The organism is Weeksella sp. HMSC059D05 (assembly GCF_001809725.1).
Lineage (GTDB): Bacteria > Bacteroidota > Bacteroidia > Flavobacteriales > Weeksellaceae > Weeksella > Weeksella virosa.
Map to the genome: position 1 here is coordinate 1 of NZ_KV798550.1, position 57,671 is coordinate 57,671.

54 protein-coding genes (1 of these 54 running past the window's edge) are annotated in these 57,671 nt (G+C 36.1%); 30 read left to right on the forward strand and 24 right to left on the reverse strand.

The window, feature by feature from the left end; genetic code table 11:
- Positions 1–137: 137 nt before the first annotated feature.
- Positions 138–2,264, reverse strand: coding sequence for a methylmalonyl-CoA mutase (gene scpA, locus HMPREF2660_RS09560; RefSeq protein ID WP_070486951.1), 2,127 nt, complete (start codon positions 2,262–2,264; stop codon positions 138–140).
- A 90-nt stretch (positions 2,265–2,354) separates the two neighbouring features.
- A complete protein-coding gene (locus HMPREF2660_RS09565; RefSeq protein ID WP_013598364.1) occupies positions 2,355–2,621 on the reverse strand; it encodes a hypothetical protein in 267 nt (88 codons plus the stop codon).
- Positions 2,622–2,774: 153 nt separating this feature from the next.
- Here HMPREF2660_RS09565 and era point away from each other — a divergent pair, with 153 nt between their 5' ends.
- From era to HMPREF2660_RS09580, 3 genes are all read left to right on the forward strand, one after another.
- The gene (era, locus tag HMPREF2660_RS09570; RefSeq protein WP_070486952.1) at positions 2,775–3,662 is read left to right on the forward strand and encodes a GTPase Era; all 888 of its coding nucleotides are present in this window, start codon (positions 2,775–2,777) and stop codon (positions 3,660–3,662) included.
- A gap of 151 nt (positions 3,663–3,813) precedes the next feature.
- Entirely contained in the window at positions 3,814–4,617 is an 804-nt protein-coding gene (locus HMPREF2660_RS09575) for a universal stress protein (protein WP_013598366.1), read from the forward strand.
- 55 nt (positions 4,618–4,672) lie between these two features.
- Entirely contained in the window at positions 4,673–5,917 is a 1,245-nt protein-coding gene (locus HMPREF2660_RS09580) for a DUF445 domain-containing protein (RefSeq protein ID WP_070486954.1), read from the forward strand.
- Here HMPREF2660_RS09580 and HMPREF2660_RS09585 read toward each other — a convergent pair.
- Positions 5,914–6,327, reverse strand: a complete 414-nt coding sequence (locus tag HMPREF2660_RS09585; RefSeq protein ID WP_013598368.1) for a DUF4296 domain-containing protein — start codon at positions 6,325–6,327, stop codon at positions 5,914–5,916. The genes HMPREF2660_RS09580 and HMPREF2660_RS09585 overlap by 4 nt on opposite strands.
- Positions 6,324–7,046, reverse strand: coding sequence for a polyprenol monophosphomannose synthase (locus HMPREF2660_RS09590; RefSeq protein ID WP_013598369.1), 723 nt, complete (start codon positions 7,044–7,046; stop codon positions 6,324–6,326). The genes HMPREF2660_RS09585 and HMPREF2660_RS09590 overlap by 4 nt, the downstream gene beginning before the upstream one ends.
- Before the next feature lie 67 nt (positions 7,047–7,113).
- Between HMPREF2660_RS09590 and HMPREF2660_RS09595 the strand changes: the two genes are divergently transcribed.
- The 3 genes from HMPREF2660_RS09595 to recJ all read left to right on the forward strand — a co-directional run bounded on the left by HMPREF2660_RS09595 (position 7,114) and on the right by recJ (position 10,320).
- Positions 7,114–7,779 carry a DUF4271 domain-containing protein gene (locus HMPREF2660_RS09595; protein ID WP_070486956.1) on the forward strand — a complete coding sequence of 222 codons (666 nt, stop codon included), beginning with the start codon at positions 7,114–7,116 and terminating at the stop codon, positions 7,777–7,779.
- 7 nt (positions 7,780–7,786) lie between these two features.
- Positions 7,787–8,530 (forward strand): uroporphyrinogen-III synthase, encoded by a 744-nt coding sequence (locus HMPREF2660_RS09600; RefSeq protein WP_013598371.1) that lies wholly within the window; start codon positions 7,787–7,789, stop codon positions 8,528–8,530.
- An 83-nt stretch (positions 8,531–8,613) separates the two neighbouring features.
- Positions 8,614–10,320: a single-stranded-DNA-specific exonuclease RecJ gene (recJ, locus tag HMPREF2660_RS09605; RefSeq protein WP_013598372.1), complete on the forward strand. Its 1,707-nt coding sequence runs from the start codon at positions 8,614–8,616 to the stop codon at positions 10,318–10,320.
- Positions 10,321–10,327: 7 nt separating this feature from the next.
- On the opposite strand, the gene rsmI is transcribed toward recJ, so the two are convergent.
- The 3 genes from rsmI to HMPREF2660_RS09620 all read right to left on the reverse strand — a co-directional run bounded on the left by rsmI (position 10,328) and on the right by HMPREF2660_RS09620 (position 13,374).
- Positions 10,328–11,002, reverse strand: a complete 675-nt coding sequence (gene rsmI, locus HMPREF2660_RS09610) for a 16S rRNA (cytidine(1402)-2'-O)-methyltransferase (RefSeq protein ID WP_013598373.1) — start codon at positions 11,000–11,002, stop codon at positions 10,328–10,330.
- Positions 11,003–11,052: 50 nt separating this feature from the next.
- Complete coding sequence (locus HMPREF2660_RS09615; RefSeq protein WP_168160808.1) at positions 11,053–11,547, reverse strand: DUF4252 domain-containing protein; 495 nt, start codon at positions 11,545–11,547, stop codon at positions 11,053–11,055.
- An 81-nt stretch (positions 11,548–11,628) separates the two neighbouring features.
- On the reverse strand, positions 11,629–13,374 hold the full coding sequence (locus HMPREF2660_RS09620; RefSeq protein ID WP_070486957.1) for a 1-deoxy-D-xylulose-5-phosphate synthase: 1,746 nt from the start codon (positions 13,372–13,374) through the stop codon (positions 11,629–11,631).
- Positions 13,375–13,445: 71 nt separating this feature from the next.
- Between HMPREF2660_RS09620 and HMPREF2660_RS09625 the strand changes: the two genes are divergently transcribed.
- The 4 genes from HMPREF2660_RS09625 to HMPREF2660_RS09640 are packed head-to-tail and all read left to right on the forward strand — an operon-like array spanning position 13,446 to position 17,107.
- Positions 13,446–14,024, forward strand: a complete 579-nt coding sequence (locus HMPREF2660_RS09625; protein WP_070486958.1) for a DUF3109 family protein — start codon at positions 13,446–13,448, stop codon at positions 14,022–14,024.
- A 9-nt stretch (positions 14,025–14,033) separates the two neighbouring features.
- A complete protein-coding gene (locus tag HMPREF2660_RS09630) occupies positions 14,034–15,698 on the forward strand; it encodes a DUF6909 family protein (RefSeq protein WP_013598377.1) in 1,665 nt (554 codons plus the stop codon).
- 27 nt (positions 15,699–15,725) lie between these two features.
- Positions 15,726–16,712 (forward strand): Gfo/Idh/MocA family protein, encoded by a 987-nt coding sequence (locus tag HMPREF2660_RS09635; RefSeq protein WP_070486960.1) that lies wholly within the window; start codon positions 15,726–15,728, stop codon positions 16,710–16,712.
- Positions 16,712–17,107 (forward strand): acyl-CoA thioesterase, encoded by a 396-nt coding sequence (locus tag HMPREF2660_RS09640; RefSeq protein WP_013598379.1) that lies wholly within the window; start codon positions 16,712–16,714, stop codon positions 17,105–17,107. The genes HMPREF2660_RS09635 and HMPREF2660_RS09640 overlap by 1 nt, the downstream gene beginning before the upstream one ends.
- 30 nt (positions 17,108–17,137) lie before the next feature.
- On the opposite strand, the gene nadE is transcribed toward HMPREF2660_RS09640, so the two are convergent.
- A complete protein-coding gene (gene nadE / locus HMPREF2660_RS09645; RefSeq protein ID WP_070486961.1) occupies positions 17,138–17,929 on the reverse strand; it encodes an NAD(+) synthase in 792 nt (263 codons plus the stop codon).
- Between the two features lie 99 nt (positions 17,930–18,028).
- On the opposite strand from nadE, the gene HMPREF2660_RS09650 reads away from it, so the two are divergent.
- The 5 genes from HMPREF2660_RS09650 (at position 18,029) to HMPREF2660_RS09670 (ending at position 21,041) form a co-directional block, all read left to right on the forward strand.
- Positions 18,029–18,403: a hypothetical protein gene (locus HMPREF2660_RS09650; RefSeq protein ID WP_070486963.1), complete on the forward strand. Its 375-nt coding sequence runs from the start codon at positions 18,029–18,031 to the stop codon at positions 18,401–18,403.
- Between the two features lie 62 nt (positions 18,404–18,465).
- Positions 18,466–19,512 carry a gliding motility lipoprotein GldB gene (locus HMPREF2660_RS09655; RefSeq protein ID WP_070486964.1) on the forward strand — a complete coding sequence of 349 codons (1,047 nt, stop codon included), beginning with the start codon at positions 18,466–18,468 and terminating at the stop codon, positions 19,510–19,512.
- 26 nt (positions 19,513–19,538) lie between these two features.
- Complete coding sequence (gene gldC, locus HMPREF2660_RS09660; protein WP_013598383.1) at positions 19,539–19,865, forward strand: gliding motility protein GldC; 327 nt, start codon at positions 19,539–19,541, stop codon at positions 19,863–19,865.
- 99 nt (positions 19,866–19,964) lie between these two features.
- Positions 19,965–20,633: a tRNA (adenosine(37)-N6)-threonylcarbamoyltransferase complex dimerization subunit type 1 TsaB gene (gene tsaB / locus HMPREF2660_RS09665; protein WP_070486966.1), complete on the forward strand. Its 669-nt coding sequence runs from the start codon at positions 19,965–19,967 to the stop codon at positions 20,631–20,633.
- A gap of 18 nt (positions 20,634–20,651) precedes the next feature.
- Positions 20,652–21,041, forward strand: coding sequence for a DUF423 domain-containing protein (locus tag HMPREF2660_RS09670; RefSeq protein ID WP_013598385.1), 390 nt, complete (start codon positions 20,652–20,654; stop codon positions 21,039–21,041).
- Positions 21,042–21,102: 61 nt separating this feature from the next.
- Here the strand turns inward: HMPREF2660_RS09670 and HMPREF2660_RS09675 are convergent, their stop codons facing one another.
- Complete coding sequence (locus tag HMPREF2660_RS09675; protein ID WP_013598386.1) at positions 21,103–21,603, reverse strand: hypothetical protein; 501 nt, start codon at positions 21,601–21,603, stop codon at positions 21,103–21,105.
- Between the two features lie 144 nt (positions 21,604–21,747).
- Positions 21,748–22,410, reverse strand: coding sequence for a YceI family protein (locus HMPREF2660_RS09680; RefSeq protein ID WP_013598387.1), 663 nt, complete (start codon positions 22,408–22,410; stop codon positions 21,748–21,750).
- Positions 22,411–22,531: 121 nt separating this feature from the next.
- On the opposite strand from HMPREF2660_RS09680, the gene HMPREF2660_RS09685 reads away from it, so the two are divergent.
- The gene (locus HMPREF2660_RS09685) at positions 22,532–23,524 is read left to right on the forward strand and encodes an ABC transporter ATP-binding protein (protein WP_255356448.1); all 993 of its coding nucleotides are present in this window, start codon (positions 22,532–22,534) and stop codon (positions 23,522–23,524) included.
- A 41-nt stretch (positions 23,525–23,565) separates the two neighbouring features.
- Here the strand turns inward: HMPREF2660_RS09685 and HMPREF2660_RS09690 are convergent, their stop codons facing one another.
- The 4 genes from HMPREF2660_RS09690 to HMPREF2660_RS09705 form a co-directional block, all read right to left on the reverse strand.
- Positions 23,566–24,480 (reverse strand): T9SS type A sorting domain-containing protein, encoded by a 915-nt coding sequence (locus HMPREF2660_RS09690; protein ID WP_070486969.1) that lies wholly within the window; start codon positions 24,478–24,480, stop codon positions 23,566–23,568.
- Between the two features lie 85 nt (positions 24,481–24,565).
- Positions 24,566–25,336 carry an alpha/beta fold hydrolase gene (locus HMPREF2660_RS09695; protein ID WP_013598390.1) on the reverse strand — a complete coding sequence of 257 codons (771 nt, stop codon included), beginning with the start codon at positions 25,334–25,336 and terminating at the stop codon, positions 24,566–24,568.
- Positions 25,337–25,340: 4 nt separating this feature from the next.
- Positions 25,341–26,081, reverse strand: a complete 741-nt coding sequence (locus HMPREF2660_RS09700) for a pyridoxine 5'-phosphate synthase (RefSeq protein ID WP_013598391.1) — start codon at positions 26,079–26,081, stop codon at positions 25,341–25,343.
- On the reverse strand, positions 26,078–27,358 hold the full coding sequence (locus HMPREF2660_RS09705; protein ID WP_070486970.1) for a mechanosensitive ion channel family protein: 1,281 nt from the start codon (positions 27,356–27,358) through the stop codon (positions 26,078–26,080). Before HMPREF2660_RS09705 ends, HMPREF2660_RS09700 begins: the two co-directional genes overlap by 4 nt.
- A gap of 68 nt (positions 27,359–27,426) precedes the next feature.
- Here HMPREF2660_RS09705 and HMPREF2660_RS09710 point away from each other — a divergent pair, with 68 nt between their 5' ends.
- The 4 genes from HMPREF2660_RS09710 (at position 27,427) to infB (ending at position 32,718) form a co-directional block, all read left to right on the forward strand.
- A complete protein-coding gene (locus tag HMPREF2660_RS09710; RefSeq protein ID WP_013598393.1) occupies positions 27,427–27,921 on the forward strand; it encodes a DUF456 domain-containing protein in 495 nt (164 codons plus the stop codon).
- Positions 27,922–28,026: 105 nt separating this feature from the next.
- Positions 28,027–28,494 carry a ribosome assembly cofactor RimP gene (gene rimP, locus HMPREF2660_RS09715; RefSeq protein ID WP_013598394.1) on the forward strand — a complete coding sequence of 156 codons (468 nt, stop codon included), beginning with the start codon at positions 28,027–28,029 and terminating at the stop codon, positions 28,492–28,494.
- Between the two features lie 17 nt (positions 28,495–28,511).
- A complete protein-coding gene (nusA, locus tag HMPREF2660_RS09720) occupies positions 28,512–29,747 on the forward strand; it encodes a transcription termination factor NusA (protein ID WP_013598395.1) in 1,236 nt (411 codons plus the stop codon).
- 61 nt (positions 29,748–29,808) lie between these two features.
- Entirely contained in the window at positions 29,809–32,718 is a 2,910-nt protein-coding gene (infB, locus tag HMPREF2660_RS09725; RefSeq protein ID WP_070486971.1) for a translation initiation factor IF-2, read from the forward strand.
- A 151-nt stretch (positions 32,719–32,869) separates the two neighbouring features.
- On the opposite strand, the gene glyA is transcribed toward infB, so the two are convergent.
- The gene (gene glyA / locus HMPREF2660_RS09730; protein ID WP_070486973.1) at positions 32,870–34,141 is read right to left on the reverse strand and encodes a serine hydroxymethyltransferase; all 1,272 of its coding nucleotides are present in this window, start codon (positions 34,139–34,141) and stop codon (positions 32,870–32,872) included.
- A 145-nt stretch (positions 34,142–34,286) separates the two neighbouring features.
- On the opposite strand from glyA, the gene HMPREF2660_RS09735 reads away from it, so the two are divergent.
- Positions 34,287–35,339 carry an anhydro-N-acetylmuramic acid kinase gene (locus HMPREF2660_RS09735; protein WP_070486975.1) on the forward strand — a complete coding sequence of 351 codons (1,053 nt, stop codon included), beginning with the start codon at positions 34,287–34,289 and terminating at the stop codon, positions 35,337–35,339.
- Positions 35,340–35,441: 102 nt separating this feature from the next.
- The gene (locus tag HMPREF2660_RS09740) at positions 35,442–36,668 is read left to right on the forward strand and encodes a bifunctional folylpolyglutamate synthase/dihydrofolate synthase (protein WP_070486976.1); all 1,227 of its coding nucleotides are present in this window, start codon (positions 35,442–35,444) and stop codon (positions 36,666–36,668) included.
- Between the two features lie 261 nt (positions 36,669–36,929).
- Here the strand turns inward: HMPREF2660_RS09740 and clpB are convergent, their stop codons facing one another.
- The 3 genes from clpB to epsC form a co-directional block, all read right to left on the reverse strand.
- Complete coding sequence (gene clpB / locus HMPREF2660_RS09745) at positions 36,930–39,539, reverse strand: ATP-dependent chaperone ClpB (protein ID WP_070486978.1); 2,610 nt, start codon at positions 39,537–39,539, stop codon at positions 36,930–36,932.
- A 250-nt stretch (positions 39,540–39,789) separates the two neighbouring features.
- Positions 39,790–40,698, reverse strand: a complete 909-nt coding sequence (gene cysK / locus HMPREF2660_RS09755; protein WP_013598402.1) for a cysteine synthase A — start codon at positions 40,696–40,698, stop codon at positions 39,790–39,792.
- Complete coding sequence (gene epsC, locus HMPREF2660_RS09760; protein ID WP_070486982.1) at positions 40,695–41,468, reverse strand: serine O-acetyltransferase EpsC; 774 nt, start codon at positions 41,466–41,468, stop codon at positions 40,695–40,697. Before epsC ends, cysK begins: the two co-directional genes overlap by 4 nt.
- A gap of 166 nt (positions 41,469–41,634) precedes the next feature.
- Here epsC and HMPREF2660_RS09765 point away from each other — a divergent pair, with 166 nt between their 5' ends.
- Together HMPREF2660_RS09765 and HMPREF2660_RS09770 are read left to right on the forward strand one after the other, a co-directional pair.
- Entirely contained in the window at positions 41,635–42,060 is a 426-nt protein-coding gene (locus HMPREF2660_RS09765) for a DUF2147 domain-containing protein (protein ID WP_013598404.1), read from the forward strand.
- A gap of 94 nt (positions 42,061–42,154) precedes the next feature.
- Positions 42,155–43,990, forward strand: a complete 1,836-nt coding sequence (locus HMPREF2660_RS09770; protein WP_070486984.1) for an ABC transporter ATP-binding protein — start codon at positions 42,155–42,157, stop codon at positions 43,988–43,990.
- Between the two features lies 1 nt (position 43,991).
- Here HMPREF2660_RS09770 and HMPREF2660_RS09775 read toward each other — a convergent pair whose 3' ends face one another.
- From HMPREF2660_RS09775 to HMPREF2660_RS09800, 6 genes are all read right to left on the reverse strand, one after another.
- Positions 43,992–45,236, reverse strand: coding sequence for a 3-phosphoshikimate 1-carboxyvinyltransferase (locus HMPREF2660_RS09775; protein ID WP_070486986.1), 1,245 nt, complete (start codon positions 45,234–45,236; stop codon positions 43,992–43,994).
- 6 nt (positions 45,237–45,242) lie between these two features.
- Positions 45,243–45,569 (reverse strand): nucleotide pyrophosphohydrolase, encoded by a 327-nt coding sequence (locus HMPREF2660_RS09780; RefSeq protein WP_013598407.1) that lies wholly within the window; start codon positions 45,567–45,569, stop codon positions 45,243–45,245.
- A 65-nt stretch (positions 45,570–45,634) separates the two neighbouring features.
- Complete coding sequence (locus HMPREF2660_RS09785; protein WP_070486987.1) at positions 45,635–47,644, reverse strand: transglutaminase family protein; 2,010 nt, start codon at positions 47,642–47,644, stop codon at positions 45,635–45,637.
- Between the two features lie 69 nt (positions 47,645–47,713).
- A complete protein-coding gene (gene dtd / locus HMPREF2660_RS09790; RefSeq protein WP_070486989.1) occupies positions 47,714–48,166 on the reverse strand; it encodes a D-aminoacyl-tRNA deacylase in 453 nt (150 codons plus the stop codon).
- Positions 48,167–48,169: 3 nt separating this feature from the next.
- Positions 48,170–49,087 carry a ribosome small subunit-dependent GTPase A gene (rsgA, locus tag HMPREF2660_RS09795; RefSeq protein ID WP_070486991.1) on the reverse strand — a complete coding sequence of 306 codons (918 nt, stop codon included), beginning with the start codon at positions 49,085–49,087 and terminating at the stop codon, positions 48,170–48,172.
- A gap of 1 nt (position 49,088) precedes the next feature.
- Positions 49,089–50,165, reverse strand: coding sequence for a bifunctional 3-deoxy-7-phosphoheptulonate synthase/chorismate mutase type II (locus HMPREF2660_RS09800; protein WP_070486993.1), 1,077 nt, complete (start codon positions 50,163–50,165; stop codon positions 49,089–49,091).
- Between the two features lie 251 nt (positions 50,166–50,416).
- Here HMPREF2660_RS09800 and HMPREF2660_RS09805 point away from each other — a divergent pair, with 251 nt between their 5' ends.
- The 6 genes from HMPREF2660_RS09805 to HMPREF2660_RS09830 form a co-directional block, all read left to right on the forward strand.
- Positions 50,417–51,112 carry an ABC transporter ATP-binding protein gene (locus tag HMPREF2660_RS09805; protein WP_013598412.1) on the forward strand — a complete coding sequence of 232 codons (696 nt, stop codon included), beginning with the start codon at positions 50,417–50,419 and terminating at the stop codon, positions 51,110–51,112.
- A 288-nt stretch (positions 51,113–51,400) separates the two neighbouring features.
- Entirely contained in the window at positions 51,401–52,492 is a 1,092-nt protein-coding gene (gene ychF, locus HMPREF2660_RS09810) for a redox-regulated ATPase YchF (protein WP_013598413.1), read from the forward strand.
- Positions 52,493–52,734: 242 nt separating this feature from the next.
- On the forward strand, positions 52,735–53,535 hold the full coding sequence (locus tag HMPREF2660_RS09815; RefSeq protein ID WP_070486995.1) for a T9SS-dependent choice-of-anchor J family protein: 801 nt from the start codon (positions 52,735–52,737) through the stop codon (positions 53,533–53,535).
- A 214-nt stretch (positions 53,536–53,749) separates the two neighbouring features.
- Positions 53,750–55,624 carry a DNA topoisomerase IV subunit B gene (locus HMPREF2660_RS09820; protein WP_070486997.1) on the forward strand — a complete coding sequence of 625 codons (1,875 nt, stop codon included), beginning with the start codon at positions 53,750–53,752 and terminating at the stop codon, positions 55,622–55,624.
- 19 nt (positions 55,625–55,643) lie between these two features.
- A complete protein-coding gene (locus HMPREF2660_RS09825; protein ID WP_013598416.1) occupies positions 55,644–56,171 on the forward strand; it encodes a hypothetical protein in 528 nt (175 codons plus the stop codon).
- 10 nt (positions 56,172–56,181) lie between these two features.
- Positions 56,182–57,671, forward strand: the 5' portion of a protein-coding gene (locus HMPREF2660_RS09830; protein ID WP_013598417.1) for a DNA gyrase/topoisomerase IV subunit A. 1,054 nt of this gene lie beyond the right edge of the window; 1,490 of the gene's 2,544 nt are visible here — the first part of the coding sequence; the start codon lies at positions 56,182–56,184; its stop codon lies off the right edge, out of view.

Genomic DNA, 57,671 nt, shown 5'->3' on the forward strand with positions numbered 1-57,671 from the left:
AATCAATGCATCAGCTTGTAGGTTTTAACTCAAGAACTATCTTTTCTACTTCATCCTACAGAAATCTTAATCTATACGAAACAAAAAAATCATTGCCAGTTGACAATGATTTTCTAGTCGTGGTCTTGTTAATTTTCTTATTTATCGAGTAGTTTTTGTAATACAGTAATAGCAGATTCAGCAAGGTTAGTTCCAGGTCCGAAAATTGCTTGAGCACCTTTTTCATACAAAAATTCATAATCTTGTTTTGGGATAACGCCTCCTACTACAATAAATATATCTGTCCGACCAAGCAAAGATAGTTCGTGAATAACTTCTGGTACTAAAGTTTTGTGACCAGCAGCCAAAGAAGATATGCCTAATATATGAACGTCATTTTCTACGGCTTGCTTAGCTACTTCTTTTGGCGTCTGGAATAGTGGTGCGATATCAACATCGAATCCCATATCTGCATATGAAGTTGCTACAACTTTTGCGCCTCGGTCATGACCATCTTGCCCCATTTTAGCGACCATAATTCTAGGTCTTCTACCTTCTTGATCAGCAAATTTATCTGCTAACTTTCTTGCTTCTTCAAAACTATTCATATTGCTTGCTCCCATTGCGTAAACACCTTGTATACCTCTTGTTTCTGCTCTGTGACGCCCAAACACACTTTCTAATGCATCTGAAATTTCACCTAAAGTAGCACGTCTTCTAGCTGCTTCTATAGACAAGGCTAATAAGTTTGTTTTACCATTCTTTGCTGCTTGGGTAATTTTAGTTAATATTTCATCAACTTTGGTTTGGTTTCTATTTTTTTTAATTTGTTGTAAACGCTCTAGTTGTTTCTGGCGTACGCTGGTATTGTCAACTTCTAAAATTTCGAATTCCTCTTGTTCTAACTGTGAACGGTAGGCATTAACACCAATAATTGCATCTTCACCTGAATCTATTTTTATTTGTTTTTTAGCTGCAGACTCTTCAATTCTCATTTTTGGTATTCCTGCTTCTATCGCTTTAGTCATCCCACCTAACTCGTTAACCTCCTGAATATAATTCCATGCTTGATTAGCCATTTCATTGGTCAGACACTCGATCATGAAGCTTCCTCCTAAAGGATCGGCTGTTCTACATATTTGTGTTTCTTCTTGTAGGATGATTTGCGTATTTCGGGCAATACGTGCAGAAAAATCTGTCGGCAAAGCAATGGCTTCGTCTAGTGCGTTGGTGTGAAGTGATTGTGTGCCACCTAATGCAGCGGCTAAAGCTTCAATTGCAGTGCGACCAATATTGTTATATGGTTCTTGCTCGGTGAGACTCCAGCCCGATGTTTGGCAATGTGTACGAAGCATTAATGATTTTTTGTTGGTTGGCTCGAATTCTTGCATCAATTTTGCCCAAAGCATTCGTGCGGCTCTCATTTTTGCTACTTCTTGCGTGAAATTCATACCAATAGCCCAAAAGAATGATAAGCGTGGAGCAAAATCATCAACTTTGAGACCAGCTGCAATACCTGTTTTTACATATTCGTATCCGTCGGCAAGGGTATAAGCCATTTCAAGTACTGGCGTTGCACCTGCTTCTTGCATATGATAACCAGAAATGGAAATTGAATTGAAACGAGGTATATGTTGAGAGGTATACTCGAATATATCGGCGATAATTTTCATCGAAGCAGCAGGTGGATAAATATAGGTGTTTCTCACCATAAATTCTTTCAGGATATCATTTTGGATAGTCCCCGAAAGTTGAGTCTGATCTACACCTTGTTCTTCTGCAGCAACGATATAAAAAGCAAGAATTGGCAATACAGCTCCGTTCATAGTCATCGAAACCGAAATTTTGTCGAGTGGAATAGAGTCGAAAAGAATTTTCATGTCTTCGACTGAATCTATTGCCACACCAGCCTTCCCGACATCACCCACTACTCGTTCGTGGTCAGAATCATAACCGCGATGTGTAGCTAAATCAAAAGCAACGGATAGACCTTTTTGCCCAGCTGCTAAATTTCTTTTATAAAAAGCATTGGATTCTTCGGCTGTAGAAAATCCTGCATATTGACGTATTGTCCATGGCTGTCGTACGTACATAGTGGTATATGGTCCGCGTAAAAAAGGCGCTACACCCGATAGAAAACCGATTTGTTTTAAGTTTTTCACATCTTCATAGGTGTACAAATCTTTTACTTGTACGCTATCCAACTCTACTGTATTTGATGAGTGTTGGTTGAATATCAACTTTCTATCAAAATATAATTGAGAAAAATCTTTTTTTTGCTTCATGGGTCTAAGATAAAGAAAAGACACCTAATACTAAGTGTCTTCTGCTTCTATTTTTTCTTAGGATATCTTGATACAATAAATTTTCTGATATTAATAGCTAATATCGATTAGTGAGCTTAGCGGAATTAAAACTCCGTTTTTGATTTGTAAATATTTTTCGGTTACAGACCATACGGTGGTTTCTATTTTTTTGGGACCTTGATCGGTCTGAAACGTAATATATGATTTTGCTTTGAACTCATTTCCTAATCTTTGTGCACCGATTAATTTTTCCTGCAACACGTTTCTTTCTTCTTTTGAGGCGGTAAGAAACTTATAGTTTTGTACATCTTCCTTTGCAATTAATTCCACTTTCATAATTTTCCTTTTTCAAAAAATTTATAGATAAATATAAAACTATTGTGTTATTTATCAAGTAATAAAATGCAAAGATTAATCCAAAATCGAAAAATAATCATCAAACTTATCATCCTACTTCTATCAAAATACTAAAAAGTGTACCTTTGTGCAATGGGAAACAATGAAAACTTCAAGTCGGGATTTGTAAATATTATTGGTAATCCGAATGTTGGGAAATCGACCTTAATGAATTTACTAATGAAAGAGCGTTTGGTGATTGCAACACACAAAGCCCAGACGACGCGTCATCGTATAAAAGGAATTCTTACCGGAGAAAATTATCAGATAGTGTTTTCGGATACGCCAGGAGTTATAGATCCTGCGTATGAATTGCAAAATCTTATGATGGATTCTGTGAAAGAGTCTTTAATCGATGCAGATGTTTTGCTCTATGTAGTAGAAGTGGGTGAGAAACGAATGAAGAATGAAGAAATTTTCGAGAAAATTCAGCAAGCCAATGTGCCGACTTTAATTTTGCTCAATAAAATAGATTTGGTTTCCCAGGAAAAACTTGATCAAGCGGTAGATCATTGGCATGCTTTATTACCCAACGCACAGATTTTACCAATTTCTGCCAAAGAAAATTTCAACATCGATTTGTTGATCAATAAAATCATAGAGCTACTACCCAACGGCCCAATGTATTATCCAGAAGATCAGTTGACTGATCGCTCGGAGAGATTTATAGTAAATGAAGTGATTCGAGAGAAAATTCTTTTGCATTATGAGAAAGAAATTCCGTACGCGGTAGAAGTGGTTACCGAGCGATTTAAAGAAGAGATGACCATGATTTATATAGAAGCTGATATTTATGTCGAGCGTGATTCGCAAAAAGGAATTATCATAGGACGCAAAGGAGAAGCTTTATCGAGAGTAGGAAAGGAAGCACGAGAAGAATTGGAAAAGTTTTTCGATAAAAAAGTCTTTCTTAAACTGTATGTAAAAGTGAAAAAAGACTGGCGTAAACGCGATATAGATCTTCGTCGATTTGGGTATTGATTCTATTTTTTGGTAGGATATAAATTGTTGCCAAAAAAATAACATAAATAAAATCTGTAAACTATCTGATATCTGAAGGTAATTGTCTAAATTTAGACTATCAAATCAGCTTATTGATTAACCTATTCTACTAAAAATAAAAAAACAGGATATGAAAAAAATATTGTTTCCTACAGATTTTTCGGCAGCAGCAGATAATGCATTTCTTTATGCGTTGAATTTAGCAAAATTATACGACGTAGATATTGATGTACTGCACGTAACCTCGAATGTATATCTTGATACACAAGAAATCAACAGAGCAAAATTCAGTGATTATTTAGACTATCTTGAAACGATCAAAGATCATCAAAATGAACATTTCGAAATCAATCTTCAAGGCTATTTCGAGTCGGGTGATTTAATTATCAATATGCAAGAAATGCTCAGTAAACATGATTATTTGTATGTGGTAATGGGAACAGATGGTGCAAATACAATGAATGATAAGTGGTTGGGCACCAATACGATAAATGCTTTTAATGTAAGTTCTGTACCGGTTTTGGCTATCCCGAAAAACATTAGTTTCAAACCCGAAAAACGATTAGGTTTTGCAAGCCGTTTATTAGAAAAAGAACGTCGCACATTAGAGAAATTAATTGTTTTAGCAAAACGAAACGGAGGACCACTAGAGCTGGTTCATATTGCCAAAGATAATATTTTGGATAGCGATGCAGCATTAGTGAAAAATTTTTGGGAAAGAGAATTTAAGGATGATGAACTAGAAATTACTGTACTCGTTAATAAAGATATCAACAAAGGTATTGCAGATTTTGTAACCCAAAAAAATATAGATGTATTGTGTCTCATTCATCGAGATATGAACAGTATCGAGCGAATTTTTAAAGGAAATTACAGTAAGAAACTATTGCAATCTCTTCAGATCCCTATTTTGGTTTATCCCGAAATAAATTAATTATTAAACAGAATTTAATTTCTGATTTTCTAGATTCTGGATTGACTATTTTTACATGACAACCGACGAAAAAAAAAAACAATTACGCAAACATAAAGCCATCGCAACTGGACTTTTTGTACTGATGACCTTACTCTATTTATGGATGGTTTTTCTAGAACAAGAAACTCCGAAGCCTTGGATGGGATATGTGAAAGCTTTCTCAGAAGCAGCAATGGTAGGGGCTTTGGCAGATTGGTTTGCGGTAACTGCGCTTTTTCGTTATCCTTTGGGACTAAAAATTCCTCATACCAATCTTATCGAAAGAAGTAAAAATGCTATCGGCGACAATCTTGGTAATTTCGTGCAAACAAACTTCTTGACTCCGACAAATATTCGTCCCTATATAGAAAAGTTAGACGTTGTGAGCTTGGCAAATAATTGGCTGAAAAAACCAGACAATCAACATTTGTTAGAAGAGGAATTGATGAATATCTCATCGAAAATTGTTCGAGACCTTAATGACGAGGATGTTGTAAATTTTCTCAGTGATAAAGGAGCAGAAATGTTAAGACAGTTCGATTTACAAGCGCTTGTTGCTTCGTCGGTAAACTATATGCTCGACCGAAATAAACATACCGAAATCATTAATGCAATTTTACCAAAAGCTATTGATTATATGTACGATAGCAATGGAATAATCAAAGAAAAATTAGAAGAAAAACATCCGATAATTTCTATGTTTGTAGGTAAGCGCATCTCGAAAGGAGTGGTTGAAGGAGTGGTCACTTATTTAGAAGAAATACAACAAGATGAGCAGCACGAATTTCGACTAAACATAGAAAAAAGTTTAAGAGAGGTGGTTGATAAAATTTCTACTTCACCCGACTGGAAATATCGACTTTCGGTAATACGAGATGATTTTATTACAGATGAACGAATGAAGCATTATACAGTCGATTTATGGAAAACTCTGAAGGAGAGTCTCACACAAAGTTTCGAAGAAGAAAATTCTACAATGCGAAATTATCTTCGTAAAAATATCGAAAAACTAGCTTTAACCCTAGAAACCGATAACGAATTACAACGTAAAATCAATGGTTGGATTCGCTTGTTCATTTACCGATTAATTCTTAGAAATGTTGGTGAGGTAGAATTATTGATAAGTAAAACAGTCGATAATTGGTCAGGTAGAGAATTAAGCAATAAATTAGAATTAGAGGTAGGGAAAGACCTTCAATATATTCGTGTCAATGGAACTTTGGTCGGGGGTTTGGTCGGATTGATTATCTACACAATCACCCAACTTATCACTAATTAGAATTGTAACTTTTCTCGCCTTTTCCTTTCTTCCTCTTGTTGTAGGATTTCTTGCTGTGTCTGTAAATATTTTTCCTTCTCTTCTTTTGGTAATTTATTGACAAGCTGGTCTTTAGCGTTTTTTAGGATAGCTTTGTATAGGGTAGGATTAGAATTATAATATTCGTAACTAGCTTCGAAAGCTTCTAAAGTTATATTGTGATTTTTGAGTACCGCCAAAGCGTTTTGTGCATAACTTTTTATGTCCTGATTTTCATAGGCATTTTGCATCATCGTTTGGTGAAGGTACAAATCGCTCATCAGACTTGTCATTTCCTTTTTAGAAACCAAATTATTGGGTTTCGGAATATTCGCCTCCTCACATGCCAAGAAAACGAAGCTTAATAATACGATCGATAAGGTTTTTCTCATAGCTTACCAAAAATTTTACTCAACCGAAGAGCAATTACTCCAAAAACAGCTTCTCCCATAATATTAGAACTTATTTTCGACTCTCCTAAGACACGATTCGTAAAGATAATTGGTACTTCTATCAAACGATAACCTTTTACCCATGTACGGTATTTCATTTCTATCTGAAATCCATATCCTTTGAAACGAATTTTGCTCAAATCTAAATCTTTTAACACTTCTGAACGATATCCAACAAAACCTGCTGTGCTATCATGAATTGGTAAACGCGTAATGAAACGAACATATTTCGAAGCAAAATAAGACAACAAAACCCTGTTCATTGGCCAATTGACCACATTTACACCGGTTAAGTAACGCGACCCAATCACCATATCTGCTTTTGTCTGAAGGGTTTGTAATAATATAGGCAAATCATTCGGATTGTGAGAAAAGTCAGCATCCATCTCGAAAATAAAATCGTAATTGTTTTTTATTGCCCACTGAAAACCATGTACATACGCACGTCCCAAACCGTCTTTTACTTTTCTTACTTCTAAAAACAATCGATCTGGAAATTGTTTTTGCAACGAACGAACAATATCAGCAGTTTTGTCTGGTGAATTATCGTCTACAACCAAAACATCAAACTGAGGTTGCAGCACGAAAACACTTTTCAATATAGATTCGATATTCTCTTTTTCGTTATAAGTTGGGATGATGACCAAATTTTTGGGCATTGATTAGAAATTTGAGTGAACAAATATAAACAATACTTAAGTTCTTTGTTTATTTTTGTAAAAGATTATGCAACTAGTAGACTTAATACCAATTGCACGTTTTGCGCCTACACCAGACTGGGTTTTGTATGTCCTAGTAGGATGTTTGTTGATGATTTGTGCCGTAAAATTTTTATTTGCTAGCAACTTTCATGTGTTGAGTAACCGAAACGAATACATGAATTTTGCCGATGACAATACCTTTGTGTTTAGTATGGTGATTAATGTACTTAATGTTGTGTTGATAACTCTATTGATAATCAATTTTTTTGATATAAACTTTAGTCAAGACATTCAGCATTCATTTACAAAATTTCTCATAGTTTTAGGTGTTGTAACGGGAGTCATGTTCGTAAAGGTGATTCTAGAGTTGTTTTATCACAATGCTTTTTATGAAGAACAAGACTTTCGATTTTTTTTCAACTCATCGAGTTATGTCAATGCAAGAAATGTTTTGGTTTTAATGGTTTTGAGCTTTCTGTTTTTTTATAGTTCAATCCCGAAAGTATATATAATGTTATCGGCAACTATTTTTTTAGTAATTAACCGTTTGTGGGAGTTATTTTACCGGTATGTGTCGCAAAAAAACAACTTTTCTAAGATTTGGTATCATAATATTTTATACCTTTGCACTCTAGAAATTTTACCCATTTTAGTGCTAATAAAATTGCTTTTCACGGGTAAGGTAATCTAATTTTACTATGCGAGTTAAATCAATACTAGTTTCACAACCAAAACCTCAAAACGAATCTTCTCCTTATTATGAATTGGAGAAGAACAACAAAATCAAGATCGATTTTAGACCTTTTATTCAAGTAGAAGGCGTAGACGCAAAAGATGTCCGTCATCAAAAGATTGATTTTAATCGAATTACAGCCGTAATTTTCACAAGCCGTAATGCAATTGATCATTTTTTCCGTTTGGCAGAAGATTTGCGTTATACCGTACCCGATACAATGAAATATTTTTGCGAGTCAGAAGCTATTGCCTTTTATTTACAAAAATATATCGTTTACAGAAAACGAAAAGTTTTCACAGGAGGAAAAACATTTGCCGATTTGGTACCTTTGTTGAAAAAACATAAAGACGAAAAGTTTTTATTGCCATGCTCAGATGTGATGAAAGATGAAATTCCGAACACCTTAAATAATCTGAAAATAGATTGGCAAAAAGGAATTTTATTCCGAACCGTATCCAGCAACTTATCAGATTTAGAAGATGTGAAATACGATATTCTTGTGTTTTTCACCCCTTCTGGAATAAAATCTTTATTCGATAATTTTCCAGATTTTAAACAAGAAAACACACGAATTGCTGCATTTGGTAAATCGACGGTAGATATGGCAAAAGAATTAGGCTTACGAATCGATATCGAAGTCCCAACAAAAGAAACACCCTCCATGACAATGGCTCTAGAAAAATATGTGAAAGAAGTAAATAAGTAAATATGTAGAAAAAGGGAAATAAGAATTTCCCTTTTTTTATAAACTTTTCCTGCCTTATCTTTACCTATCAATAAAAAATCCTAATGAAAAACCGATGGCTTTTAGAACCTCAACCCAAGGAAGAGGATGTCCTACACATGGAGCAACTGATCAATGTGCCAGAAGCATTGGCCGTTATCTTGTTGCAACGTGGAATTAATACTTTCGATTTAGCCAAAGCGTATTTCAGACCATCTTTAGAGAAATTGCACGATCCATTCCTGATGAAAGATATGGATGTAGCTATAGATCGGTTACAGAAAGCAATCAGAAATCAAGAAAATATTTTGATTTATGGTGATTATGATGTTGATGGAACAACAGCTGTAACCTTAGTTTATGAATATTTATCCAACTATTATTCGAATTTAAGTTACTATATACCAGATCGTTATAAGGAAGGATATGGCGTTTCTGTTCAAAGCATCGATTTTGCTCATGATAATGATGTGAGTCTTATCATTGCATTAGATTGTGGTATTAAAGCATTGGATAAAATAGAATATGCCAAAACAAAAGGCATCGATTATATTATTTGTGATCACCATCTACCAGGAAAAGATATTCCGAATGCAGTAGCCGTTCTCGATCCCAAAAGAAAAGATTGTCCCTATCCGTACAAAGAGCTTTCGGGTTGTGGGGTTGGCTTTAAATTGATGCATGCATTTGCGATGCATAATCAATTACCTTTCGATACTTTAGAACCTTTGTTCGATTTGTTGGCTGTGAGTATTGCAGCTGATATTGTACCGATAACAGGCGAAAATAGAATTCTAGCATATTTTGGTCTGAAGAGAATCAATGAAAATCCTCGTCCAGGGTTTGCAAAAATGATTCCTGATAATATCCAGAAAAATCTCAATATTTCGAATTTAGTTTTTACAATTGCACCGAAAATTAATGCTGCAGGTAGGATAGAACATGCTTACGATGCGGTAAGGTTAATGTTGAGTAGTGATGATTACGAAGCTGTAAAGTATCTTAATAAAATAAAAAAACTAAACGAACGTCGACGTGATCTAGATTCGGATATAACCGATGGAGCAATCGAACAATTGAGCGAAATTGATCATAGTCTAAATTATACCACCGTTGTTTATGATCCAGAATGGAACAAGGGTGTGATTGGGATTGTAGCTTCTCGTTTGGTAGATTTATACTACAAACCTACTCTTGTTTTTACCAAAGGAAATGATGGCGAATTGGTGGCTTCTGCACGTTCTGTAAAAGGTTTTGATTTGTATCAAGCATTGAATTTGAACTCTCAGTTCCTCGAAAAATTTGGAGGACATATGGCAGCTGCAGGATTAACATTAAAAGAAGAGAACTTTTTAGCCTTCCGAGAAAGCTTCGAGGAAACAGTGAAAAACTCTATACAAGAATCACAAAGAATTCCTACCATAGAAATTGATAAAGAAATAAAACTAAAAGAAATCAGTTCTTCTTTTAAAAAGATATTACACCAGATGGGGCCTTTCGGACCCGAAAATATGAATCCTACTTTTTTGTCCAAAGATCTAGTAGCTACCGATGTACGTGCAATGGGGAAAGATGGAGAACATTTGCGTTTCCTAGTTCATCAAAGAAGTGAAAGAATGACTTTTACGGCAATTGGCTTCAAATTAGGTAATACAAAAGATAAACTTATTTTGGGCGTTCCTTTTGATGCAGTTTATACTTTAGAGCAAAATTATTGGCAAGGTAAAGCAACTTGGCAAATGAATATAAAAGATATCCGTTTCCATGAGTAATCAGATTTTATTTTTTGCCTTCTACAATCAATACCATTTCACCTTTTAGAGAGCGTTGCTCGGTGATTAGGATCAATTCGGCCAAAGTTCCACGCAAAGTTTCTTCGAACTTTTTAGAAATTTCTCTGGATAAGCTTGCATTTCTTTCTTTCCCGAAATAGTTTGCCAAATCGTGTAATGTTTTACCAATTTTATGAGGAGATTCATAAAAAACCAAGGTATTTTTTTCGTTGGCTAATAATTCTAGTTTTGCTTTTCTGCCTTTTTTAACCGGTAAAAATCCAACAAAAGTAAATTCATTATTGGGTAGACCAGAAACTACCAATGCGGGTACAAAAGCTGTTGCTCCAGGTAAACATTCCATAGAGATTTTGTGTTCTACACAAGCCTTTGCCAATAAAAATCCAGGGTCAGAGATACCTGGCGTTCCGGCGTCTGTAATCAAAGCGATTTGTTGACCTCTCTGTAATTGCTGGACAATATCTTCCGTTGCCCGATGTTCATTGTGCATATGATAGGCACGCATAGGAGTAGAAATGTTATAATGTTTCAATAAAACTCCACTATTTCGGGTATCCTCGGCCAAAATAATATCCACCGATTGCAAAACTTCCACAGCCCGAAAAGTCATGTCTTTTAAATTGCCTACAGGAGTAGGAACAAAATATAATTTTCCACTCATGGCACAAAGATAGTCGAAAAAAGACAGAATTTTTTGTTAGGATTGGATTTTTAGTTAACCAATAAATCCATCAAATCATCGATAAAATCATCATTGATTTCATTTAGTGCATTATGGATTGTTTCTTTCGGGATATCTACTTTTGATTGAATAACCAAAACCGTATTAAAACCACTTATACCCAAAATCATTCCCTTCACGCGGTTTTGATTTTCTTGTAAAGCAACTTCGATAGTTTTGCTGCCTTTTTTCAGGTGAATTGGTTGTTGATATCGCTCCCCTTGCACAGAAGATTTTAGGTCACGCATTACGCGATTCATTTTTCTGTCGGAAACTTCGGTCATTACGAAAATTTTAGAAGATTTCAGGTAATTGGTAAATTCTTGATTGTTACTCAATTTTCCTAGAGCTTTCACAGCAATTGCTGGTACAGAAACCAAAGTTCCTTGCTTGCTATATTTGTCATAAAATGCAGGCATACTCGTTACTGTACAAGAGCTCATCAATACAAAAATGCCAAAAAATAAAATAAGATTTTTCCTCATCATATGAACTTTATATCATGAAAGTCTTTGCAATTCTTATGCCTGAAATCGAGAAATCTTTCGGTTGGATGAGATTTGGAGTTAAAAGTTTAAATTTTCGAAAATTATTTTTTCTACATTAGTATCATCCAAACCGACTAATTCATTAAGTTCATCGATTGTCGCATGCTCAATGAAAGCATCCGGGTAACCGAAGTTTTCTATCTTTCCGTCAAAATCCAAAGCAATTAAATTCTCGAGAATTGTATGACCCATGCCACCGTTGAGGATTCCATCCTCGAATGTGAGAACCGTTCGGAAGTTCATTAAATCACTAAAAATATTGTCATTGATTGGTTTGATAAAAACAAAATCGATGAGTGTAACTTTTGTTTCTAGTTGGTGTCGGTGAATTATCTTTCGGATGCGGTCGGCAATTTTTCCACAGGCACAAATGGCAATTTCTGTCCCTTTAGTTCTTACTTTTGCCTCACCAATAATAAGTTTTTCTGGATGACGTTTTTCTTGGTAATAGCTGATTTCTTCTTTGGCAAAACGAATAGCAAAAGGTTGTTGTGTGAATTGTGCGGTGTACAAAACATCGATAAAATCTTTTACATTGCTCGCCGTTGCTACAATCGTATTCGGAATACTATTTAGAAAACTCAAATCAAAATAACCATGATGGGTGGCTCCATCAGTTCCTACAAAACCTGCTCTGTCAATACACAAAACCACTGGTAGGTTTTGCAAAGCAATATCATGGATCAATTGATCGTAAGCTCTTTGTAAAAAAGTAGAATAAATAGCCATATAGGGCAAACAGTTTTGGGTTGCTAAGCCAGCTGCAAAGGTAAGGGCGTGCTGTTCTGCAATACCGACATCGAAGACGCGTTGTGGGAATTTTTTTTTCAGTTCTATCAAATTACTTCCCGTAAGCATTGCAGGAGTAATAGCAACCAAATCTGTATTGTGTTCCATTAGTGTTTGCATGGTTTCTGCAAAAACTGTTTGATAAGTTGTTTGTGCAGCATGACTATGGATTTCACCAGTTGTTTTGTTGAATTTTCCAGGTGAATGCCATTTTACCTGATCTTCTTCTGCATTTTTATAACCTTTTCCTTTGGTGGTTTTCAGGTGAATTATTTTAGGACCATTGGTATTGTCGGCCAAAGAAAAGGCATAGAAAAGATCATCGAAAGAATGACCATCGAAACTACCTAAATAGTGCAAATTAAGATTTTCGAAAATATTGGGGCGTTGTTGGTCAAGTTGTGCGAAGTGACTTTTCAGTGCTCCTACCGAAGGATCTATCCCGATAGAATTATCGTTGAGAATGATCAAAACATCCAGATCCGTATCTCCTAAATGATTCATGGCTTCTAGGGCCATCCCAGAGGCTATCGAGGCATCGCCAATAACTGCTATGTGTTTTCGGTTGCGATGATGCAAATTGTCGGCTGTTGCCATCCCAATTATAGCAGATAAAGAAGTAGAAGAGTGGCCAACACCAAAAGGGTCGAACATACTTTCGGTACGAACAGGAAAACCAGCGATTCCTTGTTTTTGACGCAAAGTGTAGAAGTTTTCTTTTCTGCCGGTCAATATTTTATGCGGGTAGGATTGGTGGCCTACATCCCAAATAAGCAAATCTTCCGGTGTTTGATAATGATAATGCAAGGCAATGCTAAGTTCTACAACGCCCAAACTTGCCCCCAAGTGTCCAGGTTTCACAGAAAGTGTGTCCAATATAAAATCACGAAGCTCATAGGCCAATTCTGGTAATTGTTGTATCGATAGTTTACGCAAATCGTCTACAGTTCGGATATTTTCTAAAAGTGTTTTCATTCTTCAAACCACAAAAATACATTAAAATCGCATAGAAAGTTGTATCTTTGCATGTTACAAAATAAGCAAAAATGTTTCAAATTGGTAAAACCCTTGTTTCAGAAGAATTGTTAAAAAAAGAGTTCGTTTGTAATTTATCCAAATGCAAAGGTATTTGCTGTGTAGAAGGTGATGCGGGTGCACCTTTGGATTTTGAAGAGTTGGATATTTTAGATGATATCTATGAAGATATCAAGCCTTTTTTACGTAAAGAAGGGATAGATGCCATCGAGCGAGAAGGGAAATATACGATAGACGAAGATGGTGAATGGACCACGCCTTTGGTCAATCATCAAGAATGTGCTTATTTGGTTTTTGAAGAAAATGGTTATTCTAAGTGCGGCATAGAAAAAGCATATGAGGCAGGTGTCATCGATTATAAGAAACCAATTTCTTGTCATTTATATCCGGTTCGTGTTAAGGAATATTCAAATTTTAGTGCGGTTAACTATGATGTTTGGGATATTTGTTCCGATGCTTGTACCTTAGGCAAAGAATTACAAGTAAACGTAGCACAATTTACCAAAGATGCTTTGATTAGAAAGTTTGGTCAGTCATGGTACGATGAACTCATGGAGATAAATGCAGCCTATAATAACCCTAAGAAATAAAATAATAATATGTCGATATCAAGAGCAAGAAGATCAACGAACGCGATCGAGCGAATTTATATATCTATGCGTCACTTATTTCATCGTGGCGTTTATCGAGTTTCTGGGAAACCAGGTAATATATTGCGAGGTTTATTGTACGAAATAAATCCGGAAATATATGGTACAATGACTGATCCAGAGAAAGTAGAACTCAATGGTTTGATATACGTTCTCGATCGATTACCAGAAGGAATCGTAGAAACACCATTTGTTAATTTCACAGCTGATGAAGGGTACGATCGTTCTATTTTTACACCGATAATCCCAAAGAAAAGAAGGCGTTTTTGTTATCGTATCGATGATGATCAGATGAATATCGAGATTACACGTGGCCGATCAGAGGTATACGATATTCTTACACATTTAACGTTTTTGTACAATGAAGCCGATAAAATTGCCAATCGTGCATTTAACAATACTTCGCTCAATAAGCATCGAATTTGGGAGCAAATAGAAAATATTGCTCTTAATAATGTAGAGCTTAATAGAAAAGAAAGAGAAATTTCTCTGATGCACTTAGCAACCATCTTAGGAAGAACATTCGAGGAAACACAAGCTGTACATAAATATTTTAGCGAACCAAACGATAAAGAAAAGTTTTTCAAGATTGTTTATTGGATGGGTAAAACCAGTCAGCAGGATGAGTTGGGAGTAAAAAAACGAGAGATTATTTTTACTTCAACTTTACGCGAATCAATCGGCCATCATATGATCGGAGAATCCTGGGCGAATGAAATCAAAAAAAACTTGCTAAAAAATAACCTTCACGAGAAAAACCTTCATATCATAAGTGCAAATATGCACTCTGTGATGAATACTCTATACGCATTCGATGCATTAGGAACAACTTATTCGCCAAAAACTGATTTGGATCTTTTCAAAGAAATTTCTGCTGAGAAGAACAAAATCATGCGTGAAGAAATAAATCGGTTCTCACAAGAAAATGGTCTTATCGCGATAAAAGATCAATCAGGGACCAATATCGATGTGCAAATTATCGATCTAGAGAAAGTAGATTTTAAGAATTCAGCTTTTTCATATGCTCAAGATACAAGTAAAGATGTGTTGATTGTGATGGATTATGCTTTTGGAGAGCAAGCCTTCGAAGCGATGGATGAATTACTTAAACCATATAAAACCGGAAAAACACATTTCAAGATGAATGTAAAATCGGTTTCGATTATGGGAAAAGCCGGAATTTTAGACGGCACAAAAGGAGATATAATGATTCCTACCGCCCATGTATTCGAAGGTACAACCGATAATTACCCATTTAAAAATGAATTGTCCCTAGAAGATTTTAAAGGAAGCAGATTAGGAGTGTATGAAGGTACGATGATTTCTGTTTTGGGAACCTCTCTACAAAATAAAGATGTTCTAGAATATTTCAAGAATTCATCTTGGGATGCAATCGGGCTAGAAATGGAAGGGGCACATTATCAAAAAGCTATTCAAATAGCTTCGAAAATACGTCACCATATCGATGAAGATGTAAAAGTGCAATATGCCTATTATGCATCCGATAACCCACTAGAGACCGGTAGCACTCTGGCTTCTGGAGGATTAGGCCTTACAGGAGTGAAGCCAACCTATCTCATTACACAAAAAATCTTAGAAAAAATAATTAAATAGAACTACCTTTTGTGGTAAAATAAAAAAATGATAAAATTTTCTATACTAGGATTCGGGCATATCGGTAAAGTTCATTATCAGGCAATTAAAGAAACCGTGGGTGCAAAATTAGTGGCAATTATCGATCTCGTAGAACCGATATTAGAAGAAAGCACAGCCAATATCGATTATTACACTTCTCTAGAACACTTTTTAGAGAACGATACCGAGACCGACGTCGTTGTAATTGCTACTCCCAACGGAATGCATCATATTCATGCAATTAGTTGTTTGCAAGCCGGGAAAAATGTACTAATAGAAAAGCCAATGGCGCTTGATATAGAAAATGCAAAAGCAATTTTAGCCACGGCAGAAGAAAACAATAAACGAGTTTTTTCATCCATGCAATTACGTTTTTCACCCGTTGTACAATATGTGAAAAATGCATTAGATCAGAAAGCTTTGGGTGAAATATATATGGTGAATATCCAATGCTTCTGGAATCGAAATAAAAACTATTATAAACTACGAGATTGGCACGGAAGTGAAGAGATGGACGGAGGCGTATTGTTTACACAATTTTCGCATTTTATAGATATCATGAATTTTTGGTTCGACGATGTAAAATGCCTAAGCTCTGTGCAATATAACTTTAATCATCAGGGAATTACAGAATTTGGTGATAGTGGTAAGCTAGAATTTAAGGCCGATTCTGCCCATGGTCATATGGTGTACACAACCGCAACTTTTAACAAAAACTTCGAAAGTACGATAACAATTATTGCCGAAAAAGGGACTATAAAGATAGGCGACCAATACCTTAATAAATTATTGTATGCAGATCTCAAACATTTGTGTTGTTCGGATAAACTAACTACCGAACAGAAGAATTTTCATCCCAATGCGATGAACGAAATTGTTGAAGCATTGACAGAAAATAAACCTTCTATTTTAGATGGGAAATACGCCCTAAATCTAGTACAGTTTATAACCGATGCAAACGAAATGGCCGCTAACGAAATAATAATAGAATAATGAAATTTCATACAAGAAAATGGGTGAAGCCCGAGGATTTGAATCCGAATAAATCTCTTTTCGGAGGTCGATTATTGGCTTGGATAGATGAAGAGGCTGCTTTGTATTCGATTATACAATTAGAGAATTCACATGTCGTAACCAAATACATGTCAGAAATCAACTTTCAGGCATCGGCTAAACAAGGTGATATTATCGAGATCGGATTAGAAGTGGTTAAGTTCGGGCGAACATCTCTGGTGCTGAAATGTGAGGTGAGAAATAAAATGACACATCAAACCATAATTACAGTAGAGAATATCACGATGGTAAATCTCGATGCTAACGGAAAACCGATTCCGCATGGTAAAACAAAAGTGGAATATGTTGTCGATCGTTTAGGGAAATCTAGATAATAAAAAAGGTAAAAAAAAGGATTGTTGAGACTAGCTCAACAATTCTTTTGGTATTTTTGCAATTGGGATTGGTTGAATTTTGTGCTGATTGATTCGGTTGAGTCGACTATAAATTTCGAAAACCTCTTTTTCTCTGCCAGTAAAATCATCTGCTTTTTTCGCTAAATCATGCATTTTCATTGCCCATTCTAATTCATCATAATTAGCCCCCAGTTGATCTTCATCAGAACGATCATCGCCAAAAAGCCCATCGGTAGGTTTTGCAATCCTAATGCTCTCATCAATACCTAGGAAAGCAGCAATTTCATACACTTGTGACTTTAGTAAATCGGCAATCGGACTCACATCTACACCGCCATCACCATATTTTGTGAAAAATCCAACTCCGAAATCTTCTATTTTGTTACCCGTTCCTGCTACCAAATATCTGTTTAGACCAGCAAAATAATACAAAGTAGTCATGCGTAATCTTGCACGCGTATTGGCTAAGGTTAACGTTAATTGAGGATGATTTTCGTCTTGTGGAACCGCAGAACGAAATTCATCGAAAGTAGTAGTGAGATCTACCTTGAGAGAAGAAATTATATCAAATTTTTCTTTCAACCATTCGATATGGATGCTGGCCCGTTGAACTTGCGACTCTTCTTGATGGATAGGCATTTCTAGGCAGAGAAGTGGATAGCCAGTCATGGCACACAGTGTAGAAGTTACTGCAGAGTCTATCCCACCAGAAATACCAATTATATAACCTTCTTGATGAGAATTCTCTAAATAGGTTCTGAGCCAATCCACTAAATAATCGACTACTTTAGCAGCTTGCATAGTTTATCTTTTTTTCAAAGATAATCAAAAAGGGACCTTTTTATAGTTCGATATCATAAAAAAAGACTTATGTTTATCTCTAAAAAATAATCACTAACAATGAGGATATTCATTTTTTCAATCTTATTTATCGGTTTTTTAGTTGGATGTAAAGAAGCCAAAACAGTGGCAGTGGAGGAGCCTAGGACGGAAATAGAAACAACAACACAAATAACAACGTCTTCTACAGAAGTTGCCCTAAATCCTGAGCATGGACAACCGAACCACCGTTGCGATATTCCGGTAGGAGCACCTTTGGATATTCCGGTACAAAATACAAATACATCGACAACACCTCAATACAACCCCAACAATCCGTTTGCACCCAATTCTTCTGTAACCGTAGAGCCAGAAGGTGATACACGGATAAATCCTCCCCATGGTGAAGATGGTCATTTGTGCGAATATCCTGTCGGAGCAAGGATTCCTTTATAATTTTATGCAAATCTTTTTCCTACCAAGAAATGTCTTATTTTTGTAACTACAAGTAAAAGAAAATGGGACGAATAGTAGCAATTGGTTTTCTATGTTTGCTTCTTTTGGGATGCAAAAAAAATAATGTTAATCGTTGGAATATCACGCCTGATCATAAAGTTGAGGTAGTGATTCACGATATTAGCAAAAACTTTTTCAATGTTGAAATTCCTTTATCAACGTTAAAAGCAGATTACCCTTTTTTCTTCGATAATTCATCTGACTCTATTTGGGAAGCCCAACGCAGAGACCCAAAAGAGCTCTCGATTTATCACAAAAGTTTAGAAGCTTTTGGAGGTTTGCCAGAATTTGGTCGAGAAATCAATCCCTTATTCTCTCGTTATTTGCATTACTTCCCTCAAACGAAAGCTCCAACTGTTTTTGTATACTCATCAGGGTTGCAGGGTGTTTACGAGCCCGTAATATACAGTGAAGAAGCGCAAAAAATGTTTGTAGCAATGGATGGCTTTTTGGGTGAGAAAAGTCCACTATATGATAGTATAAAAGTATATTCTTATCTCCGCACTTCTATGGATAGAGGACATGTTCGTGCGCAAATTGTTCGTGCAATAGGAGAAAATATTGTACCATTCGATCCGAAAAAACAGACTTTTTTAGATCTAATGCTGTATGAAGGGAAAAAACTAATTTTGGCAGATGCACTGATTCCTGACGAAGCCGATGAATTCAAGATCGGTTATACACCTCAAGAAATTGAGTGGAGTATACAAAATGAAGGAAATATTTGGAATTTTTTTGTAGAACAAAACTTTGTTTTCAAGAATGATAAAACCTTGTATGATCGTTTCCTACAAGTAAGCCCTTTTTCGAAATTCAACAACGAGATAGAGCAAGAATCTCCTGGGAGGATTGGTGCTTGGATTGGCTGGCAGATTTTGAGAAAATACCTCCGCGAAAATCCTTCGATTACACTTCCCGAATTGATCAATGATATGGATAGTGAGAAAATTTTCAGACAATCAAAATACAAGCCTTCTAAAACAGAAGTTCAATCCTATCGAACCGAAAAAAAAGAAGGAGTTGATGAATTATACCATTACGCAGAATAGTAAATAAAATTATAAATAGAGAAATTATGAAGAAAACAAATATTAATATCGAAATAGAATTAGACGAGAATCACATCCCAGAACAAATGCATTGGACAGCGAAAGATGGAGGTATATCCAATGAAGAAACCAAGGCTGTTTTTTTGTCGGTTTGGGATGATAAAGCAAAAGAAGCTTTGCGTATTGATTTGTGGACAAAAGATATGACACAAGACGATATGAAACGTTTTTTTCACCAGATTTTTATTTCAATGGCAACTTCGTATGAGCGGGCTACTAGCGATCAAGATGTTTCGAACGCTATCATAGAATTTGCAGAAAATTATGCACATTTATCAAAAATAAAGGGATAATCCTTGAAGAAAATTATTGCAGTTTCAAACTCTCAAAGCAATTTATTTTTGTGAGAGTTTTGGAATTGCTTTATACTACATAAAAACCAAACTTGTAGAATGGCTTTATTATTACAGATAGAAACCTCTACCAAGAACTGCTCGGTTGCCTTATCCAAAGACGGGCATACGATTGCTTCGATCGATGAAAATAGTGACGGATATGTGCATGGCGAAAAATTGCATCAATTTATTCAATGGGCGATAGAAGGAACGCCATATTCATTGCAAGAGATAGATGGAGTATGTGTATCGAAAGGGCCCGGTTCTTACACAGGATTACGAATAGGAGTTTCGGCAGCAAAAGGTCTTGCTTTTTCGTTAGGAGTTCCGTTGATATCGATAAATTCTTTACAAGTTTTGGCCAATGCATTTCAGGGGGCAGATTGTGATCTTATAATTCCGATGATTGATGCTCGCCGTATGGAGGTTTACACCGCAATCTTTTCTTCAGATGCAAAAGCACTTACTCCTACAGAAGCCAAAATAATCGACGAAGACTCTTTTCGAGATCTATCCAATAAAAAACTTTTGCTAATAGGCGATGGAGCTATGAAAACAAAAGAGATATTACAGACTCTTAATGCAGACTTTGTGGAGGCTTTTCCAACAGCAAAAGCAATGAGTAAAATGGCTGTAGAAAAATTCAATCGTCAAGAGTTTGAAGATGTTGCATATTTTGAACCTTTTTATTTGAAGGATTTCGTAGCAGGTAAAAAGAAAGAATAAAACTAAAATAGAACAAAAATGAAACAAATTGTGTTGTTTATTGCCGCTGTTTATGGTCTGTCTTCGGTGATTTTGGGTGCCTTTGGTGCGCATGCCTTCAAGAAGTTGTTAACAGACGAGAAGCTAGCAAGCTTCGAGGTAGGAGTGAAATATCAAATGTATCACGCCTTAGCAATTTTAGCGGTTGGCCTATATTTCCAGATGAATTCTGGCTTGGAGAAAACAATCGTATGGTCGTGGATAGCCGGTACTTTTATTTTTTCGGTTAGTATTTATTTGCTGTCATTTGCAGATTATTGGGGAGTGAATTTAAGGTGGCTAGGACCGATAACCCCCTTGGGTGGTTTATTTATGATGATTGGTTGGGCAACTTTATGTTGGTATTTTCTGAAAGTAAAAACCGCATAAAATTTACATAAAAAAAATTCCACTAAGAATTTCTCTTAGCGGAATTTTTTATCAATATTAATTAAAAAAAATCATCATCTTCAAAATCAAAATCCTCGAACAGTGTTTGGATGACAAATTTCACGTCATCGTTTGTTTGCCCGGTATAATCTTGTACATAGCCCGTCCAGTTTAAAGATAAAATTCCTTGATTATTTTTGCTGAAAACTAGTTCATTCTTCACCGTTTCATATTCATCTTCCGAAGCATTGAGTGAAGTGTAATAAACCTCGTGTATTTCCCCATCTTCATCCTCAACCTCTTCAAAGCCAAAAGGAATTTCTACTTTTTTTCCGTTTAGTTGCTCGGCAGTGCTTACATTAATCGGAAAATCATCAATGAAGAGAGATAGTTGAGCAAAGTCGTTTTGCAAAGAATCGCCTTCTACATGTTCTAGATCATCGTTGGTATGAATCTCGATTAATAAACAAGTTTTATTGCCCTGATAGACAACTTTACAAAGGTTTTTGTTGATGTGGTAAACAAAAGTTTCTTCTGGATGGAAGACTTTGATGGTGTTCATGAGTTATTCTGAATAGTTTTATTGGTACGAATATAATTAAGACTTTGAAATTTTCATAACCTAAAACATGATTTTTATAAAAGAAAATAAAAAAGGCCGAAATTCTATATTTCGACCTTTCAATTATAAGTAATTGACAAAAAATTATTTCACTTGTGTCGCAACAATATCTGCTTGTAAAATCACTTCATCTTTGATGATTGATCCAGCACCACCTGTGAAAGTAATTCCGAAGTCTTGACGGTTGATTGCAAACTCTTCTGATTTGATTGTTACCTTATCTCCATCTACAGTAACATTCGCACGGAAAGTGATGTTTTTTGGAGTACCACGGAAATCCAAGTTTCCAGAAATCTCAGTATTGAAATCACCCTCTGTCAAAGGTTTAACGGTTGTAATCTCGAACGTTGCATTCGGGAATTTTTCTACATCTAAAAAATCAGCAGACTTCAAGTGGCCATCTAATTTTGCTTTGTCTTCTGGACTATCATTTAAATCGGTTGACTCGAATGTGTTGAAATCTGCAATAAATTTACCTGATTCTAGAACTCCATCCTTCATGTGAACCTCTCCCGAAGAAAGTTTTACAAAACCAACATGTCCTTCTTCTGGCTTGTTTATATCTTCGAATCTTTTTCCTCCTTTCCAGTTGATAGAACTTTCAGCATCTACCATATAATTTACCGAACCTTCAGTAGCTAATGCTGTTTCAGTTGGCTCATTTGCATCCACGGTTTCGGTTTTTCCTCCGCAAGATGTTAAGGCAAAAATTGATAGTAACGAGAAACTTAAAATTACTTTTTTCATAGATTTAAATAAATTTTATAAATTCCTTGCAAATTTACAATTATTAATTGTAAATATGTTTGATTTAAGTCAATATATTTATAATTATACTATATGACCGAATCAATAATCCAAAAAAATAGTGTCAAACTCGCTTATGTTAATCGTAGAGTCTCTATCCTATCAGTATCAAGAATCTGAAAAATTTTTTCTAAAAAATATAAACTTTCGTGTAGAGAAAGGTGAAACTTTAGCGATAATCGGAGAAAGTGGTAGTGGAAAATCGACATTAATCCGATTGATTTATGGTTTGCTGGATTATAACCATAAAATGCAAAAAATAGAATGGAATGGGGTATTACTCAAAGGGCCAAGCTACAATTTGATTCCCGGGCACTCAATGATGAAATATGTTGCTCAAGATTTTGATTTGATTGATTTTGTATCGGTAGGAGAAAATGTAGGGTACTATATCTCTAATTTCGATTTACCAAAAAAACATCAAATTATAGATCAAGCTTTGGAGGCTGTAGAAATGCAAGCCTATAAAGCAGTACACCCCAAGTATCTTAGCGGAGGTCAACGACAACGTGTCGCCATTGCGAGAGCTTTAGCTTTGCGTCCAGAATTGTTGCTACTCGATGAGCCTTTTTCCAATATCGATCAACACCTGAAAATAAAAATCAGAGAACGGATTTATGCTTTTTGCAAAGAACACAAAATGAGTCTTATTTTTACCACACATGATTTGAGTGATGCTTTCTATTCATCGGACCAGATTTTGGTTCTGAAAGACGGACAAATAGAACAAATAGGAGCAGTGAAGAATGTTCGTAACTTTCCGAAATCTGCTTATGTTGCTCAGCTTTTCGGGTATGTGGCGCTTATCCCAAAAGAAAAAGCTGCTGCGCTGATGATTGATGCAGAAAACGATTTGGTGATATATCCCGAAGAGGTGGTTTTGGATGATGCGAGCGATATATACGGAACCGTAACCAAGGTACATTATCAGGGTCGGGATTATATTTGTACAATGGAAGTTGATGAGGTAGAGATTTTGTTTTATTCTGAAACCGAAATTCTACCCAATCAATATTTACCAATCAAAATCATCAATTATCGAACGATTGAATGAGGTTTTTTGATAAAAAAAAGCGACAAATCGTCGCTTTAAATTTATTTTTTGATGAATTTTTTTGAGTAAGATTTTCCCTTTTCGGTTTCGATCTTTATCAGATAAACTCCTTTGCTGAGCTGTTGAACGAACACCTTTTTTTGGGTCGTTTCGAGGATTTTTTTACCCGACAGCTCATAAATAGTAATTGATTTTATTTGCTCTTGGTTCGGCAAATCAATCAAAAATTCTTTTTCAACAGGATTTGGATAGAGTTTAAAAACTGCTGTTTTTGTATCAGAAGTAGAAAGTTTTTCTTCGTTGATTTTTATCAAATCATAATACGCATCACCACCAAAGTTGTCATGAACCATATTGAGCCCGACAATTTGTGTTTTGGAAAAGTTCTCTCCAGTGAAAATTAAACTATCATCTACCCAGTATTTTATAGTTTCTGGATCTATCTCTACACGCACCGAATACCATTTTTTTGGAGTCCAGCTAAAATTACTAATTCGGGTAGAGCGATAATCTTCTGTGGTATACACATATGCGGTACCATTGTTATCGAAAGCCAAACCGAATACAGCGACATACTCATCGTCTTTTATACCAAAGCCTGTAAATTTGAAATTAGACTTATTGCCCTCGGTAGGATAAACTTTATAAGAAATACTGAATCCATCGGTGAAATCATAAGGCGTATCAAATGTTTTGGTTGCTCCGAAAATCGGAAACCATTGAAAACCATATGCATCATCAAAACCATTTTTCAGTGCGTACTCACCATCGAATGCTAATTCATTACTAATGAGTTGATTGTTTATAGGTGTCCCGTCAGAATCAGTTACCTGCCATCCGTTTTGGTTGTGGAGGTTACCAAGTGTAAAACCTTCAGAGGACTCGAATGAAATGGTTTCTTGAGCGAAAATGTAGTTGGCTATAATGCAAAAAGCGATTGCGTAAATTTTCTTCATATACAAAAGTGTATTGATAAAAAACTTCTTTCACATTGTTTTTACCCGACAAAAAGGAAAGAAGTTGTATGGTTAGTATTTTAGATTATTTTAGTAAAAAAGTTAGTGTTTTTTGCATAAACTCTTTGGGGTTTTCGGCGTGTAACCAATGTCCAGCATTCGAAACATAATCAATCTCAGCGTGCGGAAATCTTTTTCGAATAATAAAATCATCTTCCGGTAAAATGTAATCGGATTTTTCGCCCCCTAAAAATAAGGTTGGCCCGTTAAATTCACCATCTGATAAATCTTTTCCTACCAAATTATTGTATTCGCGATACAAAGCGGGTAAGTTGAAACGAAAGGCATAGCCGTTCCCGTTATGGTAAACATTCTTCAAAAGGAATTGTCGAATACTCATTTCTGGTATATATGTTTTTAGCATTTCGTCGACATCTTGTCGAGTTTTTGCCTTAGAGAAATCTACCGAGTTGAGTGCTTTGAAAATCATGTTGTGATGCGGAGGATAAGCTTTCGGAGACATGTCGGCAACAATTAGTTTGTTGATTTTTGTTGCATAATTCATGGCCATATCGATTGCCAAACGTCCACCAAGTGAGTGCCCCAAAAGATGCACTTTTTCTATGTTATAATGAGCCATATAGGTAAGCAGGTCTTGTATCATGGCATCATAACTCATATCGGTCGAATGAAAACTTCTTCCGTGGTTTCTAAGGTCTATTAGATGCGTTGTATAGTATTTTGCATATTCTTTGCCAAGGGTGTTCCAGTTGTCTAATTGTCCGAAAAGTCCATGAATTATGAGTAGATGCTCTGGATGTTCTCCTATAATTCTACTGTTTAATATTTGCTCCATTTTTTTATTCTTTTTTGGTCGTTAATTGAGCTATTTCTATTTTTCTTAGATAACATTGTACTGTGTTTTCTAAGCCCATATATAAAGCTTCAGAAATCAAGGCATGCCCTATAGAAACTTCTTCGATTTGTGGTATTTGTTCTATAAAATATTGGATATTGTCCAAGCTCAAATCATGACCAGCATTTACTGCTAATCCGTTTTTTATGGCAAGAAGTGCAGTTTCTCTGTAAGGGTGGATACAATCTAAATTACCTTTTGCGTACTCCGTAGCAAATTCTTCGGTATACAATTCTATACGATCTGTACCTGTTTTGGCTGCGCTATCGATAAGTTTTGGGTTGGGGTCTAAAAAAATAGAGGTTCGGATACCTGCTTTTTTCAAGACGTCTATCACTTCAGATAAATAATCAAAATGTTTTATCGTATCCCAGCCAGCATTAGAGGTTATCGCATCTTCAGCGTCTGGTACAAGCGTCACTTGTTCGGGTTTCACTTGCAGAACCAGATCCATAAACCTATCAATTGGTTTTCCTTCTATATTAAACTCTGTGGTGATAATTGGTTGCAGATCCAAAACATCTTGGTAGCGAATATGTCGTTCGTCTGGTCTTGGATGGACAGTAATTCCTTGTCCACCAAATTGTTGAATTTTTATAGCTGCTTCCACAACATTCGGCATGTTTCCGCCACGAGCATTACGAATCGTGGCTATTTTATTGATGTTTACACTTAATTTTGTCATGATGAAAGATTATTTTTTATATCGCCAAGCGTAATCGATTGCATTACTTCTAAATGAAATTTTCTGCATGCAGTGAGTAAATGATCAAATATATCGGCTTGGATATTTTCAAACTCTAAATTATCAGATGATTTTGCAAAACAATTGATCTCAAGCGGCATTCCGTGAGGGGTAACCGGTAATTGTTTCACTACAATAGGGTCGATTTGCGAAATGTTTGGGTTGTTGCGTAAATAATGTTCTACATATGCTCGAAAAACACCTATATTGGTTAATTGTCGGCCATTAATATCGATTTCGGTATGAGGAATAGCAATATTGTGTTGGCTGATTTGATTTCTTTTTTCGATTATAAAGTCTTTGATCAGATGAATTTTTTCAAACTCAGCAAGCATTTCCTCTTTGCAAAACTTAAAAGAATTGACATTGAAAGCAATAGAACGCTGGATTTTTCTGGTGCCAGAATTCATCATGGGCATATGATTTATCACCTGAGATAAGACCAAATCAGACGTAGGTACGGTAACAATTGATTTGTCGAACTTCTCAATTTTTACCAAGTTTATATTGATTTCTCGTACAATTCCATCAACTTTTCCCTTGTCAATCGTAATCCAATCACCTTCTTTTACCGAGCGAGAATATGAAATTTGCAAACCTGACACAAAGCCCAAAATCGCATCGCGAAAAATCAAAATTACCGCCGCAGTCATCGCCCCGAGAATGGTAATAATGGTCTTGGTTTCTACTGTAAAAAGAATCATGATACCCGAAATAATAGCAAAAAACGTAATGAACATTTTTATTAATTGCCCGAAAGTTCTTATCCCAACGGTGGTATAGCTATTTTCTTGACGATAAACGTCGGTTACGGTGTTGATAATCCGAAAGATGATTTGAGTAAAAAGGATTACAAAACACAACTTGATTACCTTCTCGCTAAAGTTGAAGAACGTAACTTGTTTTTCGAACAGAAGCATATTAAAATTAAAAGCTAAACTCAACGGAATTGTATACAAAACTGTAATAATAACCTTGTTGCGCATAAGAGCAGAGAGCCAAACGGTTTCTGTTTTGGATACGATTTTGTTCAATAACGGGATCACCGCTAGCTTCAGTAAATAAGCTACCAGGAAAAGAAGAGCAACTAAGAAAAAAACACGTAAGAAAGTGATCAGACTCACCGAAAAGTCTACCCGAAAATGTTCCGTAAAAAACAATTCTACCGCCTCTGTAAATTCTTGATAAAAAGATTTTTGATACAACAAATACTTCATATATTCGTCAAGTTACTTTTGGTAAAGTTACAAAGTGCTAAGTTAATACGAAATTATTTATCCAAATTATGGACGATTCAGTACTCAATATCATCAGTGGTATTTTGCTTTTTGTAGGACTGCTAGGGACAGTTTTACCAGTTTTGCCCGGCGCACCCTTAGCCCTGATTGGATTGTTGGTTTTCAAGTTTAGTGCAGATAGTACATTTGGATGGGGATTGCTAATAGTGGCAGGCCTTTTTGTTCTGATTGGTGCACTACTCGATTATCTTTTACCCATCTATATGACCAAAAAAATGGGTGGTTCTAGATATGGCATATATGGATCAATTGTTGGTCTGGTTGCAGGATTATTTTTTCCGCCGTTTGGTTTCCTAATCGGTCCTTTTTTAGGAGCTTTCTTTGGGGAGCTTCTGTACAATATGCAAGATCAGAAAAGAGCTTTTAGAGCTGCTGTAGCTACTTTTATAGGATTTTTATTAACAACTGGCTACGATATTATTCTAACGCTAATTTTTATTGCAATCTATATCTTAGATATTACCAATGTCTATAGTTTTTAGTTTTTTTAAAAAAGTTTATATAATATAAAAAAGTTGTATATTTGCATTTATATTGAGTGAATCTAAAAGGAGGAGGGCTATATTAAGCTCTCTTTTTCGTTGTATATGGATATAGCAAAAGTAAAACGATTGATAGACGAGGCGATAGAAGAAAATCCGACTCTTTTTTTAGTAGATTGGAAGGTAACGCCCGACAATAAAATTTTCATTTTAGCCGATGGAGATCAAGGTTTGCCAATCGAAGAAATCGTACGGATTAGCCGACATGTAGAGCATAATCTAAACCGTGAAGAATGCGATTTTGCATTAGAGGTTTCCTCGCCTGGTTTGTCTACTCCATTATCAATGCCACGTCAATATAAAAAAAATATTGGTCGTCAAATCTCTATAACTCTCATAGATGGTAAGGTTCTTGAGGGGGAGATTGTAGAAGCCAATGAAGAAGCTGTAGAATTGTTTTGGGAAACGAGAGAGCCCAAGCCTGTAGGTAAAGGAAAAATAACCGTAGAACATCAAGAAGAGTTTCACTACGATACGATACAAAAAGCCGTAATCGTAGTAAACTTTCAATAAAATAAGAGCAATACAGAATGGATAATCTTGCATTAATTGAATCGTTTGGCGATTTTAAAGATGATAAAAACATCGATCGTATCACCCTTATGGCTATCATAGAAGAGGCTTTGCAAGTGGTGTTGAGAAAAAAATATGGATCGGATGATAATTTTGATATTATTGTAAATCCAGACAAAGGAGATTTAGAAATCTGGCACAATAGAATTGTAGTAGAAGATGGTTTCTCTGAAGATGATAGTGCAGAAATCGAATTATCAGAAGCTCGAAAAATTGAGCCCGACTTCGAGATTGGGGAAGAGGTGTCAGAACTTATTCCTATCGAGAACCTAGGTCGACGTGCTATCCTAACTTTGCGTCAGACTTTATCGGCCAAAATAATGGAGCATGATAACGCTAATTTATATGATAAATTCAAAGAATTAGAAGGTGAAATTGTTTCGGGAGAAGTTCATCATATTCGTCATAAGCATATTATTATTATGGATGACGAACAAAATGAAATGATTCTTCCTAAGGAAAATCAGATTCCATCAGACTTTTTCAGAAAAGGAGAAACCGTTCGTGCAATTGTTGATGAGGTGGTATTACGAGGAGCAAAACCTCAAATCGTTTTGTCTAGAACCGCACCGAAATTCTTAGAAAAATTATTCGAACAAGAGATTCCAGAAATTTTCGACGGTTTGATTACTATCAAGAAAGTTGTTCGTATCCCAGGAGAAAAAGCCAAAGTAGCTGTAGAGTCATACGATGACCGTATCGATCCAGTAGGAGCATGCGTGGGGATGAAAGGGTCGAGAATTCACTCAATTGTTCGCGAATTGCGTAACGAGAACATCGATGTAATTAACTACACTACAAACCTTAACTTGTATATAGCACGCGCATTGAGTCCAGCAAAAATCTCTAGCGCAGAAATTGATGAAGAAAACCATAAGATATTGGTTCACGTTAAGCCCGAAGAAGTTTCTAAAGCAATTGGGAAAGGTGGGTATAATGTGAAATTAGCCTCTCGTTTACTAGACATGGAGATCGATATATTCCGTGAAGGTATACAAGATGAAGATGTAGAGCTTACCGAGTTTTCAGACGAGATTGATCAGTGGGTAATCGAAGCTTTCAAAGCGATAGGATTAGACACAGCGAAGTCTGTACTCGAGCAAGATGTTAACGATTTAATTAAGAGAACTGACTTAGAAGAGGAAACCATCGAAGATGTGATTCGTATTCTAAAAGAAGAGTTTGAAGATTAGACAATAAGATTTTAAATAAAGATTTGTACATTTGCAAACGAAAAAAACAGACAGCTTTAATATGCCGGAAACAATTAGATTAAGTAAAGTATTAAAAGAATTGAATATCTCAATAGATCGTGCCATCGACTTTTTGGGAGAGAAAGGGATTTCTGTAGAGAAAAATCCCAATACCAAATTAGAGATGCCGGCCTACGATATTTTGGTCAATGAATTCCGGTCGGATGCAAAACAAAAAGCAGCATCCGAAGAAGTTGTCTTGAATAAAATTGCCGATAAAAAACTGGTAGAAAAAAAACCTGTAGCCAAGCCTGTCGCTAAAGCAGAAACCCCTAAAACGGGAAAAATCGCTACAAATAAAGTTGAGCTTTCTGGGCCAAAAGCAGTAGGGAAAATAGATTTGGATGCACTTCAGGTGAAAAAGCCAAAAACTGAGGAGACACCAAAAACAGAAGAAACACCGAAAGCAAAAGAAGAGGTTGTAGAAGAAAAACCAACCGCTAAAGTGGTGAGTGAAACTGTCGAGTTGCCTCAACCAAAAGTTATCAAAACGATTGATTTGGAACAATTCGAACCGAAATCTTCTAAGAAAAAAGAAGAACCTGCACCAGTGAAGAAAACAAAAGCAGAAGAACCGAAAAAAGAAGAAAAAAAGGTTGTGGAAGAAAAACCAAAAAAAGAAGAACCGAAAGTTCAGCAGGAAGTGCAAGAAACAACTGCAGCAGAAAGCCCAAAAACCGATAAAATTAAAACCGTTTATACGAAATTAGATGGTCCAAGTTTTACGGGACAGAAAATTGATTTATCGCAATTTGACCGTGAAAAGAGAAAAGACGATAAAAAAGGTGACACAAATAGTCGTCAGAAAAGAAAGCGAATCCGAAAAGGAGTAAGACCAGAAGATGTTAAAGCGACAGATAATAAAACTTCTGGAAATAGTAATAGCAATCGCACCAATCAAAATCGTACCAATCAAAACAATACTAACCGCGACAGTCGTCAGGCAGGTGGAAGTCGTTCGAATAACAGACGAAACGATAGAAACCGTGCACCACAAGTAGAGTTAAGCGAGGAAGAAGTTAAAAAACAAATTAAAGACACGCTCGATAAACTTACTAATAAAAGTAAAGGCTCACGAGGGGCAAAACATAGAAGAGATAAACGTAAAGAACGTCGTGAGCTTGCAGAACAACATGAAGAAGCAATGGCAACAGACAAGTCACTTCATGTAACCGAATTTGTAACGGTAAATGAATTGGCGTCGCTTATGGATGTTGCAGTAACAGAAGTTATTGCTGCCTGCATGTCTTTAGGAATCATGGTAACTATGAATCAGCGTTTAGAAGCTGATACCATACAATTAGTGGCAGATGATTTTGGTTTCGATGTAATCTTCACTACAGCAGAAGAAGAACTAAATCTCGAAGAAGAGATTGAAGACAATGAGGAAGACTTAGTAACTCGTGCTCCGATTGTAACGGTAATGGGACACGTAGACCATGGTAAAACTTCATTACTAGATTATGTTCGTAAGACCAATGTAATTGCAGGTGAATCTGGAGGTATTACTCAGCACATTGGAGCATATAATGTAAAGCTTAGTAACGGTAAACGTGTTACTTTCTTAGACACACCGGGTCACGAGGCCTTCACAGCCATGCGTGCACGTGGTGCTCAGGTAACCGATATTGCAATTATTGTAATTGCCGCAGATGATCAGGTGATGCCGCAAACGAAAGAAGCAATTTCGCATGCACAAGCTGCGGGAGTTCCGATTGTTTTCGCTATCAATAAAGTAGATAAACCTACAGCCAACCCCGAGAAAGTAAAAGAGCAATTGGCACAAATGAACTTATTGGTCGAAGATTGGGGAGGTAGCTTCCAATCCCAAGAAATCTCTGCAAAACAAGGGATCGGGATGGATGACTTATTAGAAAAAGTATTGCTAGAGGCAGAAATATTAGAACTTAAAGCAAACCCGAACCGTTTAGCATCAGGAACTGTAGTAGAAGCTTCCTTAGACAAAGGACGAGGCTATGTTACTACAATTCTAGTACAAACAGGTACATTGCGTGTTGGTGATTATATTTTAGCAGGTTACGATCACGGAAAAGTGAGAGCAATGCTCGATGAACGAGGACGTCCTGTTAAAGAAGCAGGCCCTTCTACACCAGTAACTATACTTGGTTTGTCCGGAGCACCGACCGCAGGTGATAAGTTTAGAGTTTATGAAGATGAGCGCGAAGCTAAACAAATCGCAAGCCGTAGAGAACAGCTACAAAGAGAGCTTGCTATCCGTACGCAAAAACGTGTTACTTTAGGAGATATCGGTAGACGAATTGCCTTGGGTGGATTCCAGCAATTAAATGTAATTCTTAAAGGTGATGTGGATGGATCTGTAGAAGCACTAACAGACTCATTGCAGAAACTTTCGACGGAAGAAATCGAAGTTAACATTATCTTAAAAGGAGTAGGGCAAATTACCGAATCGGATATTATGTTGGCAAGTGCATCAGATGCAATTATCATTGGTTTCAATGTTCGGCCAGCTGTTACTGCTCGTGAAATTGCTGATAGAGAAGAAATAGAAATTAGAACATATTCAATCATCTACGACGCAATTAACGATGTGAAAGAGGCAATGGAGGGAATGCTTTCTCCAGAACTAAAAGAACAAATTACCGGTAACGTAGAAGTTCGCGAGACTTTTAAAGTAACTAAAGTAGGAACTATTGCAGGATGTATGGTGTTGGATGGAAAAATCTATCGTACATCTAAAATTAGAGTTATCCGAGACGGTGTTGTAATCCATGAAGGAGAGTTAGCTTCACTGAAACGTTTCAAAGATGATGTGAAAGAAGTTTCGAAAGGATACGAGTGTGGTTTGAATATCAAGAATTTTAACGATATAGTGATCGGAGATATTATCGAAGCGTACGAAACCGTAGAAGTGAAAAAGAAATTGAAATAATCAATTGGTAGTATATAAATTAATAAAAAAGACATTGCAATTGCAATGTCTTTTTTTTAGCAAATCGCATACTCCATAATCAGAGTATATTGGCAGCACAAAAAAATCTCGAAGTCGAAACCCCGAGATTTTCTCTGTATCGTAACATCAATTATAATTTAAACAAAGGACGATCACTCATAAATTTGTTCACTTTATCAGCAATTACTTCTATTTTATCCTCGTCGTCCATATTCATCAAAACATCATCTATAAAACCAGCAACAACTTCCATGTCCCCCTCTTTTAGTCCTCTTGTTGTAATCGCAGCAGTGCCTAAACGGATACCCGATGTTATGAAGGGTGATTTGTCATCAAACGGAACCATATTTTTGTTGCACGTAATTTCTGCTTTTACCAAAGCATTTTCGGCTTGTTTACCAGTGATATTTTTATTGCGTAAGTCAATCAGCATACAGTGGTTGTCTGTTCCGTCAGAAACAATGTGATAATCACGTTTGAGTAATGCTTCTGCCAAAGCTTTTGCATTTTTTACTACTTGTACCACATAATCCATATATTCATCCGACAAGGCCTCTTCAAAAGCTACTGCTTTGGCAGCAATTACATGTTCTAGCGGCCCCCCTTGTGTACCAGGGAAAACAGCAGAATTCAAGATCTGAGACATCATTTTTATTTCTCCTTTAGGAGTTTTTTCACCCCATGGATTTTCGAAGTCTTTCCCCATAAGAATTACTCCACCACGAGGTCCTCGTAGGGTTTTGTGTGTTGTTGTAGTTACAATATGGCAATGCGGCATTGGATCATTCAAAATCCCACGAGCAATTAACCCAGCCGGATGCGATATATCTGCCAAAAGTAAGGCGCCAACTTCATCTGCTGCTTCTCTAAATTTTGCATAATCGATATCTCGAGAATAAGCAGAAGCACCACAAATAATTAATTTTGGTTTATGTTCTCGAGCCTTTTCTAACATTGCATCATAATCGATTCTTCCGGTTTCTTTATCAACTCCATAAAATGCTGTTTGATAATTTATACCCGAAAAATTCACCGGGGAACCATGCGTCAAGTGTCCACCGTGCGATAAATCAAAGCCAAGAATTTTATCTCCAGGTTTCAAACATGCTAAATATACCGCAGCATTGGCTTGCGAACCAGAGTGCGGTTGAACGTTTGCATAAGCTGCGTTGAAAAGTTTTTTTATACGATCAATCGCCAATTGCTCTATTTGGTCCACCACTTCGCATCCTCCATAATATCGCTTACCGGGATAACCTTCTGCATATTTATTGGTAAGCACAGAGCCCATTGCTCTCATCACATTGTCCGAAACAAAATTTTCAGAAGCGATAAGTTCGAGTCCATTTAATTGTCTTTCTTTTTCTTCTTCGATCAAATCGAAAATAATATCTTTTGCCATGTTTGTGTTTGTAAATTTTCTCAAATATAATAAACTTTCGATGGAAAAAGATGGTTGCAGGTAGAAATATAATCAACGCTTTTGTAAGTTTTTTGTAGGAGGAAATACCAAAAAGATTGAAAAGAAATATTTGTAAATTTATTCGATGAAAAAGAAGGTTTTTGGGATTGGTCTAATGTCGGGTACTTCGTTAGACGGTTTGGATGTTTGCTATGTTCGATTTGATGATTATAAAACATTCGAGATTTTGTATGTACAAACAATTCTTTATGAGCAAGAAATGCAAGAACAACTAAAAAAGTGCAAGAACTTTTCTGCCGAAGATTTGCAGGCTTTTGATGTTGTTTACGGCTACTTTTTGGGAAATAAAATAAAGGAATTTATTCAGTTTCACGCTATCGAAGAGTTGGATTTTGTTGCCTCGCATGGGCACACAGTGTTTCATCAACCCAATAGAAATTTTACCCTACAGATTGGTCACGGTGCTGCTATAAAATCTATTCTCGATTGTCCGGTCGTATGCGATTTCCGCTCACAAGATGTAATTTTAGGTGGTCAAGGTGCACCTTTAGTGCCTTTCGGTGATATGAATTTATTTTCAGAATATGATGCTTGCCTCAACTTAGGTGGATTTTCGAATATCTCTTTTCAGAAAAATCAACAACGAGTTGCTTTCGATATTTCGCCCTTCAATACAGTTCTCAATTATTTTGCACAGCAATTGAATTACAATTTCGATGAAAATGGTCGTTTAGCCTCAACAGGTAAAATAGAACCGTCTATGTTATCAGAGCTCAATCAATTAGCCTATTATCAACAAACCTATCCAAAGTCCTTAGGCTACGAAAATCTTATTGCTTGGTATTTCCCAATCTTCGAGCGATATGCATTATCTGTTCCCGATTTTTTGCATACTTTTTCGGTTCACGTAGCAGAACAAATTGTACATATAACCCAAGAAAACTCTTTCTCTAGTGTATTGTTGACAGGAGGTGGAGCTTTGAATACTTTTTTTGTTGAGTTGTTACAAACTTCATCGTCTACTAATTTTATCTTACCAGAAAAAAAGATAATCGATTACAAAGAAGCGTTGATTTTTGCATATTTAGGTTGGATGAAATTAGAAGGGAAAGTGAATTGCTTGTCGAGCGTAACAGGAGCAAATATTGATCATTCGAGTGGTTTAATTTACTCTTGATCCTCCTCTGATACTAGAAAACATAAAGGCTTGTTTTCGTATATTTGTACGATGAAAAGAACAATAAAAATCGAATAAATAACTACAAAACCTTGTACTATAATGAAAAGAACCTATACCGAAGCTGTAGAATGGTTGTTTGCTAATTTACCAATGTTTCAACGTGTTGGGCAGTCTGCTTATAAGAAAGATCTAGGCAATATACGAACGCTTTGTTTAGCGTTGAATAACCCTCAAGAGAATTATAAAATAATTCATGTTGCAGGAACAAATGGTAAAGGAAGTACATGTCATATGTTGGCGTCTGTGTTGCAAGAATCAGGGTACAAGGTAGGACTTACGACTTCTCCTCATTTGAAAGATTTTCGAGAAAGAATTCGTGTCAACGGAGAAATATGCACCGAGCAATTTGTGGTAGATTTTATCGAACAAAATGAAGAGCTTATTACATCAATCAATGCTTCTTTTTTTGAGATTGCTATAGCGATGGCTTTTACTTATTTTGCACAAGAAAATGTAGATATTGCAGTGATAGAAACTGGTTTAGGAGGACGGTTAGACTCTACCAATATCGTTCAACCAATTTTATCTGTCATTACCAATATTGGTTTGGATCATACGCAATTCTTGGGGAGTACTTTGGCAAAAATTGCGGCAGAAAAAGCAGGGATTATTAAACCCAATACTCCTGTTGTAATCGGAGAATACGAGCCAGAAACGAAACCAATATTCGTTGAATTTGCCCAAAGAAACAATGCAGAAATTATCTTTGCACAAGAGCAAAAAGCACACGATTTTCAATCAGATTTGAAAGGAATTTATCAGCAAAAAAATATTCAGACCGTGGTAACTGTTTTTAATCAACTCAAGAAATTGGGTATTTCGGTATCAGATAGTGCGCTGGAAAGAGGCTTGTTGCATGTAAGAGAAAATACACATTTGCGTGGGCGCTGGGATGTTCTACAACTAAAAAATCCCATGATTGTTGCCGATACTGCCCATAATCCTCATGGCCTGAAAGAAGTTACTAAGCAACTACAGCAAACAAACTATAGTTCGTTACATTTGGTTATGGGTTTTGTGAGTGATAAAGATGTGAAAGAAATTTTACATTTTTTCCCTGCAAATGCTCAGTATTATTTTTCTCAACCCGATGTGCCCAGAAAACTACACATAGAAGAGCTAAAAAAAATTGTCCCCAAAAACTTATCAGCAAATTATTATCAAACTATTGCAGAAGCGCTGCAAGCAGCTAAAGAAAAAGCCAATGCAAAGGATCTTATATACATTGGTGGGAGTACGTTTGTTGTTGCCGAAGTAATCGATTAATAAACAAAGCTTGTTTTTTTCAAGTCTGATCTCTATTGTGCTTTGAGCCGAATTTCATACCTTTTTTTAGATCGTTAATTACACAAAACATTCAACAATCTTTTATGTCAAAATGGATTGTACTGTAGAAAACCTACATTTCTGTAGTGTTGCATGAGTAGAAACATTATAAAGTTTGCAATGACATCTAGAAAAAATAAAAACCCGTTAACCAAAGTTAACGGGTTCTAACCAACTAAAAATAAACTATGAAAAAGAAACTTATTTATTGGTTCTAAAAACCAGCTTATTATCTCCCTGTTTTTCTTCGAAGTAATCAATCAATACCGCATCATTATCTTTTATTTCTCCTTTTAAGATTTCTTTCGATAATTCGTTGAGAACATCTTGTTGGATAACTCTTTTTAGAGGACGTGCACCAAACTGAGGATTATATCCTTTTTGCGCTAAATACGCAGTTGCTTCTGGTGTAATGTCTATGGTTATATCTCGCTGAACGAGCTTTCTAGCTACGCTGTCCATGTATAAGCCAACAATTCCACTGATTTGATTTTCGCTTAGTGGTTTGAATAGGATGATTTCATCTATACGATTCAAGAATTCTGGTCGGAAACCTTGTTTCAACTCTTCAAAAACTACCTCTTTAGTTTCTTGATAAACAGTCGAAGCATTTTCGTCTGTAATATTTTCGAAACGCTCGAGAATCGTATGCGCACCAAAATTCGATGTCATGATGATAATTGTGTTTTTGAAGTTGATATAACGACCTTTATTATCGGTTAATCTTCCATCATCCAAGACTTGAAGTAAGATATTAAACACATCGGGATGTGCTTTTTCCATTTCATCCAACAAGATAACAGAGTACGGACGTCTACGTACGGCCTCGGTCAATTGTCCTCCTTCATCATACCCAACATATCCTGGAGGTGCACCTACCAAACGAGAAACCGAATGTCTTTCTTGGTACTCTGACATATCAATTCGGGTCATGGCATTTTCGTCATCAAACAGATATTCTGCCAAAGCTTTGGCTAATTCGGTTTTTCCAACTCCTGTTGATCCTAAGAATAAGAAAGATCCGATTGGTTTACCTTCGTCGCTTAATCCTGCTCTAGATCGACGAATTGCGTCGGCTACTGCTTCTATTGCTTCATCTTGTCCTATTACACGTTTGTGCAAATCAGCTTCTAGATGTAGTAATTTTTCTCGTTCACTTTGCATCATTTTTTGTGCAGGAACACCAGTCCATTTCGAAACTACTTCTGCAATATCATCTGCATCTACATATTCTTTTACCAGTTTATTGCTTTTATCTTTCGATAAGTTTTCTTCGGCTTGAGCCAAACGAACTTCTGCATTTTTTAGATCTTCGAATTGGATTTTAGATGCTTTGGCATAATCATATTCGCGTTTTGCACGTTCCATTTGGATTTTCAAGTCATCAATCTCTTTACGAATATTTTGTGCAGCGTCTGCTTTATCTTTTTCGTCTTGCCATTTAGCGTTTAATTGAGCTCTTTCGTCTTGCAAATTGCTCAATTCTTCTTTTAGCAAGTTGAGTTTTCGTTCGTCATTTTCTTTTTTTATAGCTTCAATCTCAATTTCTAGTTGGATGATTTTTCGGTCTAATTTATCCAGTTCTTCTGGTTTAGAATTCATTTCCATTCGAAGTTTAGAAGCTGCTTCATCCATCAAATCAATCGCTTTATCGGGTAAGAAACGATCAGTAATATAACGAGTAGATAGTTTTACTGCCGCAATAATCGCTTCGTCTTTGATGGCAATTTTGTGATGTTGTTCATATTTTTCTTTAATGCCTCGTAGGATAGAAATTGCAGACTCTTCATCGGGTTCATCTACCAAAACTTTCTGGAAGCGTCTTTCGAGTGCTTTATCTTTCTCGAAATATTTTTGGTATTCGTTGAGGGTTGTCGCACCAATAGCTCTTAACTCTCCACGGGCAAGAGCAGGTTTCAGGATGTTAGCAGCATCCATTGCACCTTCACCGCCACCGGCACCAACCAATGTGTGAATCTCATCAATAAAAAGAATGATTTCTCCATCAGAAGAGGATACTTCTTTTACAACCGACTTAAGTCGTTCTTCGAATTCACCTTTGTATTTTGCACCGGCAACTAAAGCTCCCATATCTAACGAGAAAATATGTTTGTTGAGTAAGTTTTCGGGTACATCGCCATCGACAATTCTGTGAGCAATTCCCTCAGCAATTGCAGTTTTACCAACACCTGGTTCACCAATAAGAATAGGGTTGTTTTTGGTTCTACGAGACAAAATCTGCAACACTCGGCGTATTTCTTCATCACGACCAATCACAGGATCCATTTTTCCTTCTTTGGCTAATTCGGTTAAGTTTTTTGCGTACTTATTCAGTGCGTTGTACGTTCCTTCTGCGTTTTCTGATGTGATTCTTTCTCCTTTTCTCAATTCTATTGCAATTTTTTTACTGTTATCTAATGTAATTCCTTGATCTTTTAATAATTGACTCGTTGTCGAAATGTTTTCTAATAGAGCAAAAAGTAAATGTTCTACCGAGATATAATCATCGTTCATTTCTTTAGCAATATTTTGTGCGTTAATCAAAATCTGATTACTCTGATTAGATAAATGCATTCCCTGTACACCTTCTACACGAGGAAATTTTTTTATTTCTTCGTAGAGTAATTCGGTGATTCGAGTTACGTTGGCACTTTGTTTCTCGAGAATATAAGTAATAACATTCTCGTCTACATCAAGCATCCCTGCTAATAAATGTGCAGGTTCAATGGCTTGATTTTTATTTTGAGCAGCCAATTGTTGGGCGCTTTGTATTGCCTCCCTAGCTTTTATAGTAAATTGATTAAAATCCATAAGTAAAATGTTTTTGTGTTTTGTTGTTTGTTGTATTGCAAAGGAAATTCCAAAATAAAATTAATGCCAAATTGGCGTTTTTCATGTTGTTTGTAAAGGATTTTTTTATAAGTATAAGATGTTTTAAATATAAAGCATTGATTGTCTGCTATTTGATTCGTTACTTGATGCGTCAAAATGACATAAGAAGCATCTCGAAGGATGCTTTCAAATTTTTGTACATTTTGTTCTCTTGTGTAAAAAAAATCGATCAAAATAAATCATTGATGGATAAATATCGCTCTCCTGTATCGTAATTAAAAGTAAGAATTTTTGTATTTTTAGGCAATTCTTCTGTTTTTTTTGATACTGCAGCTAAGCTCGCTCCTGTAGATATTCCACCCAATAAGCCTTCTTCTTTCGCTGCTCTTTTTGCAAACTCAAAAGCTTCTTCTTTAGAGACAGCTATTGTTCCGTCGAGTAAATCAACTTCTAGGGTATCCGGTATAAAACCTGCTCCAATTCCTTGCAGAGCATGTGGAGAAGGATTTCCTCCTGCAATCACCGTAGATAAGTCGGATTCTACTGCAAAAATTTGGGTGTTCGGATTTACCTCTTTCAACGCTTTTCCTACACCAGAAATATGTCCTCCTGTGCCGACGCCCGAAATAAAATAATCGAACCCGTCTGGGAAGTCTCGGATAATTTCTTGTGCAGTTGTATGGTAATGTATAGTAGGATTTGCTCTATTCTCGAATTGTTGTGGAATCCAAGCCTTGTCGATGGTTGCATGCAATTCGTGTGCTTTTTCTATTGCTCCGCTCATTCCAAGTTCGCGTGGTGTCAGCACTAATTTTGCACCAAATGCTTCCATAATTTTACGTCGTTCAATGGACATCGATTCGGGCATTGTGATAACCAAATTATACCCTTTTAAGCTTGCTGCAAGGGCCAACCCAACACCAGTGTTTCCAGATGTAGGTTCTATTATGGTGCTACCGGCACTGATAAGTCCTTTTTGCTCGGCGTCTTCTATCATGGCCAGTGCAATACGATCTTTTAGGCTTCCGCCCGGATTTTGACGCTCCAATTTTATCCATACCTCATGACTTGGGAAAAGATTTTTCAGTCGTAAGTGAGGGGTGTTTCCTATTAAATCTAATATATTTTCTGTTTTCATATAGAATAATTGTTGTTGTCGATCTTTTTATTCGGTTTGATGATAGTGGGTTTACTATTCTGATAAACACGATGATGCGGTGGAATGCTTTTCGTAATCCATACATTTCCTCCTATAGTGCAATGTTCACCAATGTGCGTTGTGCCTCCTAAAATTGTAGCTCCTGCATAAATCGTAACATTATCGCCAATGGTAGGATGACGTTTGGTGTTGGATAAATCTTTCGATACATAAAATGCACCCAACGTTACGCCTTGGTAAATTTTCACATTGTTCCCAATCTCTGTTGTCTCACCAATAACAATACCAGTTCCATGATCAATATAAAAATTATGACCAATTTTAGCAGCTGGATGAATATCAATTCCTGTTTGGGTATGGGCAATTTCTGATAATGTTCTCGGTAGGATAGGAATCGATTGATTGTGTAGAAAATGTGCCAAACGATGCACCAAAGTGGCATAATAACCAGGATATCCTAAAATAATTTCTATTTCAGATTGGGCAGCGGGATCATTTCTGTAATATTCATACACCAAAAGTTGTGCATCTTCTCGGATCGTAGGTAAGAAATTTTCATACGCTAGCCTTTGTTTTTCTAGGGTATTTTCTGGGATAATTTTTTCTAATAATGCTACAAAAATATCGATATGTTCTTTTACTTTTACGGCATCCAAACTTGTTGTCCAGAGAATATCTTCAAAAAAATGATCGAGAAAATCGTTAAGCTGTTGCCGACTAAAAGGGATAGCGTATTTGAAAAAAGGCATGATTATGATAATTTATTTTAAGTTAGTTAACAAATGTGAAGTCTTTTGATTGGATTTCTTATCAAAAAAATGTTAAAAATTTATAGTGTAAAGTTTTAAAATAATCTTAGAAAGATTTTCTTAACTCAAAAATTATCCTATATTAGTATTTCTAAAATTAAACACAATGATTAGAACAATCCTTTTTAGTATGCTATTAATGGTTTCGAGCATTTTGGTTGCACAATCCCCAATCGGGAAGTGGAAAACTATCGACGATGAAACCGGTGCAGCAAAATCAATCGTAGAAATTTTCGAGAATAACGGGAAATTATACGGGAAAGTAGTAGAAATACTAACACCAGGAAAACAAAACCTAACGTGTACAAAATGTAAAGGTAACCTGAAAGATAAACCGGTTGTTGGTCTGCAAATTATCCGTGGACTGAAAAAAGACGGGAAAGAGTGGGGCGATGGAGTAATCACAGACCCTGTAAGTGGGAAAGAATACAAAGCAAAATTATCTATGTCTGGAAATAATACTCTTAACGTTAGAGGATATGTAGGGATTTCTCTTATCGGTAGAACCCAAACTTGGACGCGTGTAAAATAACCTTTTTATCAAAAACACAACCACAAAATTAGCCCGTTGTTTATATAAAACAATGGGTTACTTTTTTATAATTTTGCGGTAAATTTACTTTTCTATGAGTTTAGTCAAAAGGGCACTTGGATATATCAAACCCTATCGCAAAACCTTTATTATAGCTATATTCTTTAGTATTGTATATGCAGTATTTAATGTTATAGCAATGGCTTTTATTATGCCGGTGTTAGGGATTTTGTTTGGCGAAACCAATCAGGCTGTTCTGCAGCCACCTGTTTTTTCTGGTAACATATCCGATTTACAAGCCTATATTTCTCAATATTTTGCTTATTATTCTACCTATTTTGCAGAAGAAAAAGGACCTGTATTTGTGTTGATGCTTTCTTGTGTTGCCTTCATTGTCAGTTTTTTTCTTCGCAATGTGTTCAGCTATTTTGCCGAATATTTCTTGATCGATCTACGCTCGGGCGTAACGCGTGATTTTCGGATTCAGTTACATGATAAGATTTTGGCTTTACCTGTATCGTATTTCACCGAAAAAAGAAAGGGAGATATTCTTAATAGAATTTCGAACGATGTGAATGAGGTCGAAGGCAATATCCTCAATTCTTTGGTAGAAATCCTACGCACTCCAGTGACGATAATTATTTCTCTAATTGCCTTGTTTACAGTAAGTTTTGAGTTGACTATTTTTGCTTTGCTTGTTTTCCCTATTATGGGAACCTTAATTTCTTTGGTAGGAAAAAGTCTGAAAAGAGCTGCAAGAAATGCACAAAATGAATTGAGTAATATTCTGACCTATGTAGACGAAACAGTAAGTTCTTTACGGATAATAAAAATCTTTAATGCAGAAGATCAAATCAAAAATAGATTCAATACCTCCATCAATCGTTATCGTCGTTATTTGCAAAAAGTAATGAGAAAAAGAGCACTTGCCTCACCTATGAGTGAGTTTTTAGGGGCTGTAACAATTGGTTTGATTGTTTTTTTTGGAGGTAAATTAAGCATCGAAGGAAATGGACTTTCTGGGTCAGAATTCATTTTTTATATCTCAATTTTTTATACCATGCTCGACCCGATAAAACGTTTTTCAAAATCTTTGTCCGATATCCAAAAAGGAGAAGTATCGGCCAAACGAATTTTCGAAGTTTTGGACGCAGATGTTAATATTAGAGACTTGCCTACTTCTATACACAAAGAGAGTTTTAATCACACAATCGAATTCAGAAACGTAACCTTTGGTTATGAGACTGGTCGTCCGATAATCAAAAACTTTAATCTCACGATCGAAAAAGGTCAAAGTGTAGCAATTGTAGGACAGTCGGGTAGTGGTAAATCGACCATCGCTAGTTTGTTAACTCGTTTTTGGGATACCAATCAAGGAGAAATTTTGATGGATGGCGAAAACATAAAAAATATAAAATTATACGATTACCGTGCGCTTTTTGGTTTGGTGACACAAGATTCTATCTTGTTCAACGATTCGGTTGCCAATAATATTACCTTGGGATCGAATAATGTGAATGAACAACAATTGAGAAATGCAGCACAGGTTGCAAATGCCTTAGAGTTTATCGAAAAATTACCAGAAAAATTTGATGAAATTGTCGGGGAAGGTGGCGGAAAACTTTCGGGCGGACAAAAACAGCGCTTAAGTATAGCACGAGCAGTCTATAAAAATCCTCCGATTATGATACTCGACGAAGCGACCTCTGCACTCGATACAAAATCGGAAAAATTGGTGCAAAATGCCCTAGAAAACATGATGACAAACCGAACCTCTCTTATTATAGCGCATCGTTTATCGACCATTCAATCGGCTGATAAGATTGTGGTAATGGATGCAGGTAAGATAATAGAAGTTGGTACGCATGATAGTTTGCTAGCACAAAAAGGCGTGTATGCAAATCTAGTTGCGATGCAACAATTCGGATAGATTATTGTTGAGCAGTCCTGATAACGAAACCAATCGAAGTCCAATCAGACCAAAAATTTGGATAGGATTTTTTAACAACGTCTGGATCTTTGATAGAAAAAGAATGTAAAATTGCCAAAGGTGCAAAAGCCATTGCCATGCGATGATCGTTGTAGGTTTCTACGATTAATTCCCTCGATAAATTATTTTCATTATAAGCAGTTATCGATAATTCTTGCTGTGTGATATTTACTTTTGCTCCAAATTTAGACAGTTCATTTTGCAATGCAACTAACCGATCGGTTTCTTTGATTTTCAAGGTTTCTAAACCCGTAAAATGACAGGGGATTTCCAAACCAAGACAAGTAACAGCAAGGGTTTGTGCAATGTCGGGAGTTTGATTTAGATCCAATAATATTTTGGTAGGAAGAGAAAAATCCTTTATCTTTTTTAGGGTCAAACAATTCTTTTCGAAACTAGATTCTACTCCGAAATTATCCCGATAAATAGTTTGTAGGGCAGCGTCTCCTTGTAGGCTTTTCGCTCGATAATTTTGGATAGTAATTGTAGTTTCGGGTTCAGAAAGCGCTATAAAACTATAAAAATAGGAAGCAGAACTCCAATCCGATTCGATTTCGAAAACTTGAGGTAGAATATTTTTAGAATATGCAACAACTAGTTGATTGTTAGTGAATTCAACTTCGATACCAACATTTTTCAACAGCTCAACACTCATCATAAGATAAGGAAGAGAAGTAATTTTTCCGATTAGATTAATCGTTAAACCGTTCACCAATTTCGTCCCGATTAAAAGAAGAGCCGTAATGTACTGGGAACTAATATTGGCCGGGATGTCTATTGTCGGTTGTGTGAGTTCTGTACCAGTAATTTTCAGCGGAGGAAAGCCGTCGTTTTCTAAATACTCTATCTCTGCACCTAATTCTTTCAGAGCATCAACAAGAATTTTTATCGGTCGTTCTTTCATTCGTTGAGAACCTGTAAGAATGTGCGTTTCTTTATTCTGTATCGCAAAATAGGCTGTCAAAAAACGCATCGCTGTTCCTGCATGATGAATATCAATTACTTCTTTTTTTTCTTTTAAGGCGTTCTGCATCAATTGTGTATCTTCTGCATTCGAAAGATTCTGAAGATCTAATGCATCATCGAAAAGCGCATTGAGAAGTAAAAGTCGATTGCTCTCACTTTTGGATCCGGTGATTTTTACGGGCGATAATTTGTTCTTTGGCTGGTAAGAAAGATGAATCATCGCTGCTTATTTTAGCTTTTCATTGTTTTTATGTCTATTGTGATCGCGTTTGGTTTTATCGTCTAATTTTTTGTAAAAAGCACTTTCCAAATCAACGCCAGTCTGATTGGCTAAACAAATCGCAACAAAAATTACATCGGCTAATTCCTCTCCTAAATCTTTGTTTTTATCCGATTCTTTTTCCGATTGTTCGCCGTATCTACGCGCAATAATTCGTGCAACTTCTCCTACTTCTTCTGTTAACTGCGCCATGTTGGTTAGCTCATTAAAATACCGAACACCATGTTCTTTTATCCATTGATCAACGTCTTGTTGGGCTTGTTTAAGGCTCATTTTTATTAATTTTTGTTAGAAAGTAAAGATAAAAAGAAAAGTCGGAAGTTGGCTTCCGACTTTCTTTATTCTTTGACCAAAACTACGTGCTGAGAATTGATTAGGATTAGTTTATTTTTATAATCTTTGAAGTCTCGATAATATTTATTGGGCAAGGTTGCATAAGGTAATAATTCTTGTGTTTGGACCAAAATATAGTCATCTTTTTGTACAATAGCATATATATAAGTTGCTGCATTGTCCTTCACAAGTGAGGTGTCTTGGGTAGGAAGCGATTCTACTTTATAACCTGTAGGAATTTTGATTTTGATGGTTTTGGTAATCGTCGAAGGGGTTCCGAACTCTAACGGATGATTTCTCGTATTAAAAAACAGATTGCTTTTGGTTTCTGATAAAAATAAAAGTGGATTGAAAATGAGTTTGTATCCAATTTTTTCAACCTTCAGATTAGAGAAGTTAAAGGTCTGACGCATTAAACCTTCGTTGTTGTCTTGCACTCTAAAATTCTCAACCTTCATATCAAAACTATTTGTTTTATCTTCTTCAAAACCTTTTTGATTATCGTGATATGCTTCAGAATCTATTAAATAAAAATAATTATCTGCGGTGTCGGTATATCGACCAGAAAATTCTCCTGCATCGCTAAGATCTGCATCGACTGTGATTGTACGGTTACTCATTACATAGTTTTGTAAAGGGAATTCGGTTGTTCCGTTAGGTGTAATCAGCATTCCGCGGTAATTCAATGCTCGGATTGGTAGCAAATTGATATCAGAATGTGGCGAAGTAGCATCCATTAAATAATTTTTACCATTGTCGTAAACATGCGCAATAACATAATTTAATTTATGTTTTGATGGGAATGAAAAATCTAAAATCCCGTTGTCGGTCGAACTCAAAACAATCGGATTTGCCGTTAAATCTGCTTTTTGCAACATCGAAATCAAGAGAAGATTGATGTCAGTTACGCTTCCGGTTTGGTCGTTGAAGGTTTTTCTCACGCCATTATCCGTAGCAATCCCGTACACATTATTCCAGCGATAATTATTTTTTACGAAGTCGAAAATCGCTTTCATTTTTTCTGTAGGCGTAGATTTATTAGCGGTTAATTCTTTCACCTTTTTATCCAAAAATCCATTTCCATTTAGTTGTTCACCAAAGGTTTCCGATTTCATTAAATCTTTTCCTATCGTATTCCAGTCAGTTGTAAAAAACTGTGGATTACCATTTTTAGGGATATATGCCGCAAGCTCGAACCGAATGGCACTAAACAAGTTTTTGGGGTTTAATACATACGCTTCTAAATAAATTGGTGCTAAATTCTCATAAGAATAATTGTTGATATCCATCGTGTAACGATAGTTTTCGTAATTGGTTTTTGTATCAATAAGATTTCCACCTTGCATTCTATATCGTATTGTATTGCTCACAGAAGCTGTCTTTTCTTGTTTTTCTTTGGTGTTAGTTTTGGGTTCTAATTGTCCTGTAACGAAAGGCTGATAACGCAAACTTTCGTTTGTTTCTATCGAGAAATCACTTTTCACGACTGGGATATTTGTCTGGAAATACCACGGCTCGGTAAATTGATAAAAAGGAGAAATTATTTCGTAAGAAAACTCGATAACCGAACCATCTTTTACATTCGGGAAAGTAAAGGTTTCTAAATTATGATATTTAGAAGTTTTGTCCGAAACAATATCTTTTTTGTCTATTTTGGTTTCGACAATCTTACCGTTTTCTAAATTATAAGTAACGACTTTCAGGTCGGAAATTTTCTCAATATTCGCATTGTTTTTTCTGAGTTTTACTTGATGTACAAAAGCATTTCTGGGTGCCTGATTTTTGTTGTAAACTTTGATACGATAAAAGTCAACAACTTTTTTTTCTATATCACCTTTCTGAAAATTCCAATCAATGGTTACTTTTTCCGAAGAGTATAAGATTTCTGCTGAAGCATTGGGGGTAACGGTACTATTTGTTTTTTCTAATTCTTGAACAGATACTTTCCCGAATCGATAGTCTTGTGCTTGGACAAAATTAGAGAATACAAGGATAAGAAATAAAATTTGTTTCATATAAACGCGTGTTGATTTTTTGTTAAAACGTTGATGCTTCGAAGATAAACAGACTTTTTTTAGCGAAAGTTAAATCTTGTTTTTAGAATCTATAAAAATAGTGACCGGTCCATCGTTCAACAGTTCAACTTTCATATCGGCACCGAAAACACCGGTTTGCAAGGGTTTAGAAAAGTTCGCTTGCATAATTTCTAAGAATTTTTCGTACTGTTGTTTCGCCAATTCTGGTTTCGACGCAAGAATGTAAGATGGTCGATTTCCTTTCTTGGTCGAGGCATGTAGCGTAAACTGACTCACGATGAGCAATTCTCCATCTACCTGTTCTACATCCCAATTCATGATGTTGTTTTCATCGGGGAAAACTCTGAGTTGTTTTATTTTTTTGACCATCCAGCCAAAATCCTCATCAGTATCTTCTGCTTCAAATCCTACCAAAACCAAAAGTCCTTTCTTTATCTGCCCGGTAACTTTTCCTTCTATGCGGACTTCTGCATGGGTAACTCGTTGTAAAATAATACGCATGGTTTATTCTGTGTAAATATCGTCTTGCAAGAAAGTTAAGTAATTTTCGTAACGCGATTTAGCGATTTCACCTTTTTCTACAGCTTCTCGCACGCCGCATTTCGGTTCGTTAACATGGATACAATTGTCGAATTTGCAATCATCACGGAATTTATAGAATTCAGGGAAATAGTTCTGGAGTTCTTTCTTCTCGAAATGTACCAAACCAAACTCTTTGATGCCTGGCGTATCGATAATGAAACCGCCAAAAGGCCATGGATACATTTGGGCAAAAGTTGTAGTGTGTTGTCCTTTGCTATTGAAATCAGAAACTTGGTGCGTTTTCAGGTCCAAGGTTGGGTCTAAAGTGTTGAGCAAAGTCGATTTTCCCACCCCCGAGTGTCCAGAAACCATACTTACAGAGTCTTTCATTCGGTTTTTCACTTCTTCTAAACCAACCTCAGTTTCGGCAGAAATAGAAAAGCTCTCGTAACCAATTGGTTGATAAATAGATTTGTAGCGTTCTAATTCTTGTAAATCTTCCTCAGTATATGCGTCAATTTTGTTGAATAATAAAATAACGGGAATGTGGTAAGCTTCAGCCGTGACAAGGAATCGATCGATAAAGCCCAGCGAAGTTTTGGGATTGCTTAGCGTGATCATTAAAAAAGCTAAATCGATATTAGAGGCAATGATATGTGTTTTTTTTGATAGGTTTACCGATTTCCGAATGATGTAATTTTTGCGTTCATGTATATGTGTAATTACCGCAATTTCGTCTTTATCAACTTCAAAATCAACTTCATCACCCACAGCAATGGGATTGGTATGTTTGATATTTGCAATTCTAAATTTACCTCGCATTCGGGCTAGATATTCTTTGCCTTCTTCTGTAAGAAGATGGTACCAACTCCCTGTAGATTTCGTAACAATTCCCTTCAAATTATTTTATGTTTTTTTTGGTCATTATTTTGTTTTGATGCGTAACGGATTCTTGATGGATCGCTTGAAATAATTTATCTACAAAATCATCGGACAAGCCAAGATTAGAGGCGTGTTTCAATGAGTTTTGTTTGATTTGTGTCCATCGGTCGGGCTGAAAAACTGCAACATTGTGTTCTTTTTTTAGTTCACCAATTGCCAAGGCAACTTTCATGCGTTGAGCAACAGTGTCGAGAATAATATTATCTAACTCGTCTATCTGATGACGTAAATTGGCAATATTGTTTTTGTAAATCGCATCAGGATCATCGGATTGTCTAACTTCTAATTGCTGTAAGATTTCTAACAAACGAGCCGGTGTAATTTGCTGCGCCGCATCCGACCATGCTTCATCTGGATTATTGTGTGTCTCGATCATCAAACCATCGTACTCAAAATTGTAAGCTTGTTGGGCAACGTCAAACAACCCTGTTCGATTACCGCAAATATGCGACGGATCACAAAGTATAGGAATGTTAGGCAGTTGGTTTTTAAAATCCAAAGCAATTTGCCATTGAGGATTATTACGATATTTTGTTTTCTTATAGGTAGAAAAACCACGATGAATAGCCCCTAGATTTTTGATGTTTTGTGCTTCGAGTCTTTCCAAAGCTCCAATCCATAAATCCAGATCAGGATTGACGGGGTTTTTCACCAAAACTATTTTGTCTGTACCTTGCAAAGCCTCGGCAATTTCTTGTACCGTAAACGGATTTACGGTAGATCGGGCGCCAATCCAAAGGATATCTACATCATATTCTAATGCTAATTTGGCATGATTGGCATTGGCAATCTCTGTTGCAATCATCATCCCAAATTCATTTTTCACTTTCTTCAACCAGTTCAATCCGATCGCGCCTATTCCTTCGAAGCTATTGGGCTTGGTTCTAGGTTTCCATATTCCTGCGCGAAAGACTTGTGTGTATTCTTTTGGGAGTTGCTCGGCAATACTCAACATTTGTTCTTCACTTTCGGCACTGCATGGGCCAGCGATTATCAAAGGTTTATCGAATTTTTGTATCCAGTTGCTGTTGTTCATAACATTACAAATTTAAGGTTTTCTGAGGTCATAGGCTAAAAAAAGTCCCACAGAAGTGTGGGACTTTTTATCATTGTTAAAATTATTATTTCATAACTTATCTGCACACTCTTTCCACTTCTTTTGTTTCCGGCCAGAAAAAGCATAAAAAGTAGTTTGGGATTAAAGTTATCTTCATTATTCTTTATTTAGATACGAACAAAGCTATTAATTAATTTGATTAATGTTTATTTTTAACCAAAAATTTTTTCATGGGTATAGAAATAAAGGCTTTAACCAAAAAATATCAAGAACAACTAGCGCTAAATCAAGTTTCTTTTAAGATAGATTTGGGTGAAGTGGTTGGGTTATTAGGACCAAATGGAGCGGGGAAATCAACATTGATGAAGTGTGTTACCAGTGCTATTTTGCCAACTAGCGGTGATGTTTTGGTAGATTCTTATTCGGTTGTAGAGCAACCCGAAAAAACGAAGAAACGAATAGGTTTTTTACAAGAAAACAATCCGTTGTATCCAGAATTGTATGTCCAAGAATATCTGCAATTTGTGGCTAATATTCACTCTGCTACAAAAAGTCGTGTGCAAGAAGTGATAGAACTTGTTGGGTTAACGGCAGAAAAAAAGAAAAAAATTAATCAACTTTCTAAAGGTTATAAACAAAGAGTTGGTTTGGCTCAAGCAATTTTAGGCGACCCAGAAATTTTGATTCTTGATGAGCCTACCAATGGCTTGGATCCTAATCAGATAATAGAGATTCGCGAGTTGATTCGTTCTTTAGGAACGCATAAGACAGTGATTCTTTCTACGCATATTATGCAAGAAGTAGAAGCATTATGCACGCGTGTGTTGCTCTTGAATAAAGGAAAGATTATTGCCGATCAGCCGATAGAAGAGTTTAAAGGACAATATAAAAACTTGGAAGAGGCTTTTCAGGTACTTACAAAATAAGTTTTGCCATCAGAATAACTTTCGGGTACAAAAAAAGCTTCAACGAAGAGATGCGTTTGGTCGAGTATATTTTTAGGATGAATTATTTTTCGAAATGAAAACTTTTTGATTGTTTGGAAGGTTTTCTATCGAAAGCGTTGAGATTTTGTTTATCATTCTACCAGAATCCTAAAAGAAAAATAGGAAAGTTTTTTGGTGTAAAAAGTTTTAGACAAAATACTTATCTTTGCCCATATTTTTGTCGAAACGTGTTCGATTATACAATCCTAAAAAAAGAGATAACCAATTATGAAATGTGGAATTGTTGGTTTACCAAACGTTGGTAAATCTACCTTGTTTAACTGTTTGTCGAATGCCAAAGCACAATCGGCAAATTATCCGTTCTGTACGATAGAGCCTAATGTAGGAACCGTTTCTGTACCCGACAAACGCCTCAATAAATTAGAGGAATTGGTAAAACCAGAACGTGTATTGCCAGCAGTGGTAGAAATTGTTGACATTGCAGGATTGGTGAAGGGGGCGAGTAAAGGAGAAGGATTAGGGAATCAATTCTTAGGAAATATCCGCGAATGCCATGCAATTATTCATGTATTACGGTGTTTCGAGAATGAAAATATTACGCACGTTGATGGAAATATCGACCCGATTCGTGATAAGGAAACTATTGATTTGGAGTTGCAGTTGAAAGATTTAGATACTGTGACAAAACGCATCGAAAAATCCAAGAAAGCTGCAAAAGCAGGGAACAAAGACGAACAAAAAGTTGTAGAAGTACTCACCGATGTTATTACACATTTAGAATCCATGAAAAATGTTCGCGAAATGGATTTGGACGAAAAAGGATGGGAAATTGTAGGATCTTTGCAATTGATAACTGCTAAACCTGTTCTGTATTTATGCAACGTTGATGAAGCTTCTGCAAAAGATGGGAATGAGTTTGTAGACAAAGTAAAAGAAGCAGTAAAAGATGAACATGCAGAGGTGTTGGTTTTGGCAGCACAAATCGAAGCCGATATCAATGAGTTGGATACTTTCGAGGAGCGTCAAATCTTTTTAGAAGAATTAGGTTTAGAAGAGCCAGGAGTAAATCGCCTAATTCGGTCGGCTTATGCTTTGCTAAATTTAGAAACATATTTCACAGCTGGCGTAAAAGAGGTGCGCGCTTGGACGATCAAAAAAGGCTCAACAGCTCCACAGGCGGCAGGAGTAATCCATACCGATTTCGAGAAAGGCTTTATACGTGCAGAAGTTATCAAATACGAAGATTTTATTAAATACGGATCCGAATCTAAATGTAGAGAAGCCGGAAAACTAAATGTAGAAGGAAAAGCATATATCGTGCAAGATGGCGATATTATGCACTTCTTGTTTAATGTGTAAACGAAAATACATAAACTTTATACAAAGCTCAAGTCTGTTTAGATTGAGCTTTTTTTTGTGTTTTCACTTTCTTTTTTTACAAAAAAATAGTGACTCTCAACAAAGCTTAAGAACTTTGATAGTTATAGAGGTAAATAACGCTAAGTTTGCGGTTTATTATCTACACTAATCAATAACAATTTGCTGATAATTTTCTGTTCTGTTGATTTTCGCAATCTTTGTGCGATTTAAATAATATTAACATGATAAAAAATTTACTTATTTTAGGAGCTATTGCTTTAGGGTCTTATTCAGCCGCACAAACCGTTATATTCAATGAAAATTTTGATACCAAAGAAACACAAAATCTTTGGACGATTGGTGATTTAGACGGTGATAGTGATACGTGGGAGTTTATGAATGCAGAACAAAGTGAATTGCCTAATTTTACAGGAGAGGTACCTTTATCATTTTCGTGGTATTTTGTAGCTTTCACTCCCGATAATACTTTGACAAGTCCTGCAATCCAATTGCCAGAAAGTGGAGAGTTAACTTTGAGTTTTAAAGTTGCTGCAGGAGACAAAGAAGTTTTTGAGGAGCATTATGCTGTATATGTTATTCCGGCCGGAACAACTTTTACCGGAACCGAAACAGCGATTTTCGAGGAAACATTAGACGCGGGTTATGTAGATGCGGCTAAGGTCGTAAATGTAGATATCTCCGAGTTCGTGGGGCAAAACATCCAATTGGTCTTTAGACATTATCAGACAACTGATGTGTTTTATATAGGGATAGACGATGTGAAAATCGAGCAAGCCACAATGGGCATAGATTCTACCACTAAAACCAACGTAAATGTTTACCCAAACCCTACAGTAGATTTGGTTCAATTATCAGGAAATCATGAGGTTATAAAGGTGAGAGTGTTCGATCTATCGGGTAGGAAAGTGAGCGAAACAAACGCTTCTTCTGCTAGTCTAAAACATTTATCGAACGGAGTTTATTTGGTAAATTTCTATACCGATAATAATGAAGTGTATACCAGAAAAGTTGTGAAAAAATAAACAAACAAGCATCGATGATAAACCTCCTTACATAGGAGGTTTTTTTTGCTGGAAAGTTTCTAGTACAATAGAGTTTTATAGATTTGACTAGAAACTAAGGTGTAATTATGGCGGAGTTTATCGTCTAAAAGAGAATAAATTTTCGTATATTTAACCCTTAAAATTACATTCAAATAAAAAAAAATCTTATCGAGAGAAAATAATAAATTTTAGAATGACAGAGAATAAACTTCCATTAGAGCAGGATTCATCAACTGTAAAATATACCGAAGACAACATCAGAACCCTAGATTGGCGCGAACATATTCGTATGCGTCCGGGGATGTATATCGGTAAATTGGGCGATGGATCTTCGCAAGACGATGGAATTTATATTCTCTTGAAAGAAATTATAGACAACAGTATCGATGAGTTTGTGATGGGTACAGGGAAAACCATCGAAATTCACCTGCGAGAAGAAGAGGTTACTATTCGCGATTATGGTCGAGGAATTCCACTTGGCAAAATGGTGGATGCTGTATCGAAAATGAATACAGGAGGGAAGTATGATTCACAAGCTTTTAAGAAGTCTGTCGGATTGAACGGGGTTGGTACAAAAGCCGTAAATGCTTTGTCGTCTTATTTTCGGGTGCAATCTGTGCGAGATGGTCGAACCCGAATTGCAGAATTCTCGAAAGGAGAAATTATGCAGCAAGAAGAAGAAAAAGATACCACTCTGCGTCGAGGAACAAAAATTACTTTCATTCCCGATAAAACGATTTTCTTACACTTCAAATTCCGAAAAGAATATATCGTAAAGATGTTGAAAAACTATGTTTACCTAAATCCGGGTTTGCGTATTATTTTCAACGGAGAAGAATTTTACTCGGAAAATGGACTCAAGGATCTATTGCAAGATAATATAGAAGAAGAGGTTATTTATGATGTCATCCATTTGAAGGGAGAAGATATCGAGATTGCGATAACACATAGTTCAAAATCCTATTCAGAAACCTATTACTCTTTTGTCAACGGACAAAACACAACACAAGGTGGGACGCATCTTGCGGCATTCAAGGAAGCTGTGGTGAAAACCTTGAGAGAGTTTTATAACAAAAATTATGATCCAAGCGATATCCGCAAATCAATTATAGGGGCTATATCGATAAAGGTTATAGAGCCTGTCTTCGAATCACAAACCAAGACAAAATTAGGGTCTACCGATATGGGACCTGATATGGTGACAGTTCGTACTTTTGTGAATGATTTTATCAAAACAAATTTAGATAATTATTTACACAAAAACCCTGATGTAGCCCAATCAATTGAACGAAAGATAAAACAATCCGAAACCGAAAGAAAAGAACTTTCGGGGATTCGGAAATTGGCAAGAGAAAGAGCTAAAAAAGTTAGTTTGCACAATAAAAAACTTCGAGATTGTAGGCAGCACTATAATAATCCTAAAGACGAAGCTCGCTTAGATTCTACCTTGTTCATTACCGAAGGGGACTCGGCTAGTGGTTCGATAACCAAAAGTAGAGATGTAGAAACGCAGGCTGTTTTTAGTTTACGAGGTAAACCATTGAATTCTTATGGATTAACCAAAAAAATAGTGTACGAAAACGAAGAGTTCAACCTCCTTCAGGCAGCACTCAACATAGAGGATAGCTTAGAAGATTTACGGTATAACAATGTAGTGATTGCAACAGATGCCGATGTCGACGGAATGCATATTCGCTTATTATTAATTACTTTTTTCTTACAATTTTTTCCAGAGTTGATTCGCGAAGGACATTTGTATATCCTTCAAACACCTCTTTTTAGGGTTAGAAATAAAAAAGAAACCCGGTATTGTTATACGGAAGAAGAACGCCTGAAGGCATTAGAAGAGCTGGGCAAAAATCCAGAAATAACTCGATTCAAAGGTTTGGGTGAAATTTCTCCGGATGAGTTTAAGCATTTCATCGGAAAAGATATTCGCTTAGAACCTGTCATGATTGGGAAAGATACAACCATAGAAACTTTACTCGAATTTTATATGGGTAAAAATACACCCAATAGACAAGAGTTTATAATCAATAACCTCTCGACAGAAATTATTAAAAACTAGACTAAATGAAAACCATTGTATGAAATTGAAAAATATATCCATTCAGAGAAGGATGAAGCTGATCAATGCTTTCATTTTATTTAGTTGGATTTCGGTCCTATTAATTACCATTTTACCCATCTATATTGTAACGAGAATTGTTTCGCCTTACATACTTTTCACAGTGTTGATTGTGCTAACGATAGGGGTAATTATAAGAGGAAATCAGTATTATGATTATGATTCTGCTGGCGAGGTTTTTAGTCTAAAGACATATAACATCGGTCCACTTAGCTTTTTGTTTTCTAAAGATAAAGTAGTCGATTTCCCAAAAAGTAAAATTCTCGATTATCACTTCTCGAACGGGCTTTTCTTCAAACAACTAACATTAACTGTACAAAGCAGGAAAGTAAGAAAAGGAGTGATACATCTAAAATTCAAAATGAGTTATCTTAATCAAAATGAAGTAAAACTCATCCTAAATGATTTGGATCAAATAATTGAGAATAATAAAATAAGTTTAGCAGAGCGGCTACCAATAGCCACCTTAAAGCAGGAAGGATTATAGAATAAAAAACATGACGCACCAAGAAGGAGAAAGCATAAAAAAAATATCGGGAATGTACCAGGAGTGGTTTCTGGACTACGCTTCTTATGTGATATTAGAACGAGCAATTCCCTCTATCTACGATGGATTGAAGCCTGTGCAAAGAAGAATCCTTCACTCGATGCGAGAATTAGAAGATGGTCGTTACAATAAAGTAGCCAATATAGTAGGTAACACCATGAAATATCATCCACATGGGGATGCTTCTATTACCGATGCTATCGTGCAAATCGGGCAAAAAGATTTGTTGATTGATACTCAGGGAAACTGGGGAAACATCCTTACTGGTGACCGTGCAGCAGCAGCAAGATATATCGAGGCCAGGCTAACAAAATTCGCCTTAGAAGTGGTTTACAACCCAAAGACTACACATTGGCAACCATCTTATGACGGGAGAAATAAAGAGCCAATAGATTTACCCGTAAAATTCCCACTCTTATTAGCGCAAGGAGTAGAAGGAATTGCAGTAGGTTTATCGACCAAAATACTCCCTCATAATTTCATTGAACTGATCGATGCATCTATTGCCTATCTACGAGGGAAAAAATTTACTTTATATCCTGATTTCCAAACCGGAGGCTATATCGAAGTTGCTGATTATAATGATGGGATGAGAGGTGGAAAAGTAAGAATTCGAGCCAAAATTTCGCAAGTCGACAAAACTACCCTGAAGATTAGTGAGATCCCATTCTCTACAACCACAGGATCCTTGATTGACTCTATTTTGAAAGCCAATGACAAAGGCAAAATAAAAATCAGAAAAATAGAGGATAATACCGCAGCAGATGTAGAAATTCTCATTCATTTACAAACGGGTACTAGCCCCGATAAAACCATCGATGCATTGTATGCGTTTACCGATTGCGAGGTCTCGCTTTCGCCCAATGCTTGTGTTATCGATGAGCAAAAGCCAGAGTTTTTATCCGTATCAGAAATCCTAAAAAGAAATACGGATAATACCGTTCAGTTACTGAAACGTGAATTAGAAATTAGTCTAGACGAGTTGCAAGAACAATGGCATTTTTCATCTCTAGAAAGAATCTTTATAGAAAATAGGATCTATCATCAGATCGAAGAAGAAGAAACCTGGGAAGGGGTTATCGAAACAATAGATAAAGGGCTAAAACCTTTTACCAGTCATCTTTTGCGAGCAGTTACCGAAGAAGATATTGTGAAGTTGACGGAAATCAGAATCAAAAGAATTTCTCGGTTCGATTTGGATAAAGCCGATCAACATATTCTATCATTAGAAGATAAAATTGCAGAAGTGAAACACCATTTGGCGAATCTTATCGACTATTCTATTGCCTATTTTAAAGAGCTAAAAACCAAGTACGGTGCAGGGAAAGAGCGAAAAACAGAAATCAGAACTTTTGATATCATCGATGCCTCGAAAGTTGCTGTAGCAAACACACGCTTTTATGTCGACCGAACCGAAGGATTCATCGGAACTTCACTTAG

What these genes read in the sequence shown, in the direction of transcription:
- ychF (WP_013598413.1), top strand. Translation starts at nt 51,401, where the DNA reads ATGAAATGTGGAATTGTTGGTTTACCAAACGTTGGTAAATCTACCTTG.
- HMPREF2660_RS09640 (WP_013598379.1), top strand. Translation starts at nt 16,712, where the DNA reads ATGAAATTTCATACAAGAAAATGGGTGAAGCCCGAGGATTTGAATCCG.
- HMPREF2660_RS09765 (WP_013598404.1), top strand. Translation starts at nt 41,635, where the DNA reads ATGATTAGAACAATCCTTTTTAGTATGCTATTAATGGTTTCGAGCATT.
- HMPREF2660_RS09635 (WP_070486960.1), top strand. Translation starts at nt 15,726, where the DNA reads ATGATAAAATTTTCTATACTAGGATTCGGGCATATCGGTAAAGTTCAT.
- nusA (WP_013598395.1), top strand. Translation starts at nt 28,512, where the DNA reads ATGGATAATCTTGCATTAATTGAATCGTTTGGCGATTTTAAAGATGAT.
- era (WP_070486952.1), top strand. Translation starts at nt 2,775, where the DNA reads ATGGGAAACAATGAAAACTTCAAGTCGGGATTTGTAAATATTATTGGT.
- rsmI (WP_013598373.1), bottom strand. Translation starts at nt 11,002, where the DNA reads ATGAGTGGAAAATTATATTTTGTTCCTACTCCTGTAGGCAATTTAAAA.
- HMPREF2660_RS09775 (WP_070486986.1), bottom strand. Translation starts at nt 45,236, where the DNA reads ATGATTCATCTTTCTTACCAGCCAAAGAACAAATTATCGCCCGTAAAA.
- HMPREF2660_RS09770 (WP_070486984.1), top strand. Translation starts at nt 42,155, where the DNA reads ATGAGTTTAGTCAAAAGGGCACTTGGATATATCAAACCCTATCGCAAA.
- HMPREF2660_RS09575 (WP_013598366.1), top strand. Translation starts at nt 3,814, where the DNA reads ATGAAAAAAATATTGTTTCCTACAGATTTTTCGGCAGCAGCAGATAAT.
- dtd (WP_070486989.1), bottom strand. Translation starts at nt 48,166, where the DNA reads ATGCGTATTATTTTACAACGAGTTACCCATGCAGAAGTCCGCATAGAA.
- HMPREF2660_RS09690 (WP_070486969.1), bottom strand. Translation starts at nt 24,480, where the DNA reads ATGAAGAAAATTTACGCAATCGCTTTTTGCATTATAGCCAACTACATT.
- HMPREF2660_RS09585 (WP_013598368.1), bottom strand. Translation starts at nt 6,327, where the DNA reads ATGAGAAAAACCTTATCGATCGTATTATTAAGCTTCGTTTTCTTGGCA.
- HMPREF2660_RS09655 (WP_070486964.1), top strand. Translation starts at nt 18,466, where the DNA reads ATGGGACGAATAGTAGCAATTGGTTTTCTATGTTTGCTTCTTTTGGGA.
- HMPREF2660_RS09700 (WP_013598391.1), bottom strand. Translation starts at nt 26,081, where the DNA reads ATGACAAAATTAAGTGTAAACATCAATAAAATAGCCACGATTCGTAAT.
- tsaB (WP_070486966.1), top strand. Translation starts at nt 19,965, where the DNA reads ATGGCTTTATTATTACAGATAGAAACCTCTACCAAGAACTGCTCGGTT.
- HMPREF2660_RS09735 (WP_070486975.1), top strand. Translation starts at nt 34,287, where the DNA reads ATGAAAAAGAAGGTTTTTGGGATTGGTCTAATGTCGGGTACTTCGTTA.
- HMPREF2660_RS09785 (WP_070486987.1), bottom strand. Translation starts at nt 47,644, where the DNA reads ATGAAACAAATTTTATTTCTTATCCTTGTATTCTCTAATTTTGTCCAA.
- HMPREF2660_RS09625 (WP_070486958.1), top strand. Translation starts at nt 13,446, where the DNA reads ATGTTTCAAATTGGTAAAACCCTTGTTTCAGAAGAATTGTTAAAAAAA.
- HMPREF2660_RS09600 (WP_013598371.1), top strand. Translation starts at nt 7,787, where the DNA reads ATGCGAGTTAAATCAATACTAGTTTCACAACCAAAACCTCAAAACGAA.
- HMPREF2660_RS09650 (WP_070486963.1), top strand. Translation starts at nt 18,029, where the DNA reads ATGAGGATATTCATTTTTTCAATCTTATTTATCGGTTTTTTAGTTGGA.
- HMPREF2660_RS09675 (WP_013598386.1), bottom strand. Translation starts at nt 21,603, where the DNA reads ATGAACACCATCAAAGTCTTCCATCCAGAAGAAACTTTTGTTTACCAC.
- HMPREF2660_RS09595 (WP_070486956.1), top strand. Translation starts at nt 7,114, where the DNA reads ATGCAACTAGTAGACTTAATACCAATTGCACGTTTTGCGCCTACACCA.
- HMPREF2660_RS09565 (WP_013598364.1), bottom strand. Translation starts at nt 2,621, where the DNA reads ATGAAAGTGGAATTAATTGCAAAGGAAGATGTACAAAACTATAAGTTT.
- HMPREF2660_RS09825 (WP_013598416.1), top strand. Translation starts at nt 55,644, where the DNA reads ATGAAATTGAAAAATATATCCATTCAGAGAAGGATGAAGCTGATCAAT.
- gldC (WP_013598383.1), top strand. Translation starts at nt 19,539, where the DNA reads ATGAAGAAAACAAATATTAATATCGAAATAGAATTAGACGAGAATCAC.
- HMPREF2660_RS09820 (WP_070486997.1), top strand. Translation starts at nt 53,750, where the DNA reads ATGACAGAGAATAAACTTCCATTAGAGCAGGATTCATCAACTGTAAAA.
- glyA (WP_070486973.1), bottom strand. Translation starts at nt 34,141, where the DNA reads ATGGCAAAAGATATTATTTTCGATTTGATCGAAGAAGAAAAAGAAAGA.
- HMPREF2660_RS09615 (WP_168160808.1), bottom strand. Translation starts at nt 11,547, where the DNA reads ATGAGGAAAAATCTTATTTTATTTTTTGGCATTTTTGTATTGATGAGC.
- HMPREF2660_RS09780 (WP_013598407.1), bottom strand. Translation starts at nt 45,569, where the DNA reads ATGAGCCTTAAACAAGCCCAACAAGACGTTGATCAATGGATAAAAGAA.
- HMPREF2660_RS09740 (WP_070486976.1), top strand. Translation starts at nt 35,442, where the DNA reads ATGAAAAGAACCTATACCGAAGCTGTAGAATGGTTGTTTGCTAATTTA.
- HMPREF2660_RS09695 (WP_013598390.1), bottom strand. Translation starts at nt 25,336, where the DNA reads ATGGAGCAAATATTAAACAGTAGAATTATAGGAGAACATCCAGAGCAT.
- HMPREF2660_RS09710 (WP_013598393.1), top strand. Translation starts at nt 27,427, where the DNA reads ATGGACGATTCAGTACTCAATATCATCAGTGGTATTTTGCTTTTTGTA.
- rimP (WP_013598394.1), top strand. Translation starts at nt 28,027, where the DNA reads ATGGATATAGCAAAAGTAAAACGATTGATAGACGAGGCGATAGAAGAA.
- HMPREF2660_RS09630 (WP_013598377.1), top strand. Translation starts at nt 14,034, where the DNA reads ATGTCGATATCAAGAGCAAGAAGATCAACGAACGCGATCGAGCGAATT.
- HMPREF2660_RS09805 (WP_013598412.1), top strand. Translation starts at nt 50,417, where the DNA reads ATGGGTATAGAAATAAAGGCTTTAACCAAAAAATATCAAGAACAACTA.
- scpA (WP_070486951.1), bottom strand. Translation starts at nt 2,264, where the DNA reads ATGAAGCAAAAAAAAGATTTTTCTCAATTATATTTTGATAGAAAGTTG.
- HMPREF2660_RS09705 (WP_070486970.1), bottom strand. Translation starts at nt 27,358, where the DNA reads ATGAAGTATTTGTTGTATCAAAAATCTTTTTATCAAGAATTTACAGAG.
- HMPREF2660_RS09815 (WP_070486995.1), top strand. Translation starts at nt 52,735, where the DNA reads ATGATAAAAAATTTACTTATTTTAGGAGCTATTGCTTTAGGGTCTTAT.
- HMPREF2660_RS09670 (WP_013598385.1), top strand. Translation starts at nt 20,652, where the DNA reads ATGAAACAAATTGTGTTGTTTATTGCCGCTGTTTATGGTCTGTCTTCG.
- HMPREF2660_RS09590 (WP_013598369.1), bottom strand. Translation starts at nt 7,046, where the DNA reads ATGCCCAAAAATTTGGTCATCATCCCAACTTATAACGAAAAAGAGAAT.
- recJ (WP_013598372.1), top strand. Translation starts at nt 8,614, where the DNA reads ATGAAAAACCGATGGCTTTTAGAACCTCAACCCAAGGAAGAGGATGTC.
- HMPREF2660_RS09680 (WP_013598387.1), bottom strand. Translation starts at nt 22,410, where the DNA reads ATGAAAAAAGTAATTTTAAGTTTCTCGTTACTATCAATTTTTGCCTTA.
- HMPREF2660_RS09620 (WP_070486957.1), bottom strand. Translation starts at nt 13,374, where the DNA reads ATGAAAACACTTTTAGAAAATATCCGAACTGTAGACGATTTGCGTAAA.
- HMPREF2660_RS09800 (WP_070486993.1), bottom strand. Translation starts at nt 50,165, where the DNA reads ATGAACAACAGCAACTGGATACAAAAATTCGATAAACCTTTGATAATC.
- clpB (WP_070486978.1), bottom strand. Translation starts at nt 39,539, where the DNA reads ATGGATTTTAATCAATTTACTATAAAAGCTAGGGAGGCAATACAAAGC.
- epsC (WP_070486982.1), bottom strand. Translation starts at nt 41,468, where the DNA reads ATGCCTTTTTTCAAATACGCTATCCCTTTTAGTCGGCAACAGCTTAAC.
- HMPREF2660_RS09580 (WP_070486954.1), top strand. Translation starts at nt 4,673, where the DNA reads ATGACAACCGACGAAAAAAAAAAACAATTACGCAAACATAAAGCCATC.
- nadE (WP_070486961.1), bottom strand. Translation starts at nt 17,929, where the DNA reads ATGCAAGCTGCTAAAGTAGTCGATTATTTAGTGGATTGGCTCAGAACC.
- infB (WP_070486971.1), top strand. Translation starts at nt 29,809, where the DNA reads ATGCCGGAAACAATTAGATTAAGTAAAGTATTAAAAGAATTGAATATC.
- cysK (WP_013598402.1), bottom strand. Translation starts at nt 40,698, where the DNA reads ATGAAAACAGAAAATATATTAGATTTAATAGGAAACACCCCTCACTTA.